This is a genomic window from Halomonas sp., from assembly GCF_014859505.1.
Lineage (GTDB): Bacteria > Pseudomonadota > Gammaproteobacteria > Pseudomonadales > Halomonadaceae > Halomonas.
Map to the genome: position 1 here is coordinate 1 of NZ_JACUUD010000016.1, position 43,417 is coordinate 43,417.

Genomic DNA, 43,417 nt, shown 5'->3' on the forward strand with positions numbered 1-43,417 from the left:
CGGATGCGTACTTTACGGTTTTCCCCGCCACCCCGCAAGACCCTCGTGTAAAAAAAGTTTCAGGATGATGGCAGAAAGACCAATCCGACGTGTCAGCGCCGACCCGAACCATCCACAGCAGCGTGACGACCGGAGGGGCTGTGGATAAACAGCAGGGGCAGGGAAAGCCACCTCCGGGGAGAATCGAGAGAAGCGGAGCAGAGCCTGGAAACGACTGCGCCCGCACTTGGGCGGGCGCAGCGTACACTGGCCAGGGCCAGTCGGATCATGTCCGACTACTTGAGCGTCACCCGGGCATAGCGCTTCTTGCCCGCCTGGATCACATAGCTCTTGCCTGTCGCCAGCATGTGGTCCCGCTCGACCACCTCGCCATCCACCTTGACCCGCCCGTTGCCGAGCATGTCCTTGGCCTGGGCGCTGTTGTTGGCCAGACCCGAGCGGTTGAGCACCGCGGCGATGGGCGCCTGCTCGCTGCCCTCGAAGTCCACCTCCACCTCGGGCAGATCCTCGGGCAGCTCGCCCTCGGCCAGCTGGTTGCCTGCGGAGCGGTGCGCATTTGTCGCCGCCTCTTCGCCGTGATAGCGGCCGATCAGCTCACGCGCCAGGATCATCTTGATGTCGCGTGGGTTGGCACCGGCTTCCACATCGCGCTTGAGCGACTCGATCTCCTCGTTGGACTTCAGGGAGAGCAGCTCGAAGTAGCGCCAGATCAGGCTGTCCGGCATGGAGACCAGCTTGTTGAACATCGCGCCCGGCGCCTCATCCACCCCGACGTAGTTGCCCAGTGACTTGGACATCTTCTGCACCCCGTCCAGCCCTTCCAGCAGCGGCATGGTGATCACCACCTGGGGCGTCATGCCGAAATGCTTCTGCACCTCGCGCCCCATCAGCAGGTTGAACTTCTGGTCGGTGCCGCCCATCTCGATATCGGCCTCCAGCGCCACGGAGTCATAGCCCTGCACCAGCGGGTAGAGGAACTCGTGGATGGAGATCGGCTGACCGGCCCTGTAGCGCTTGTCGAAGTCGTCGCGCTCGAGCATGCGCGCCACGGTGCTCTGGGCCGCCAGCTCGATCATCTTGGCGGCGGTGAGCTCGCCGAACCACTCGGAGTTGAAGCGCACCTCGGTCTTCCCGGGGTCGAGGATCTTGAACACCTGCTCCTTGTAGGTCTCGGCGTTGACGCGCACTTCTTCCTCGGTGAGCGGCTTGCGGGTGACGTTCTTGCCGGTAGGGTCGCCGATACGACCGGTGAAGTCGCCGATCAGGAAGATGATCTGATGCCCGAGATCCTGGAACTGGCGCATCTTGGTCAGCAGCACGCTGTGCCCCAGGTGCAGATCGGGGGCGGTGGGATCGAAGCCCGCCTTGATACGCAACTTGCGGCCGGAGGCCAGCTTCTTGACCAGCTCATCTTCCAGCAGAATTTCCTGGGTGCCTCGCTTCAGCAGCGCCAGCGCGCTCGCCACGTCGCTCATCGTCTCCTACTCCATGTACTCGGTTGCCGTGCCCCGGCAGGGATCATCGAATGGGGCAGGATGGTAGCATGAGTCGGCACCTTGCGGTGACGCCCCACAACCCGAGAGAGTGACATGCCCCTCTTTATAGGCCTGATGTCCGGCACCAGCCTGGACGGCATCGATGCCGCCCTGGTGGAGATCGACGATATGCTGTCTGGCGTCCAGCCCCGCCTGCTGGCCACCCACGCCGAGCCGATGCCTGCTGCACTCCGCGAGCGGCTCTGGGGGCTGTGTCACGCCGAGCGGGCAAGCTTTGCCGATCTGGCGGCGGCCGAGGATGCCTTCTGCCGGCTTCAAGCGAAGGCCGTGGCCGCACTGCTGACAGACAGCGACACGCCTCACGATGTGATCGCGGCACTCGGTAGCCACGGCCAGACCGTCGAACACGCCCCGCTGGGACACGCCGGCGGCCCCGCCTATACCCTGCAGCTCGATAATCCCAGCCTGCTGGCGGAACTCACCGGACTCACCGTGGTGGCCGACTTCCGACGCCGCGACCTGGCCGCCGGCGGCCAGGCAGCCCCCCTCGCGCCGGCCTTCCACGAGGCACTGTTCCGCGCACCCGGCGAGTGGCGCCTGATACTCAACCTGGGAGGGTTCGCCAACCTGACCCTGCTGCCTCCCGCCGAGGATCCCCGGGCCCCGGTAGGCTTCGACTCGGGACCAGCCAATGCCCTGCTGGACGCCTGGCACGCCCGGCATCGTGGCGGCGGCTTCGACATGGATGGCGCCTGGGCGGCCTCGGGGCGGGTCGACGAAGCACTCCTGGCCCGACTGCTGGCAGAGCCCTTCTTTCATCTGCCGCCGCCACGCAGCACCGGACGCGAGCTCTTTCACCTTGGCTGGCTAGAGGCAAAGCTGACGGGAGAGGAGCACCCCGAGGACGTGCAGGCCACCCTGGCGGAGCTGACGGCAGCCAGCGTGGCCCAGGCAGTGACCATGGCGCAGGGGCGACTTGATGCGCCGGCGGCGGCAAGGCTGATCCCCTGTGGCGGCGGCGCCCACAACCGCGATCTGCTGACACGCCTGAGCCGCCATTTGCCCGACTCGGCCATCACCGATAGCGCGGAGTGGGGCTGGCCGGCCGACTGGCTCGAGGCCGGCGCCTTCGCCTGGCTGGCCTGGCGCAGGCTTCAGGGCCTGCCGGGCAACCTGCCCTCGGTGACTGGCGCCGCGGGGCCCCGCGTACTGGGGGGCGTCTACGCCCCCTGATCCACGCGCCGGTAGCGGCCTAGAACTCGTCGTCGCGCTTCAGCGAGAGGTGACTGGCCGCCTCGCGGGCCTGGGTCATCCCTTCGCTGCCGGCATCACCGTACTTGATCATCATGCGCAGATCGTTGGCCGAGTCGGCATGCACCAGCGCCACCTCCTCGGTGATCTTGCCCGCCTTGAAGATATCGTAGAGCGCCTGATCGAAGGTCTGCATGCCCAGATCCCGGGAACGGGCCATGACATTCTTGATCTCGTTGACTTCGCCCTTGCGAACCAGGTCCCCGATCAGCGGCGACTTGAGCATGATCTCGATGGCCGGGCAGCGTCCACCATCCACCGTGGGCAGCAGCTGCTGGGCCACGATGGCACGCAGGTTGAGAGACAAATCTAGCCATACCTGGCCGTGACGTTCCATGGGAAAGAAGTTGATGATGCGATCCAGTGCCTGGTTGGCGTTGTTGGCGTGCAGGGTCGCCAGGCAGAGGTGGCCGGTCTCGGCGAAGGTGAGGGCGTGCTCCATGGTCTCCCGAGTACGGATCTCGCCGATCAGTATGACATCGGGAGCCTGGCGCAGGGTGTTCTTCAGCGCCACCTCGAAGGAGTCGGTGTCGATCCCCACCTCGCGCTGGTTGATGATCGCCTTCTTGTGCGGGTGCACATACTCGATGGGATCCTCGACGCTGATGATATGGCCACCGAGGGTCTCGTTGCGCTGCTGAATCATTGACGCCAGCGTGGTCGACTTGCCGGTACCGGTGCCGCCCACCACGAACACCAGGCCGCGCTTGATATTGGCCAGTTCGCCCAGCACCGGAGGCAGCGACAGCTCCTCCAGATGGGGAATCTCGAAGGCGATACGCCGGATCACCATGGCCTTCTGGTTGCGCTGCTGGAAGGCGCTGACGCGAAAGCGCCCCTTGTCCTTGAGGCTGAGTGCGAAGTTGGCCTCGCGTTCGACCTGGAAGCGCGACATCACCGTCTCCGGAATCGACGCGCTGACCAGCTCGTTGACCTGCTCCACGCTGAGCCCCTGGTCCCCCATGGGGGTCAGCTTGCCGGCCATCTTGAGGGTCGGCGGCGCCCCCACAGAAATCAGCAGATCCGACGCCTCCTTCTGCACCATGATATCCAGCAGCTGGTAGAGCCACTCTTTCGCCGTCATGTCCCTGCTCCTCTTCCCCGTTGTTCCCTGCCGAACGGCCGAATTCCCGCTCAGTTCGCCAGCATGCCCTTGGCCTTCGCCTGCGCCTCATCGCGCGCCACCACGTTGTCCGCCACCAGCTTGGCCAGCGAGGCATCCAGGGTCTGCATGCCCAGATTGCCGCCGGTCTGGATGGCCGAGTAGATCTGCGCGACCTTGTCCTCGCGGATCAGGTTGCGCACCGCCGCGGTGGCGATGAGGATCTCGTGGGCCGCCACTCGGCCGCCCCCCATGCGCTTGAGCAGCGCCTGGGAGACCACCGCCTGGAGCGACTCCGAGAGCATCGAGCGCACCATGGATTTCTCATCCCCGGGGAAGACGTCGATGATCCGGTCGATGGTCTTGGCCGCCGACGTGGTGTGCAGGGTGCCGAACACCAGGTGGCCGGTCTCCGCCGCAGTCAGCGCCAGCCGGATGGTCTCCAGGTCACGCAGCTCGCCGACCAGAATCACGTCCGGGTCCTCGCGAAGGGCGCTGCGCAGCGCCGGTGCGAACCCGTGGGTGTCGCGGTGCACCTCACGCTGGTTGATCAGGCAACGCTTGCTGCGGTGGACGAATTCCACCGGATCCTCGATGGTGAGGATATGCTCGTAGCGGTTGTCGTTGATGAAGTCGATCATCGCCGCAAGCGTAGTGCTCTTGCCAGAACCGGTGGGGCCGGTCACCAGCACCAGGCCGCGGGGCAGCATGGAGAGCTGACGGAAGACGGTGCCGAGGCCGAGGTCCTCCAGGGTCAGCACGTCGGTGGGGATGGTGCGGAACACCGCCCCGGCGCCGCGCGCATGGTTGAAGACGTTGACACGGAATCTCGACACGCCCGGCACTTCGAAGGAGAAGTCGGTTTCGAAGAACTCCTCGTAGTCACGGCGCTGGCGGTCGGCCATGATGTCGTAGATCAGCTTGCGGACCTCGCGGTCCTCCATGGCCGGCACGTTGAGGCGGCGAATGTCGCCATCGACCCGGATCATCGGCGGCAGGCCCGCCGACAGATGCAGGTCGGAGGCCTTCTGTTTTGCCGAGAACGCCAGCAGTTCGGTAATATCCATGCGTTTTCCCTTACTCCCGCAGCCCTGGTGACATCTTGTAATGTTCAGTATGACAGAGCTTGCCACATGACAGCCCCTTCTGCCTCCACCGCCCTCGCCGAATCGCTGGCCACCGTGCGTCGGCGTCTGGCCGACGCCCTGTCCGCCGCCGGCCGGCCGACGACCAGCGCGCGCCTGCTGGCGGTCAGCAAGACCAAGCCGGCGACGCGGGTGCGCGAGGCCTGGCATCTCGGCCAGCGCGAATTCGGCGAGAACTACGTCCAGGAAGCGCTGGCCAAGCAGGCCGAACTGGCCGACCTCGAGGGCGTCGTCTGGCATTTCATCGGTCCGCTGCAGTCCAACAAGACCCGCGAGGTAGCCGAACACTTCGCCTGGGTACACAGCGTAGACCGCGAGAAGATCGCCCGGCGCCTGAACGATCAACGCCCGGAGGGATTGCCGCCCCTCGAGATCTGCCTGCAGGTCAATATCAGTGCGGAGCCCAGCAAGTCCGGAGTGAGCCTCCCCGACCTGCCTGCGCTGGCCGAGGCGGTACTGGCGATGCCGCGGCTTCGCCTGCGCGGACTGATGGCGATCCCGGCCCCGAGCGAGGACATGAACGCCCAGCGCGAGCCCCTTGCCCGGCTGCGCGAGGCCCTGGAGGCACTCCAGCGCCGCTTCCCCGAGGCACCGCTGGACACCCTCTCCATGGGCATGACCCATGATCTCGAGGCCGCGGTGCTGGAGGGTGCCACCCTGGTGAGGGTAGGCACCGCCATCTTCGGGGAGCGTGAAAGCCCCCGCTGAGCACCAACCGATCACCGAAGCCGCCGGATGCCTGCACCGGCCCCACTCGTAGAGCGACACAGGACACACCCCATGGCCACCAGAGTCACCTTCATCGGCGCAGGCAACATGGCCAGCGCCATCATCGGCGGGATGATCGACAGCGGCTTCTCGCCCTCCGCGATCACCGCCACCTCCCCCAGCGATGCCTTCCTCGCACCGGTGCACGAGCGCTACGGCATCCACACCAACACCGACAACGTGGCCGCGGTCGCCCAGGCCGATGTGGTCGTGCTGGCAGTGAAGCCGCAGATCATGAAGGAGGTCTGCGAGGGCCTGGCCGGCGCGGTCCAGCGCCGGCGCCCGCTGATCATCTCGGTGGCCGCCGGCCTCGATGCCGCCACCCTCGAGACCTGGCTGGGCGGCGAGTTGCCGCTCGTGCGCTGCATGCCCAATACCCCGGCCCTGGTCGGCGCCGGGGCCTCCGGCCTCTATGCCAATGCCAGCGTCAGCGACGAGCAGCGCCGGGTCGCCACCGAACTGATGGAGGCCGTGGGCCTGGTAGAGTGGGTCGAGGACGAGGTGCTGCTGGATGCGGTGACCGCCGTCTCGGGCAGCGGCCCGGCCTATTTCTTCCTGATGTTCGAGGCCATGGAGGAGGCCGGCGTCGCGCTGGGCCTGCCCGCCGAGACCGCCCGGCGCCTGGCGATGCAGACCGCCTTCGGCGCCGCCAAGATGGCGATGGCCAGCGACAAGACCCCCGCCGAGCTCAAACGCAACGTGATGTCGCCCGGCGGCACCACCGAACGCGCCGTCGAGCATCTCGAGGCCGCCGAGCTGCGCCGCATTCTCGCCGAGGCCATGGACGCCTGCGCCGCCCGCGCTCGGGAGATGGCCACAGAGCTCGGTGGCCGCTGACTTCAGGCATCGGTTTCAAGGGGCCGCCGGATGGCGGCCAACCCACGACATGGAGGAACCCTCATGGGAAATGCCGGCCTGCTGCTGGTCAACACCCTGGTCAACCTGTACATCTTCCTGCTGATGTTGCGCTTCCTGCTGCAGGCGTCCCAGGCCGACTACTACAATCCCATCAGCCAGACGGTGGTCAAGATCACCCAGCCGGCGGTGCGCCCCTTCCAGGGCTTCCTGGGCCCGGTAATGGGGCGCTTCGACATGGCCACCCTGGCGGCCGGCTTCGTGATCAAGGCGGTCAGCATCGTCATCATCCTGCAGGTGGCAGGCTTCGGCATGGCGCCGGTCGCCAGCGTGGCCATCGGTGCCGTGGCGGCGCTGGCCAATGCCATCCTCAAGATCTACTTCTTCGCGCTGATCGCGATGATCATCCTCAGCTGGGTGGCCCCCAACGCCAGCCACCCCGGAGCGCTGCTGGTGATGCAGCTGGTGGAGCCGATCATGGCGCCCCTGCGCAAGGTCATCCCGCCCCTGGGCATGATCGACCTCTCGCCCATCGTGGCATTCATCGCCATCAGCCTGATCGATGGTATCGTGGTGGGCTCGCTGACCCGCGCCGCCGGCGTGGCCGGCGCCCTGGTCGGGCTTTGAGCCCCCACTCGCCGCCCACCGCAACGACTGGACACGGAACGACTGATGCCCGAGCTCCCTGTTGACTCGGTCGGCCTGGTGACGCCCCAGACGGCGCACTTCGACGACCCCCTGGCCCTGGCCTGCGGCAGGACGCTGCCGGCCTACGACCTCGTCTACGAGACCTATGGCACCCTCAACGCCGAGCGCTCCAATGCGGTGCTGATCTGCCACGCGCTGTCCGGCCACCACCACGCCGCCGGCTATCATCGCGCCGACGAGCGCAAGCCAGGCTGGTGGGACGCCCATATCGGTCCCGGCAAGGCCATCGACACCGAGCGCTTCTTCGTGGTCTCGCTCAACAATCTCGGCGGCTGCCACGGCAGCACCGGGCCCAACTGCGAGAACCCGGAGACCGGCCGCCTGTGGGGGCCGGAGTTTCCAATGGTGACCGTGGGCGACTGGGTGAACAGCCAGGTCCGACTGGCCGACCGGCTGGGCATTGAACGCTTCGCCGCGGTGATCGGCGGCAGCCTGGGCGGCATGCAGGCGCTGCAGTGGGCCCTGGCCTACCCGGAGCGGGTCGCCAGCGCCGCGGTGATCGCCGCCACCCCCAAGCTCTCGGCCCAGAACATCGCCTTCAACGAGGTCGCTCGCCAGGCGATCCGCTCGGACCCCGACTTCCACGACGGCTGGTACACCGAGCACGACACCGTGCCGCGGCGCGGCCTCAAGCTGGCGCGCATGGTGGGACACATCACCTACCTCTCCGAGGATGCCATGGGCCACAGGTTCGGCCGCGACCTGCGCACCGACGACCTCAACTTCGGCTTCGACGTGGAGTTCCAGGTGGAGTCCTACCTGCGCTATCAGGGCGACACCTTCTCCACCTCCTTCGATGCCAATACCTACCTGCTGATGACCAAGGCACTGGACTACTTCGACCCGGCCGCGGCCCATGAGGGCGATCTCGCTCGCGCCCTGGCCTCGGCCACCTGCCCCTTCCTGGTGGTCAGCTTCACCACCGACTGGCGCTTCCCGCCCTCGCGCTCCCGGGAGCTGGTCAACGCCCTGGTGCACGCCGGCAAGCCGGTCAGCTATGCCAACATCGACTCGACCCACGGCCACGACGCCTTCCTGATGCCGGAGCCCCGCTATCAGGCGGTGTTCGCCGCCTTCATGGACCGCGTGGCCGGCGACCTCGGGCTGGAGACGCGCGCATGATGAATCGCCCCGACTTCAAGCTGATCCACGACTGGATCCCCGAGGGCGCCCATATCCTCGACCTGGCCTGCGGCGATGGCAGCCTGCTGGCGGCCCTGGCCCGCGACAAGCACGTCACCGGCTACGGCCTGGAGATCGACCCCGACGGCATCACCGCCTGCATCGCCCGGGGCGTCAACGTCATCGAGCAGAACCTCGACGAGGGGCTTTCCAACTTCGACGACGACGCCTGCGATCTGGTGATCATGACCCAGGCCCTGCAGGCCCTGCGCCGCCCCGACCTGATGCTCGACGAGATGCTGCGAGTGGCCAGCGAAGCGATCATCACCTTTCCCAACTTCGCCTACTGGCGCCACCGGGTGCATCTGGGGATCCGCGGCTACATGCCGGTCTCCAAGTCGCTGCCCCATGCCTGGTACGACACCCCCAACATTCACCTGTCGACCTTCAATGACTTTGAACAATTGTGCCGGGACAAGGGTCTGATCATCGTCGACCGGGCGGTGGGCATCGGTGACCACGAGGGCCACTGGACCTCGCGGCTTTGGCCCAACCTGTTCGGCGAGATCGCGATCTTCCGGGTCGCCCGCGGCTGACCCGGTCACGACGCAACAGCGTCGATCACCAACAGGGTAGACAAGAGGGGTGACGATGAAACCTGGCATCCTGGCCTTCCTGGCGGCAGTCACCCTGGCCCTGCTGGTCGGCCCTGCCGCCGCCCAGCAGTACGAGCAGGTCGGCAACTACCAGATCCACTACAGTGCAGTGAACACCAGCTTCCTGCCCGAGGCGGTGGCCCGCGAACACGGCATCCAGCGCAGCACCACGATGGCGCTGCTCAACGTCAGCGTGCTCGAGGAGCGCGAGGACGGCACCACCCGTGCCCTGCCCACCACCGTGAACGGCACGGTCGGGGGGCTCGGCAGTGGTGACACGCGCACGCCGCTGAGTTTCCGCACCCTGCGCAGCGGCGACGTCCCCTCGCAGGTTGCGGTGTTCCGCATCCACGACGACGAGGCGATGCGCTTCGATCTGGAGGTCCTTCACGACCGTAACGCCGAGCCGGCCAGGGTCAGCTTCATCCAGCGCTTCTACATCGACCGCTGAGCCCCCGGCGCTGCCCGCCAAGGCGCAATCCGTCACGGCCCGAGGCGGCGCTCCAGGTCCACGGGCAGCGCCCGCCCCAGGCGGATCGCGACTGGCACACCGCCGCGACGCTCCACCTCGCAGCGGTGTGCCATCACCTCCACGCCACGCACCGCCGCCGCCCGCAGGGTCGCCGCATAGGTCGAGTCCAGATGGGCCGCGGGCGCCACGTCATCGATGCCCTCGTGGGCCACGCAGAACAGCAGCACCGCGCGCTCGCCCCGCTCGGCCAGCGCCGCCAGCACCTCCAGATGCCGGCGGCCCCGCTCGCTCACCGCGTCGGGGAAGTAGCCGTGGCCGTCACCCTCCTTCAGGGTGACCTGCTTGACCTCCACGAAGGCCGTACCGCGCTCGGGGTCATCCAGGCGGAAGTCGAGACGTGAGGCCTTCTCCTTGCCGATCACCACCTTCGCCTCTCGCCTCAGCTCGGCATAGCCGGCGAGGCCGGGCACCCACCCCTCTCGCAGCGCCTCCTCGACGACGCGATTGGCCCGCCCGGTATGCACCGAGGCGGTGGCCAGGCGGCCGTCGGGCTGGGGCAAGTCGATCAGCTCCCAGGTCCAGGCCAGCTTGCGCGCCGGGTTGACGCTGGGTGCGAGCCACACCCGGCAGCCCGGCAGGTTCACCGCCCGCATGGAGCCGGTATTGGGACAGTGGGCGACCACCTCGCGGCCATCGTCGAGGCATACGTCGGCGAGGAAGCGCTTGTAGCGCCGCAGCAGCGTGCCCGGCACCAGGCCGGGGTAATCCATGCCCACTCCCTACCGGCGCGCCAGGAAGCGCTCGAGACGGCTCACCGCCTCCTCCAGCCGCTCGACCCCGGTGGTGAAGGCGATGCGCACATGGCGCTCACCGCCCACCAGGGCGAAGTCGATGCCCGGTGTGATCGCCACGGCCTCCTCCTCCAGCAGGCGCCGGCAGAAGGCCTCGCTGTCATCGCTGTAGCGAGAGATATCGAGCCACAGGTAGAAGGCGCCCTGGGGCGGCAGCGAGGGCGCAAGCCCCAAGGGAGCCAGGGCCGCCAGCAGGGCGTCCCGACGGCGCGCCAGCTCACTGCGCCGGGCCTCGAGGATCTCCCGGCACTCGGGGGTGAAGGCGGCCAGGGCCGCATGCTGGGCCGGGGTGGAGGCGGCCAGAAAGACGTTCTGGGCAAGGCGAGTCAGCGGCTCCACCGCTGCCTCCGGCGCCAGCAGCCAGCCCAGGCGCCAGCCGGTCATGCCGAAGTACTTGGAGAAGCTGTTGACCACGAAGGCATCCGGGGTGATCGAGGCCACCGAGAGCGGCTCGAGATCGTAGCAGAGCCCCTGGTAGATCTCGTCCACCAGCAGGTGGCCGCCCCTCGCCGCCACGCTCCCCGCGACCGTCGCGAGCCGGGCACGATCGAGCATATGGCCGGTGGGGTTCGAGGGGGTGGCAAGCATCGCCAGCCGGGTGGTGTCACGCCAGTGGGCCTCGACCAGCCCGGCGTCCAGCTGCCAGCCGCTCGCCGGCCCCACTGGCACGGCATCCACCTCGGCGCCGGCCAGGGCCATGAAGTGGCGGTTGCAGGGGTAGTTGGGATCGGCCATCAGCACCCGGTCGCCGGGGCCGGCGAGCAGCTGGCTGGCCAGCAGCAGCGCCCCGGAGGCGCCGGGGGTCACCAGGATGCGTCGGGGATCGACCTCGGCGCCGAAATGCTCGGCATAGTGGCCGGCGATCGCCTCGCGCAGCGCGGGAAGTCCCGCCGCCGGCGAGTAGCGGGTATGGCCCCTGGCCAGGGCCGCCTGGCCGGCGGCCACCACCAGCGCAGGGGTCGGAAAGTCGGGCTCGCCCACCTCCAGGTGGATGACGTCGTGGCCGGCCGCCTCGCGGGCCTGGGCGGTTTCCAGCAGGCTCATCACCCGGAAGGGGGCGACCCGGTCGATGCGCGGACTCCACGCCATGGCAAGGCTCCTGTGAACGAGAATGTGTGCACCCGGGAGCCAGGCCCCCTTGGCGCGGTCAAAGGTTCATGATACCGAGAGCCCATAGTGTAACGACTTTGGTGGCAGGGCCGTAGCCGGCGGGGCAGACGAGGTTGCAAACCCCCGGTTTTTCCGATAAACAAGCATCCCTTTGGCGTGAGATACCTTGCTAGGTGCGGGTATTGATCAGCAGTCACTCAAGTAACGAGGCAGTCCCATGCCAGTAGCCGACAAGAAAGTGGAAGCGCCCAAGAAATTCACCCCCTACGAGCCGGCGGCGGGTGAAGAGTACATGAACGAGAAGCAGCTGGAGCACTTCCGCCAGATCCTGCTGGGCTGGAAGCAAGAGCTCATGGAAGAAGTGGATCGCACCGTGCGTCATCTGCAGGAAGAGGCGAACAACTACGCCGACCCGGCCGACCGCGCCACCCAGGAGGAGGGCTTCAGCCTGGAGCTGCGCACCCGGGATCGCGAGCGCAAGCTGCTCAAGAAGATCAACGAGACCCTCGACAAGATCGACGAAGATGACTACGGCTTCTGCGAGGCCTGCGGCGTCGAGATCGGCATCCGCCGCCTCGAGGCGCGCCCCACGGCCACCCTGTGCGTCGACTGCAAGACGCTGGCCGAGCTCAAGGAAAAGCAGCTGGGCGGCTGATCCAGGCATGCCGATGGCCTGCATGAACCCTCGCAACGGGCACCCCTGGGTGCCCGTTCGCGCGTCTGATGGCGGGAGCCGCCCATGAGCCACTACCGCGGCCGCTTCGCCCCGACCCCCTCGGGCCCGCTGCACTTCGGCTCCCTGGTGGCCGCCCTGGCCAGCTTCCTGGATGCCCGCCGCGCCGGCGGCGAGTGGCGGCTGCGCATCGAGGACATCGACCCGCCGCGCTGCCCACCCGGTGCCGCCGACGAGATCCAGCGCCAGCTCACGGCCTTCGGCCTGCACTGGGACGGCCCGGTGCTCTGGCAGCACGATCGCGATGACGCCTATCAGGCGGCTCTCGACCGCCTGGTCACCCTCGGCCTGGCCTACCCCTGCAGCTGCTCGCGCAAGCAGTGGCGCGAGCATGCAGTCTACCCCGGCTGGTGCCGGGACGGGGTCCGCGAGCCCGGCAAGCCGGTAGCCTGGCGGCTGCGCAGCGACCTGGGCCTGCGTCCGGTGGTCTGGCAGGACCGGCTGTTCGGCCAGCAGCGCTTCGATCCGGCCGACCTCGGCGATGTGGTGCTCAAGCGCAAGGATGGCCTCTGGGCCTACCAGCTCGCCGTGGTGGTGGACGACGCCCAGCAGGGGATCAGCGACGTGGTACGCGGCTTCGACCTGCTCGACAACACCCCTTGGCAGCGCCAGCTGCAGCACGCCCTGGGCCTCCCCGAGCCGCGCTATCTGCACCTGCCGCTGATCATCGGCGAGGGGGGCCAGAAGCTCTCCAAGCAGAACCTGGCCCCGGCCCTGCCCACCGACGACCCCGCCGTGCGCCCGCTGCTGCACGCCGCCCTGGCGGCCCTGGACCAGGCGCCGCCCAACGGTCTTGTCGGGGCACCAGTGGCCGAGCAGCTCGCCTGGGGGATCGCCCACTGGGAGGTCACCCGTATCCGCCCCGAACCGCACCGCACGCCCGAAGACGATGCGTTTGGGGCCGACTGAGAGGCTGTCATGTACGTCTATCGCATCCTGCTGTTCCTGGTGCTCGGCGGCTACCTGCTCTCGCCGCTGATGATGAGCGGCTGGGCCAGCCCGGGCGTGGCCTGGTACCGCCCCTTCGTCATCTGGGGCGTGCTGATCGCCCTGACCCTGTGGCTGGAACAGAAAAGGAAGCTCGATGAACGCTAGCCTGGCCGGGATGTTCGCCCTGGGCACGGGCTTTCTGCTGGTGCTCTTCCTCTGTGCGCTGGCGGTGGAGCGCGGGGTGATCGGCACGCGCATCACCCGCCACCCGGTGGTCTATACCCTGGCACTGGGGGTCTATGCCAGCGCCTGGGCGATCTACGGTAGCCTGGAGCTCGCCTCCACCTCCGGCTACGGTTATCTGGCCTACTACCTTGGCGTGGCAGGGGCCTTTCTGCTCGCCCCGGTGCTGCTGGTCCCGATCCAGCGCATGACCCGCACCTACCAGCTCGCCTCCCTTTCCGACCTGTTCGCCTTCCGCTTTCGTTCGCGCTGGGTGGGCACCCTGATCACCCTGATCAGCCTGCTGGCGGTGCTGCCGCTGCTGGCCCTGCAGGTGCAGACCATGGGCGATGCCATCTTCCTGATGACCGGCGCCGCCTCGCCATCGCTGCTGGCCCTGGCCTTCTGCGCCATGATCGCCCTCTTCGCCATGCTGTTCGGGACGCGCCAGGGGCGCGTGGATGGCCACCACGACAGCCTGCTGGCGGTGATCGCCCTCTCTTCCCTGGTCAAGCTGGTCGCCATGCTGGGCCTCGGCGCCTTCGCGCTGTTCGTGGTCTTCGACGGTCCCGCCGACCTCCAGGCCTGGCTCGACGGTCCCGGCCAGGCCTTCCAGGCCGACGTGGTACAGCCAGACCCCGCCCACTGGCGCACCCTGCTGCTGCTGTTCTTCGCCGCGGCCCTGCTGATGCCGCACATCTTCCATATCACCTTCACCGAGACCCACTCCCGCTACACCCTGCTGCAGGCCAGCTGGGCGCTGCCGCTGTTCCTGCTGCTGATGGCCCTCCCGGTGCCGCTGATCCTGTGGGCGGGCCAGCGCCTCGGCGCAGGCGACGTGCTGCCCTCCGCCTACCTGGCCTTTGGGCTGTCGGAGTCGCTGTGGATGCAGTCACTGGCCTTCATCGCCGGGCTCGCCGCCACCAGCGCCACCATGGTACTGATCGCTCTGGCGCTGTCGGGCATGATCCTCAACCACGTGCTGCTGGTGGCCCACCCCCCCGAGGCCCAGCAGGACCTCTACCGCTGGCTGCTGTGGCTGCGCCGCGCCCTGGTAGGCGCCGTGGTGCTGGGCGGCTGGCTCTTCTATCGCATCGTCGGCGTCAATCACGACCTCACCACCCTGGCGCTGGCCGCCTTCGTCGGCATGGCCCAGTGCCTGCCGGGGCTGCTGGCCCTGCTCTACTGGCCCGGCGCCAACCGCAAGGGAATGATCGCGGGCCTGGTGGTCGGCCTGCTGGTGTGGCTGCTCGGCCTGTGGGGGCCGCTGCTCACCGGACTGCCCCCGCTGGTGGTGATCCCTCCCGGGCTCGAGGCCGTGGCCGGCGAGCCGGAATGGTACGTGATCACCCTGGTCTCCCTGGCCGGCAACGCTCTGGTCTTCATCGTCGTCTCACTGGCCACGCGCACCTCCGAAGGGGAGCGGGCCGCCGCCGAGGCCTGCTCGGTGGATGCGGTGATTCGCCCCAAGCGCCTGCCGCTGGAGGCCGCCAACGGTGAGGAGTTCAAGATCCACCTGGCCCGCGCCCTGGGCGACGAGGCGGCGCAGCGCGAGGTGGGGCGGGCCCTGAACGATCTTGGCATTGGCCCCCTCGACGGGCGACCCTACGCCCTGCGCCGGCTGCGTGACCGGCTGCAAGCCAACCTCTCCGGCCTGATGGGCCCCTCGGTGGCCCAGGACATCGTCGACCGCTACCTGCCCTACCGCGAGGGCAGCGCCGGTGCCACCGAGGACATCCACTACGTGGAGAGCCGCCTGGAGGCCTACCGCTCTCGGCTGACCGGCCTGGCCAGGGAGCTCGACGGCCTGCGCCGCTACCACCGCCGCACCCTGACCCGCTTGCCGGTGGGCCTGTGCGCCTTCGGTGATGACGGTGAGCTGCTGATGTGGAACGACGCCCTGGCCGCCCTCAGCGGCATCGAAGGCGCCAGCGTGATCGGCGCCCGCCGCGACAGCCTGCCGGCCCCCTGGGGCGAACTCCTCGGCCGCATCCTGGCCGAGTCGCATAGCCACCTCTACAAGCAGCCGGTCACCCTGGAAGGCGGAGTCCGCTATCTGAGCCTGCACAAGGCCGAACTCACCGGCGACGACAGCGAACCCGGAGGCATGGTGATCCTGGTGGAGGACCACAGCGAGATGAAGTGGCTGGAGGACGAGCTGGTCCACGCCGCACGCCTGGCCTCTATCGGCCAGCTGGCCGCCGGGGTCGCCCACGAGATCGGCAACCCCATCACCGGGATCTCGTCGCTCGCCCAGAACCTGCGCTACGACACGGAAGACCCCGAGATCCTCGAGACCGCCGGACAGATCCAGCAGCTCACCGATCGGGTCTCGCGGATCGTCTCATCACTGGTGGGGTTTGCCCACGGCGGGCGCCACCTGGGCGGGCAGGCGTTTGCCCCGGTCTCCCTGGCCGAGATCACCGACGAGGCTATCCACTTGATCCATCTCGCCCGCTCGGGCGACGATGTCGTCTTCGAGAACCGCTGCCCCGCCGCGCCCCGCGTCCAGGGCGATGCCCAGCGGCTGCTGCAGGTGATGGTCAACCTGCTCGGCAACGCCCGCGACGCCAGCGATCCCGGCAACCGCGTCGTCATCGAGGCGAGCGCCGAGGCCGCCGGGCTGCGGGTCGCCGTCACCGACGAGGGCCACGGCATCGACGAAAGGGTGCGCGACCACCTCTTCGAGCCCTTCACCACCACCAAGCCCCCCGGCCAGGGCACCGGGCTAGGCCTGCCGCTGGTCTACAGCATCGTCGCCGAGCACCACGGCCAGATCGATATCGAATCGCCGCCGCCGGGTCGCGAGCGCGGCACCCGCATCAGCCTCTGGCTGCCGCTGAACCCACAAGAGGGCGAGACACCGCGATGAGCCGGATCCTGATCGTAGAAGACGAAGCCATCATCCGCAGTGCCCTGCGCCGCCTGCTCGAGCGCCACGACTACCGGGTCGAGGAGGCCGGCTCGGTGGACGAGGCCACGGCCCTGGACCCGCAGCGCTTCGACCTGGTGATCAGCGACCTGCGCCTGCCCGGCGAGCCCGGCACCGAGCTGATCAGCCGCGCCGCGCCGGTGCCGGTGCTGATCATGACCAGCTACGCCAGCATGCGCTCGGCGGTGGAGGCCCTCAAGCAGGGCGCCGTGGACTACGTCGCCAAGCCCTTCGACCACGACGAACTGCTGGAGACCGTGGCTCGGGTGCTGCACCTGCAGGCCTCGCGGCGCGCCGAGCCGCCAGACATCACCGAGCCCGGCGGCCAGGCCCAGCCGATGATCGGCAACTGCCCGGCCATGCAACTGGTCTACTCTCGCATCCGAAAGACCGCGCCGGCCGACGTCACCGTGCTGATCCAGGGCGAGTCGGGCACCGGTAAGGAGCTGGTCGCCCGCGCCCTGCACCAGCAGAGTAAGCGCGCCCGGGCCGCGCTGATCAGCGTCAACTGCGCGGCGATTCCCGAGACGCTGATCGAGTCGGAGCTGTTCGGCCACGAGAAGGGCGCCTTCACCGGCGCCAGTGCTGCGCGCACCGGCCTGGTGGAGGCCGCCGACGGCGGCACTCTGTTCCTCGACGAGATCGGCGAGCTGCCGCTGGACGCCCAGGCCCGGCTGCTGCGGGTGCTGCAGGAGGGCGAGATCCGCAAGATCGGCTCGGTGGAGACCCGCCACGTGGACGTGCGCCTGATCGCCGCCACCCACCGCGATCTGCGCGCCCTGTCGAAGACCGGTGAGTTTCGCCTCGACCTCTACTATCGCCTCAACGTCATGCAGATCGACCTCCCCCCGTTGCGCGACCGCGAGGAGGACGTGCTGCTGATCGCCGATATCCTGCTGGAGAAGGCATGCAAGCGCCACGACCGCGAGGGACTGCGACTCTCCCGCGCCGCCCGTCGCGAGATCCACGACTACCCCTGGCCCGGTAACGTTCGCGAGCTGGAAAACGCCCTCGAGCGCGGAGTGATCCTCGCCGAGAGCCACCTGATTCATCCGGATGACCTGGGGCTCTCGCCGCCCAGCAGCACGTCCCCCTCCCCACGCAAGCCCCCCACCGAGCCCGAGCCCGCCAAGGCCGACGCCGGTGAGGTCAGCGGCGAGGACGACCTCTCGCTCGAGGACTACTTCCAGCACTTCGTGCTCGAGCACCAGGACCAGATGAGCGAGACCGAACTGGCCCAGAAGCTCGGCATCAGTCGCAAGTCGCTGTGGGAACGACGTCAGCGCCTCGGCATCCCCCGCAAGAAGAGCCCACGACGCAAGAATGAGTGAGCGGCTGACGTCCATGTGGCCCTCATGCCCATGCGACCATCGTCCATGAGACTAACGCGCCAGCACCCGCGGCCACCGCCGCGAGTGCTGTCGTGTGGGGCCAGGCTTCCCAACCTGCCCCATTTGTTACCGTCCCACACAGCACGTGCCCCACGCTGGGGCCACAGGGGTAACACTCCGCCACCCGCGGCGCTGCTCCCCGAAAGAAATCGTGCGCAACCTATTGAAAGTAAAAAAATAATAAATCACTGGCACGTAGGCTGCTATATACCCAGGTAAGAAAAACAAGTTCCGGTGTCACCGACTGCCCCAACAACAACAACGCGGCAGACCAGAGTGACAGGCCCCACCCCAACAACAAGCACTGCGGGCCAGAGCCATACAGGCGCGATTAGCCAACAAGAACAACAGACAACGTGCTCGGCCCCTCGCCTGCCAACAACAAAAAGCTCAGCGAGGAACCGGAGACTCAGGACCCGACGCATCAGCACGGCTCACAACAAGAACAATCGCCGTCGAAGGTGCACCCCCGGCAACAACACCAACAAGCCGGGGGGAGGCAGACCCACTGCCGTCGTGGTTGGATTATTGTTTTGAATACGAGGCGGTCACCACCAGGAGCGCCAACAAGGACAACAACACAGCTAGCCTGTTCTTCTCCTTAGTGACTGCGGTGCGTATTCAAGGCGATGTGCCATCACGAAGAAGAACCAGCAGCATGGACGCTGCAGAATGCTTTAGGGGGAGGCCTTCCGGCCTCCCCCTTTTACTGTGGGTCTCGCATGAGACTCGCCGCCGCCATGCTATGCAAGGTCCCGGGGGTCGGATACACTCATACTTTTTAGTCCTCTTTTTCCGCACCGCGAGTCGATATCGCCGCATGTTCAAAGGATTTACCCGCTTCCTGCAGAGTCCAGGCGAACGCCTGAAGTCCTTCTTCGGACCCGACAGTGCCGCCGCCGGCCCGCTGGAGCCGCGGATCATTCCCCGCCAGGAACACCCGGTGTCGCGCCAGCACTTCAGCGATGCCGCCCTCAAGGTGCTATATCGGCTACACAATGCCGGCTACCAGGCCTACCTGGTGGGTGGCTGCATCCGTGACTCCCTGCTCGGGCGCATGCCCAAGGACTTCGACGTGGCCACCGACGCCACGCCGGAAGAGGTCAAGACGCTGTTTCGCAACTCGCGGATCATCGGCCGGCGCTTTCGCATCGTGCACGTTCGCTTCGGGCGCGAGGTGATCGAGGTCACCACCTTCCGCGGCAAGCCCGGCGACGATCATGGCGATCATATCGCCCAGCAGTCCGACGAGGGACTGCTGCTGCGCGACAACGTGTGGGGCAACATCCAGGAAGACGCCATACGCCGCGATTTCACCATCAATGCCCTCTACTACAGCATCGCCGATTTCTCGATCCACGACTTCGCCAACGGCGTGCGTGACATCGAGGCGCGCACCCTGCGCCTGATCGGCGACCCCGCGACCCGCTACCGCGAGGATCCGGTGCGAATGCTGAGGGCGGTGCGCTTCGCCGGCAAGCTCGACTTCCACCTGGACCCCGCCAGCGAGGCCCCGATCCGCGAACTGGCCCCGCTGCTGCTGCAGATCCCCCCGGCACGCCTGTTCGACGAGATCCTCAAGCTGTTCATGGGTGGGCACGGCGTGGAGACCTTCCGCCTGCTGCGCCACTACGGGCTGTTCGAGATGCTCTTCCCGGAAGCCGCGGAGGCCATGGACGAACTGCCCTGGGCCGAGCCCCTGGTGGAGGCGGCACTGGCCAGCACCGACCGGCGCATCGCCGAGGAGCGCCCGGTCACCCCGGCCTTCCTGTTTGCCGCCCTGCTCTGGGGCCCCGTGCAGCGGCACCAGGCCGCTCACGAGCGCGACGGCATGCCGCCGATCCCGGCCCTGCAGGCGGCCTCCCAGCAGGTGGTCTCCCGACAGCTGCAGCATATCTCGATCCCCAAGCGCTTCAGCCTGCCGATGCGTGACATCTGGGACCTGCAGCAGCGTCTACCGATGCGTCGCGGCCGCCGCGTCTTCCAGACCCGCGAGCATCCCCGCTTCCGAGCCGCCTACGACCTGCTGCTACTGCGGGAGGCCGCCGGCGAGCTCGAGCCGGGGCTCGGCGATTGGTGGACGGCCTTCCAGAACGCCGACGAGCATGAGCAACGCCGCCTGCTGGACAAGGTCGGCGCCAACCCCGCCGGCAGCGGCGCACCGCGCAAACGGCGTCCCCGGCGTCGCAAGCCGCGTAACACTAATGGCGGCGATAACGGCAACGCATGAACTCGCATTGCGCCTGGATCGGCCTGGGCAGCAACCTGGACGATCCGCGCCGGCACGTCGAGCTGGCCCTCGAGGAGCTCGACCGCCTGCCCCTCACACGCCGTCTGGGCGCCTCACACTGCTATGTCAGCCGGCCGCACGGCCCCCGGGATCAGCCCGACTTCATCAACGCCGTGGCGCTGCTGCAGACCCGCCTATCGCCGCTGGCGCTCCTCGACCAGCTGCAGGCCCTGGAACAGCGCCACCGTCGGGTGCGTGCCCGCCGCTGGGGGCCCCGCACCCTGGACCTGGATCTGCTACTGTTCGATGACAGCGTGATGTCCCTGCCACGTCTGAGCGTGCCACATCCCGAACTGACGCATCGCGCCTTCGTGGTGATGCCGCTACTGGAGCTGGCCCCGGCGCTTTCGCTGCCGGACGGCAGCCGCCTGGCGGAGCTGGCCCAGACCCTGGAGACCGACGGCCTGGCAGCGCTGTTACCGACGATCTGATTCCAGCGGGAAGTGTTACCTATCGACACGCCCAGGCGATTCAGGTAACAATCACGGGTTTGTTGCCGCAAAGTTACCGGCGGGTCAGGCAGTCATGATGCGCCTCCCCTGCTGCCACAACGATGAGAGCACGCCATGAAAACCGTCACCCTGAGCACGCTGCAGGCCTTCAAGCGCGCCGGTGAGTCCTTCAGCTGCCTGACCGCCTACGATGCCTCCTTCGCACGGGCCGCCAGCGACGCCGGCATCGAGGTACTGCTGGTCGGCGACTCCCTAGGCATGGTCCTGCAGGGCCACGCCAGCACCCTGCCGGTGACCCTCGAGGAGATCTGCTATCACACCCGCTGCGCGGCCCGCGGCAAGGGAGCGAGCCTCTTGATGGTCGACCTGCCCTTCATGGGCAACGCCAGCACCGAGCGCCTGCTGGAGAACGCCGGCGAGCTGATGCGCGCCGGCGCCGAGCTGGTCAAGGTGGAGGGCGAGGCGTGGATGGCCGAGGGCATACGCGAGCTGACTCGCCGCGGCGTGCCGGTGTGCGCCCACCTAGGCCTCACCCCGCAGACGGTCTACCAACTGGGCGGCTACAAGGTGCAGGGCCGCGAGGCCGAGCGCGCCACCCAGATCCTCGAGGATGCCCGTACCCTGGTTGCGGCCGGCGCCTCGGTCATCCTGCTGGAGTGCGTGCCGGCCAGCCTTGGACGAGCCGTCACCGAGGCGCTGGACGTGCCGGTGATCGGCATCGGCGCCGGTCCCGACACCGACGGTCAGATCCTGGTGATGCACGATGTGCTGAACGTTACCGCCGGCCGCAAGCCACGCTTCGTCAAGAACTTCATGGCCGATGCCGACGACATCCAGGGCGCCTTCCGGCGCTACCACGAGGACGTCAAGGCACGGCGCTTCCCCGCCGAGGAACACTGCTTCTAGCCCTGGAGCCTGTCATGCGTACCCTCAGAGAGACCCTCGCCCTGCGCGAGGCGCTGGCGGACGTTCGTCGTCGCGGCGAGCGCATCGCCCTGGTCCCCACCATGGGCAACCTGCACGACGGTCACCTGGCGCTGGTCGCCGCGGCCCGCGAGCGCGCCGAGGTGGTGATCGCCACCATCTTCGTCAACCCCATGCAGTTCGGGGCAGGCGAGGACATGGATGCCTACCCGCGCACACTCGAGGAGGATCAGACCGGGCTCGAGGCGGCCGGTTGCGACCTGCTGTTCGCTCCCGAGACCGCCACCGTCTATCCGCGCGGGCTCGAGGCCCAGACCCGCATCGTGGTGCCCGACGTCACCGAGGGGCTGTGTGGCGCCTCACGACCCGGCCACTTCGATGGCGTCTCCACCGTCGTCGGCATGCTCTTCAACCTGGTACAGCCCGACATCGCCTGCTTCGGCGAGAAGGACTACCAGCAGCTGGCGGTGATCCGCCGCATGGTGGCCGACCTGCACTTCCCCATCGAGGTCGTCGGCGTGCCCATCGTGCGCGCCGAGGACGGCCTCGCGCTCTCCTCACGCAACGGCTACCTGAGTGCCGAACAGCGCTCGGCGGCGCCACGGCTCTATCAGACCCTGTGCGAACTGCGCCAGGGCCTGGAGGCCGGCGAGGCGACCGGGCCGACCCTCGCCAGCGGATACGCCCGCCTGCAGGAGGCCGGCTTCGCACCGGACTACCTGGAGCTGCGCGCGGCCGACCTGGGCCCCGTCACGCCGACGACCCGCGAGGCCGTGCTGCTGGCCGCCGCCCGCCTGGGCTCGACCCGACTGATCGACAACCTGACCCTGACCCTGCCGCGCTGACGCGCCGCCCATCCGCTTCCGGAGGATCACGCTTCCATGTTCACCATCATGCTCAAGGCCAAGCTGCACATGGCCCGCGTCACCCATGCCGTGCTCAACTACGAGGGCTCCTGCGCCATCGACGGCGAACTGCTCGACATGTCCGGCATTCGCGAGAATGAGCAGGTCCAGATCTACAACGTCGAGAATGGCCAGCGCTTCACCACCTACGCCATCCGCGCCGAGGAGGGCTCCAGGGTGATCTCCGTCAACGGCGCCGCCGCCCACCTGGCCGGCCCCGGCGATCGCGTGATCATCTGCAGCTACGCCCACTACAGCGACGCCGAGCTGGAGAACCACCAGCCGGCGCTGGTCTACCTCCAGGAAGGCAACGCGATCAGCCACACCAGCCACGCGATTCCCGTGCAGATGGCCTGACGTTTGCCGCGGCACCCCCGACGGGGTGCCGCCAACACCCAGCGAGTCCGGTCATGCGGCCATGGAAGCATTGCCGCCACGCACAAGCGTCCCCTATGCTGAGACCCTCGGTCGTGTCCGGCTGCCGCGACAAGGCCGCAAACTCGTCATCCCATTCAGGAGAACACTCCCATGCAAGAAGTGGTGATCGTTGCCGCACGCCGCACCGCCGTCGGCTCCTTTGGCGGCTCCCTGGCCGGCATCCCCGCCAGCGACCTCGGCGCCCTGGTGATCAAGGACCTGCTTGCCACCACCGGTGTCTCCGGTGACCAGGTCGACGAGGTGCTGCTGGGCCAGGTACTGACCGCCGGCGTGGGCCAGAACCCCGCCCGCCAGGCCGCCATCAAGGCCGGCCTGCCCGATACTGTCCCCGCCATGACCATCAACAAGGTGTGCGGCTCCGGCCTCAAGGCCCTTCACCTGGCCACCCAGGCGATCCGCTGCGGCGACGCCGAGCTGATCATCGCCGGCGGTCAGGAGAACATGTCCGCCTCGCCCCACGTGCTTCCCAACTCCCGTAACGGCCAGCGCATGGGCGACTGGAAGGCCGTGGATACCATGGTTCATGACGGCCTGTGGGACGCCTTCAACAACTACCACATGGGCATCACCGCCGAGAACGTCGCCGAGAAGTACGCCATCACTCGCGAAGAGATGGACGAGTTTGCCGCCGCCTCCCAGCAGAAGGCTGCCACTGCCATCCGCGACGGCAAGTTCAAGGGCCAGATCGTTCCCGTGGAGATTCCCCAGCGCAAGGGCGACCCGGTGGTCTTCGACACCGACGAGAACCCCCGCGAGGTGAGCGCCGACAAGCTCGCCGGCATGCGCCCCGCCTTCAAGAAGGACGGCACCGTCACCGCAGGCAACGCCTCCTCCCTGAACGACGGCGCCGCCGCGGTGATGCTCTGCTCCGCCGAGAAGGCCAAGGCCCTGGGCCTTACGCCCCTGGCGCGCATTGCCGCCTACAGCAACGCCGGCGTCGACCCGGCGATCATGGGCATCGGCCCGGCCCCGGCCACCCGCCTCTGCCTGGAGAAGGCCGGCTGGAGCCTGGATGACCTCGATCTGGTCGAGGCCAACGAGGCCTTCGCCGCCCAGGCCCTCTCCGTCAACAAGGAGCTCGGCTGGGACGTGAGCAAGGTCAACGTCAACGGCGGCGCCATCGCGCTGGGCCACCCCATCGGCGCCTCCGGCTGCCGCATCCTGGTGACCCTGCTGCACGAGATGATCGCCCGCGACGCCAAGAAGGGCCTCGCGACGCTGTGCATCGGCGGTGGCCAGGGCGTGGCTCTCGCCATCGAGAGATAACGGCTGGAAGCACTTCAGTAGAGCCCGACAAGAAACCGCCCCCGCAGCCGAGCTGCGGGGGCGGTTTTTTCTTGCGCCTACTTCCTGGGCACTCGGCGCTTACAGCTCGGGTTCGGCGACCTGCTCGGCCTCGAACGCCGCCTTCTCTTCGGGGGTGATCTCCTTGATGGTGAGCTTCACCCGGTTGCGGTTGTCGATGTCGAGGACCTTGACCACCACCTCGTCACCCTCGTTGAGGAAATCTCGCACGTCGTTGACCCGCTCCGGCACGATCTGGGAGATGTGCACAAGCCCGTCGGTGCCCGGCATGATGTTGACGAAGGCGCCGAAGTCGGCAATGCGGGCCACCTTGCCCAGATAGAGCTTGCCGATCTCCGCCTCGGCAGTGATCGCAAGCACGGTGTCGATCGCCCGCTTGGCCGCCGCCTTGTCCTCGGCGTAGATGCGCACGGTGCCGTCGTCGTCCAGGTCGATGGAGGCGCCGGTATCCTCGCAGATCTTGCGGATGGTGGCGCCGCCCTTGCCGATGACGTCGCGGATCTTGTCCGGGGCGATCTTGATGGTCGCCATGGAGGGGGCGTTGTCGGAGACCTCGGTACGGCTCTGGCCGATCACCTCATTCATCTGCGCGAGAATGCCGAGGCGAGCCTCCAGGGCCTGCTGCAGCGCCTGCTCCATGATCTCCTCGTTGATGCCCTCGATCTTGATGTCCATCTGCAGGGCGGTGACGCCCTCAGAGGAACCGGCCACCTTGAAGTCCATGTCGCCGAGGTGATCCTCGTCACCCAGGATATCGGTCAGCACGGCGAAGCCGTCGTCATCCTTGACCAGGCCCATGGCGATGCCGGCCACCGGCGCTTTCATCGGCACGCCGGCATCCATCAGCGCCAGCGACGTGCCGCACACCGAGGCCATGGAGCTGGAGCCGTTTGACTCGGTGATCTCGGAGACCACGCGGATGGTGTAGGGAAACTCCGCCTCGTCGGGCAGCATGGCCTGCACGCCCCGACGCGCCAGGCGGCCGTGGCCGATCTCGCGACGCTTGGGACCGCCCATGAAGCCGGCCTCGCCCACGCAGTAGGGGGGGAAGTTGTAGTGCAGCAGGAAGCGGTCCTTGCGCTCGCCCTCCAGCGACTCGATCAGCTGGGAGTCACGCAGGGTGCCCAGGGTGGCGACCACGATGGCCTGGGTCTCGCCGCGGGTGAAGATGGCCGAGCCGTGGGTCTTGGGCAGGCTGCCCACCTCGATGGCCAGCGGGCGCACGGTCTTCAGGTCGCGACCGTCGATGCGCGGTTCGCCCTTGACCACGCGATGGCGCACCACGCGCTTCTCGAGGGCGGCGAAGGCCCCCTTCACCTCATCGATGCCGAACTTGCCTGCCTCTTCACCGGACAGCTGCTCCACGGCCTCGGCCTTGAGGGCGGAGAGCGCATCCTGACGGACCATCTTGTCGGTGATGCGATAGGCCTCGCCCACCCTGGTCTCGAAAGCGCTGGCCACGGCGGCCTTGAGCTCGGTGTTCTCGGCGGCCGGCTGCCAGTCCCACTTCGGCTTGCCGGCCTCGGCGACCAGCTCGTTGATGGCCTTGATGGCAACCTGCATCTCCATGTGGCCATAGAGCACGGCACCGAGCATCTCGTCCTCGAGCAGTTCCTTGGCCTCGGACTCCACCATCAGCACCGCCTTCTCGGTGCCGGCCACCACCATGTCCAATTCGGATTTCGCCAGCTCCTCGACGGTGGGGTTGAGGAAGTAGCCATTCTCCTCGTCGAAGCCGACGCGGGCCGCTGCGATCGGACCCTTGAACGGCACGCCGGAAATGGCCAGAGCCGCGGAGGTGCCCAGCAGCGCCGCGATATCCGGATCATGATTGCGGTCGGTGGAGAGCACCGTGCAGACGACCTGCACCTCGTTCATGAAGCCCTTGGGGAAGAGTGGGCGGATCGGGCGGTCGATCAGCCGCGAGGTGAGGGTCTCCTTCTCGGTGGGACGCCCCTCGCGCTTGAAGAAGCCGCCGGGAATCTTGCCGACCGCGTAGGTCTTCTCCTGGTAGAACACCCCCAGCGGGAAGAAGGGCTGAGCAGGATTGGCCTCTTTCTTGGCCACCACGGTGCACAGCACCACGGTGTCGTCCATGGTGACCATCACGGCACCGGTGGCCTGGCGGGCGATGCGCCCGGTTTCCAGGGTGACGGTGCTGCGACCGTACTGAAATGTCTTCTTGACCGGATTCACGGCGACTTCCTTCAACGTTACTTTTCTGTGTTTGGTTCGTTTCGACTCGGCGACCATTTTAGGGGTTGACGCGCCCCGCGGCCACCGGATGGCGACATTTCCGCCCATATACGCAAAACGGGTAGCCCCTGAAGGGGCTACCCGTTTTGAAAAAGCTTAAGAAAAGAGGATTTCGTTAACGAAATACCCTTTTCTTAGCGACGCAGGCCCAGACGCTGGATCAGTGCCTGATAGCGTTCGAAATCCTTGCGCTTCAGGTAGTCCAGCAGCTTGCGGCGCTGGTTGACCATGCGGATCAGGCCACGACGGGAGTGGTGATCCTGCTTGTTGGTCTTGAAGTGGTCCTGCAGGCCATCGATATTGGCGCTGAGCAGGGCAACCTGCACTTCGGGGGAACCGGTATCGTTGTCGCCACGACCGAATTCGTTGACGATTGTGGCCTTCTGTTCGGCGGTGAGTGCCATCTGTCTCTCCAGTAAGCAATATGCCTGAATGATGTGTGTGTGAGACCACGCATATTTGCAGTCTCGGGCGTTTCTCCCTCAATCGGCTGCGGTGCTTAGCAGCCGTTTCGGTGCCACCTCCTGTGGCGCCGTAACCGCGCCGAGGCCCAGGAAGGCCCCATCGCAGTAGAGTCTTGCCGTCTCGCCGGTACCGATGCCCGAGGCATCGACCCGAGCCGCCTGACCCAGGATCAGGCGAGCGGCCGCCGAGGCGTCAAGCTCGAGCCTCGGCAGGTGAGCGACCAGCACGTCGACGGGCAGTAGCGTCGCCTCCCGGGCGGCCTGGTCGGGCAGCGCCTCCAGGGCCTCGAGGGTCAGCATGCCCTCCGCGGTGAAGGGGCCTGTCGCCAGGCGACGCAGCGCGCTGATATGCGCACCGGTGCCCAGGGCCAGGCCGATATCCTCGGCCAGGGTGCGCACATAGGTGCCCTTGCTGACCTTCACTTCCAGTTCGAAGGCCGTGCCCTCGAAGGCAAGAAGCCGGGCATCATACACCGTCACGCGGCGTGCTGCACGCTCGACCGACTTGCCTTCACGGGCCAGCTCATAGAGCTTGCGCCCCTGATGCTTGAGCGCCGAGTACATCGGCGGCACCTGCTCGATCTCGCCGCGGAAGCGCTCCAGCGCCCCCTCGACATCGGCCGCGGTCAGCCTTGGCACCTCGCGCCGCTCGACTACCTCGCCCTCGGCATCACCGGTGTCGGTCACTGCCCCCAGTTCGACCCGGGTACGGTAGACCTTGTCGGCGGCCAGCAGGTGAGCGGAGAACTTGGTCGCCTCACCGAAGCAGGCCGGCAGCAGCCCGGTGGCCATGGGATCCAGGGTGCCGGTATGACCGGCCTTCTGGGCCTGGAACAGCCGCCGAGCACGCTGCAGGGCGTGATTGCTGGACACGCCCTTGGGCTTGTCCAGCAGCAGGACCCCGTTGACCGGCAGACCGCGACGCCGACGCGCCATCAGTCGCGCCCGCTGTTGCCGGGCTCGTCGTTGCCAGCCTGTTCACCATCCTGCTCGGCGCGCTCGTCAGCGTTCGCATCGCCGCTCTCGTCGCCTTGCCGGGAGAGGTCGCTGGCGACCGCCTCCTGGATCAACGAGGAGAGCCGTTGGCCCCGCACCACGCTCTCGTCGTAGTGGAAGCGCAGCTCCGGCACGTGGCGCAGCTTGATGCGCTTGGCGACCTGGCCGCGCAGAAAACCGGCGGCCTGCTTGAGAACCTTGAGGTTCTCCTTGATCCGCTCCGGGGTGTCCTCGCCCAGCAGGGTCACGTGGACATCGGCATAGCCGAGGTCACGGCTGACCTCGACGCCACTGACTGTCACCATGCCCAGCCGCGGGTCCTTGACCTCGCGCTGGATGAGGACCGCCAGCTCCTTCTGGAGCTGGTCGGCCACCCGGTCGGTTCGCTTGAACTCGCGCATGAACGACTCCTGGAGCCCTTAGAGGGTACGCTCGACCTTGATCTGGTCGAAGACCTCGATCTTGTCGCCGACCTGGACATCGTTGTAGTTCTTCACGCCGATGCCACACTCCATGCCGTTGCGCACTTCCTGGACATCGTCCTTGAAGCGGCGCAGCGACTCGAGTTCACCCTCGTAGATCACCACGTTGTCGCGCAGCACGCGGATCTTCTTGTTGCGGTGAACGGTACCCTCGACCACCATGCAGCCGGCCACGGCGCCGATCTTCGGTGCACGGAAGACGTCGCGGACCTCGGCCACGCCGACGATCTCTTCCTTCCACTCCGGCGCCAGCATGCCGGTCATCGCCTGCTTGACCTCGTCGATCAGCTGGTAGATGACGCTGTAGTAGCGCAGATCCAGACCTTCACGCTCGATGATCTCGCGGGCGGCCGCGTCGGCACGCACGTTGAAGCCCATCACGATGGCCTCGGAGGCCAGCGCCAGGTTGGCATCGGTGCCGGTGATGCCGCCCACCCCGGAGGAGACCACGGCCACCTGCACTTCGTCGGTGGAGAGCTCTTCCAGTGCTCCCTTGATCGCTTCCAGCGAGCCCTGGACGTCGGCCTTGAGCACGACGTTGACCTTGGCCACCTCGTCCTGGCCCATCTGGCTGAACATGTTCTCCAGCTTCGCCTTCTGCTGGCGCGCCAGACGCACCTCGCGGTACTTGCCCTGGCGGAAGTTGGCGACCTCACGGGCCTTCTTCTCGTCGGCCACGACCATGAAATCGTCACCGGCGTCCGGGGTGCCATCGAGGCCCTGGATCTCCACCGGCATGGCCGGACCGACATGGTCGACCTGCTGGCCCAGCTCGTTGGTCAGGGCGCGCACGCGGCCGTAGTGCAGGCCGGCGAGCACGATGTCACCCTTCTTCAGGGTGCCATTCTGGACCAGCACGGTAGCCACCGGGCCACGGCCCTTGTCCAGGCGGGACTCGATCACCACACCCTTGCCGGGCGCCTCGGGCACGGCCTTGAGCTCGAGTACCTCGGAGACCAGCTGGATGGCCTCGAGCAGGTCCTCGATGCCTTCGCCGGTATGCGCGGAGACATGCACGAACTGGGTGTCGCCGCCCCACGCTTCGGAGATCACCCCGTGCTGGGAGAGCTCGTTCTTGATCCGGTCCAGATCGATGCCCTGCTTGTCGATCTTGTTGATCGCCACCACCATGGGCACCTCAGCAGCTCGGGAGTGCTCGATCGCCTCGATGGTCTGGGGCATCACGCCATCGTCGGCGGCCACCACCAGGATGACCACGTCGGTGGCCTTGGCACCGCGAGCACGCATGGCGGTGAACGCCGCGTGTCCCGGAGTATCCAGGAAGGTCACGCCGCCGTGCTCGTCCTCGACGTGGTAGGCGCCGATGTGCTGGGTGATGCCGCCGGCCTCACCGGTGGCGACCTTGGCCTTGCGGATGTAGTCGAGCAGCGAGGTCTTGCCGTGGTCGACGTGCCCCATGACGGTGACCACCGGTGAGCGGGTGACCTCCTCGCCCTCGTAGGAGATGCCTTCGAGCATTGCGGTCTCGAGGGCGTCGTCCTTGATCAACTTGGCCTTGTGACCCATCTCCTCGACCACGATGGCCGCGGTATCCTGATCGATGGTCTGGTTGATGGTCACCGCCGCGCCCATGTTGAACATGGCCTTGATGACCTCGTTCGCCTTGATCGACATCTTGTCGGCCAGGTCGGCGACGCTGATGGACTCGGGGATCGAGACCTCGCGGACGATCGGCTGGGTCGGCTTCTTGAAGCCATGCTTGCCGCCGCCCGGGGAGCCGCCGCGACGGCCGCCGCGACGCTCGGCGCGCTTGGCCTTCTTGGCACCGCCACGACGACGCTCATCGCGATCGTCATCGTCACGCTCATGCCGCCCCTTCTTGGCGGCGGTCTTCTTGGGCGGTGCGGTGCGACGGTCGGAGCGACCCTCCTTGGGCGGCGCGGGCGGCTCGTCACCGGCCGGCTGCTCCACCAGTTCCGGCACCGGAATCTGCGGTTGGGCAACGGCCTTCTCGGCTTCGAGCTTCGCCGCCGCCTCGCGGGCGGACTCCTCGGCGGCGTTAGCCTTGGCCAACTCGGCGTCGCGGGCGTCCTGCTCGGCCTGGGCCTGCTGGGAGTCGGCCATGTCACCGACCAGCTGGCGCGGCCCGGCATCTTCCACCGGCTCCGGCGCCACATCGTCCTCGGCACGCTTGACGTAGGTGCGCTTCTTGCGCACCTGCACCTCGATGGTCTTGCCCCGCTCCCCGGTATTGATGCGGCTACGCGTCTTGCGCGTCAGGGTGATGCGGTTCTTCGGCGCCGCCGCGCTGGTGCCCCCACCATGACTCTTGGTGAGGTAATCCAGCAGCTGGCGCTTGTCCTCCTCGGACACCGCATCGCCCTCGGCCTTCTGGCCGAGACCCGCTTCTTTCATCTGTTCCAGCAGACGGGGCACGTCGCGCCCCACCTTCGCTGCAAAATCCTTAACGGTCATCTCTGACATTACGACCCTCCTGAGCCCGTGACCCCAATTCTTCGCTTCGAATACTGTCGCCCGGCCAGTCGGTGCCGGGCCTGGCGGCTATTGCGCCATTCACCTTCGAGCTACTCGTTTTCAAACCAGGGCGCACGGGCGGTCATGATCAGTGCCGCGGCGCGCTCCTCGTCCATCCCCTCGATGTCCAGCAGGTCATCGACGGACTGCTCGGCAAGATCCTCCATGGTGACGATTTCCCGGCTGGCCAGGATGAAGGCCAGGTGGCGCTCCATGCCGTCCATCTCCAGCAGGTCGTCGGCCGGCTGGGCGCCATCCAGCTCCTCCTCGGAGGCGATGGCCAGGTTGAGCAGCTCATCCTTGGCGCGGGCGCGCAGCTCCTCGATGGTCTCCTCGTCGAATTCCTCGATCTCGAGCATCTCCTCCACCGGTACGTAGGCGATTTCCTCGAGAGAGGTGAAGCCCTCCTCCACCAGCAGACGCGCGACATCGTCGTCGATATCCAGGTGCTGGATGAAATGCTCGACCAGGCTGTCGATCTCCTGGTCGCGCTTGGCCTCGGCATCGGCCTCGGTCATGACGTTGATACGCCAGCCGGTGAGCTCGGAGGCCAGGCGCACATTCTGGCCGCTGCGGCCGATGGCCTGGGCCAGGTTATCCTCGGCGACCGCCACATCCATGGCGTGTGCGTCCTCGTCGACGAGGATGGAGGCGACATCCGCCGGCGCCATGGCGTTGATCACCAGCTGGGCGGGGTTGTCATCCCACAGCACGATATCCACGCGCTCGTTCTGCAGCTCCGAGGAGACCGCCTGGACACGCGAACCGCGCATGCCCACGCAAGCGCCTACCGGATCGATGCGCCGGTCATTGGTCTTGACGGCGATCTTGGCCCGGGAGCCGGGATCCCGGGCGGCGCCCTTGATCTCGATGAGCTGCTCGGCGATCTCCGGCACCTCGATGCTGAACAGTTCGATGATCAGCTCCGGGCAGGTGCGCGAGAGGATCAGTTGCGCCCCCCGCGCCTCGGGATCCACCTTGACCAGCAGGGCGCGGACTCGCTCGTTCATGCGATAGCGCTCGCCGGGGACCATCTCGCCGCGGGGCAGAAACGCCTCGGCGTTCTCGCCCAGGTCGATGATCAGGCCGTCGCGGGTGGTCTTCTTGACGATGCCCGAGACCAGCTCGCCTTCGCGATCGGCGTAGAGACGCACCACCTCGGCCCGCTCGGCCTCGCGCACCTTCTGCACGATCACCTGCTTGGCGGTCTGAGCGGCGATCCGGCCGAAGTCGGCGTTCTCGATCTTCTCCTCGACCACATCACCCAGTTTCAGGGGCGGGTCGCGACGCTCGGCGAAGGTGAGCTTGATCTCGTGGTCGGGGCCGTCGAAGTCGTCGTCCTCCACCACCGTCCAGCGGCGGAAGGTCTCGTAATCTCCGGTGCGGCGATCGATGTGCACCCGCACGCTGGCTTCCTCGTCCTCGAACCGCTTGCGGGACGCGCTGGCCAGGGCCGCCTCGACGGCCTCGAAGATCACCTCGCGGGGAACTCCCTTTTCGTTGGAGATCGTTTCAACGACCGCCAGAATCTCTTTGCTCATGCCATTGCCTCGCCAGAAAACCTGTCCTCGAGCCTCATGCTCATCCAGCCGTGCCGACCGCTGGCCTGGTCATCAACCTTGATCATGAAACTTGACCATCAAACCTCGTCGTCGAACCGCGGCACCACCTGTGCCTGGTCGATGCTTTCGATCGGAAAGCAGTACTCCTCACCCTCGACCTGCAGCAGCACCTCATCACCCTCGACACCCGCCAGCAGGCCCTGGAACTTGCGCCGCCCCTCGAAGGGCACCCGCAGCTTCAGCGCCACATCGTGGCCACGATAGCGGGTGAACTGATCGAGGGTGTAGAGCGGACGATCCATCCCCGGGGAGGAGACCTCGAGGCGATACTCGCCGCGGATCGGATCCTCGACATCGAATATGGCACTCACCTGGCGACTGATGTCGGCGCAGTCGTCGACGCTGACGCCATTCTCGTGATCGATGTAGATCACCAGGCGGGAGTGCTTGCCGTGGGAGAGAAAGTCGATGCCCCACAGTTCGAAGCCCATGGCGGTGACCACGGGTTCGATCATTGCGTGCAGTGCAGCATCCTTGATTGCCACGAAAATATCGCTCCTACAGCCGTTGCATCAGGCACCTGGCCGGGAGTCATCAGGAAAGTCAGGTGGCTGATTGGCGTTACCCGGAACAGCGGCGGGCGCTTGACGCCCAGCATGCTGCTAACAAAAAGCCCCTTCACAGGAAGGGGCTTTCACATGAAACCTTTAGACCACTCCGGCAATCGAACCGCCCCTTCTCTTCGAACCCTAGCGCAACCGCTGAAAGTCGAAAGGCGCCTGACCGGAAGATGGTAGCGGGGACCGGATTTGAACCGATGACCTTCGGGTTATGAGCCCGACGAGCTACCAGACTGCTCCACCCCGCATCAATCTAGGTCGGTAATCCTACACATCGCCAGGACATTCGTCAAGGGATATCACCGTCATGCCAATCCTGCTGTCTGAAGGACCGCTCATGCCCCAGGGGGCGCTGCGGTGAATCAGATGGTGCCGAAGGCGGGACTTGAACCCGCACGGCCATAAGGCCACTACCCCCTCAAGATAGCGTGTCTACCAATTCCACCACTTCGGCATCAGGGGAGGCTGGAAACTGCAAAGCGACCTAGTCGTCGCTTCCCTCCAGCACTGGCGCTGCATTATCCATACCCTGGGCACTGTCGTCAAGGGTTGGAACGCTGCGCTGCTGCTCGATCAGCCGCGAGTCGGGAATGCCGGCCTCGGGCGCCTGGCGGGCCTGGGAGGCATACCAGGCCAGGGTCAGGGAGGTGGCGAAGAAGACGGCGGCCAGGAAGGCCGTGAACTTCGCCAGGAAGCCGCCGCTGCCGCGAGAACCGAACACGGTCTGGGAGGCACCGCCACCGAAGGCGGCGCCGGCTTCGGCGCCCTTGCCCTGTTGCAGCAGGACAAGGACGACCAGGGCGATGGCGATCGCCACGTGGATCATGAGAATGGCAACTTGCATGGAATCAACCTGCTGACTGACAGATGGCTAGGAAATCGTCGACCTTGAGCGAGGCACCGCCCACCAGGCCGCCGTCGATATCGGGTTGGGCGAGCAGCTCGGCGGCGTTGCCGGCGTTCATGCTCCCCCCGTAGAGCAGTCGCAGCCCTTCGGCCAGCTCCCGGTTGTAGCTGGCCTGGTAGTCGCGAATTCCGGCCATGACCTCCTGGGCCTGCTCCGGCGTGGCGGTCCGGCCAGTACCGATGGCCCACACCGGCTCATAGGCGATGACCATGCGCGAGCGCTGTTCGGGCTCCAGGCGAGACATGGCGAAGCCCACCTGGCGCAACACCACCTCCATGGTACGGCCGGCGTCGCGCTCCTCGAGGGTCTCGCCCACGCAGAGCACCGGCGTCAGGCCAACGCCGAGCGCGGCCAGCAGGCGATCGAAGACCTGCTGATCGCCCTCGCGATAGAGCTGGCGGCGCTCCGAATGCCCCACCAGGGCATAGCGTACGCCGAACTCGCACAGCATGTTGCCGCTCACCTCGCCGGTATGGGCCCCGGAATGCAGCGGGTTGAGCGACTGGGCGCCAATCCGCAGCGGAGTATCGGCGAAGGCACGCTGCGCCGCATCCAGGTAGGGAAACGGAGGAAAGATCACGACCTCGACTCCCTGCGGCAGCTCGGCCTCGGCAAAGGCACGACCGAAGGCCTCGACCAGATCGGCCGAGCCATTCATCTTCCAGTTGCCGGCAAGCAGCGGGGTACGCATCGACTGTCCTCTTTCAAGGTGGTGCGAAATGGTATAGGAGCAGCCCTGTCAAGACAACCGGCCCCGCTCAGGGCTCAGTCCAGCAGCGCCTCGACCTCGGCGGCGATGCGGCGCGCCAGGCCGTCCACATCCAGATGGGGGCGACCCTCGACCATCACCCGGATCAGCGGCTCGGTGCCGGAGGGGCGCAGCAGCACGCGGCCCTCGTCGCCCAGCTCTGCCTCCACCTCGGCCACCGCCGCCTGAAGTTCCGGCCGCTCCATGAGCGTCGCGGCCCGGCTGCCCGGGGTGAGGCGGACATTGACCAGCGCCTGGGGGGCCTTTTCCAGACCGTCCAGCAGGCGCTGAAGCGGCTTGCCCTCACGCACCATGATCGCCAGCACCTGCAGCGCCGAGACGATGCCGTCGCCGGTGGTCTGGACATGACCACAGAGGATGTGTCCCGAGGACTCGCCGCCCAGCTGCCAGCCCTTGCTGGCCAGGCGCTCCATCACGTAGCGATCTCCCACCCTGGCACGCTCGAAGGGTACGCCCATCTCCTCGAAGGCCGCGGCCAGGCCGAAGTTGGACATCAGGGTGCCGACCACGCCGCCGCCCAGGTCTCCGCGGGCGTGGCGGTCGCGGGCGATCAGGTAGAGGATATCATCGCCGTCGATCTCGCGGCCGTCGGCATCCACCAGCAGCACCCGGTCGCCGTCGCCGTCGAAGGCCACGCCGAGGTCGGCGCCCTGCTGGATCACCGCGGCGCGCAGCGCGGCCGGATGGGTGGAACCGACATCCTTGTTGATGTTGAGACCGTCCGGGCTCGCCCCGATCAGGCTCACCTCGGCGCCCAGCTCGCGGAACACGTTGGGTGCGATGTGGTAGGTCGCGCCATGGGCACAGTCCAGCACCACCTTCAGGCCCGTGAGGCTGATCCGGTCAGGCACCGTGGACTTGCAGAACTCGATGTAGCGGCCCGCAGCGTCATCGATCCGTGCCACCTTGCCCAGCCTGTCTGCCGCCACCGTGGTCAGCGGCTCCTCGAGCATCGCCTCGATCTCCTGCTCGAGGTCATCGTCCAGCTTGACCCCGGCGGTGGAGAAGAACTTGATGCCGTTGTCGGCAAAGGGGTTGTGGGACGCCGAGATGACGATCCCGGCATCGGCGCGGAAGGTGCGGGTCAGGTAGGCGATGCCCGGGGTCGGCATGGGGCCCAGCAGGGCCACGTCCACACCGGCGGCGGAGAGGCCCGCCTCCAGGGCCGACTCGAACATGTAACCGGAAATCCGGGTGTCCTTGCCGATCAGCACCAGGTGGCGACGGGTGCCGTTGCGTGCGGCCAGCACGCGACCGGTGGCCCAGCCCAGCTTGAGCATGAAATCGGCCGTGATGGGGGGCTCGCCGACGGTACCGCGGATTCCGTCGGTGCCAAAATAGCGTCTTGTCATCAGCATCCTTCCTTGAGTACGGCCCATGTCATGTTCACCGCATCCACGCTGGGGGCCACATCGTGGACGCGCAGGATGCGGGCGCCACGCTCCACCGCCAGGGCCGTCAGCGCCAGCCCGCCGGGCAGGCGCTCCTCCACCGGCCGCTCCAGCACCTTGCCGATCATGCTCTTGCGCGACATGCCCACCAGCAGCGGCAGCTCGAGTGTCGCCAGTCGCTCCAGGCGATTGAGCAGGCGCAGGTTGTGTTCCACGGTCTTGCCGAAGCCGAAGCCGGGATCCACCAGCAGGCGCTCGCGGCGCAGGCCGCCGGCCTCGCAGGCGGCGACCCGCTCGGCGAGGTAGTCGGCAACCGCCTCCTCGATGGGCACATCATAGCGGGGCGCCTGCTGCATGTCGCGGGGCTCCCCCTGGCGGTGCATCAGGCACACCGGCAGGCCGGTGCCGATGGCCGCGGCCAGCGCCCCCTCGCGCTCCAGGGAGCGCACGTCGTTGATCATGCCGGCACCCAGGGCCGCGCACTCGCGCATCACCTCGGGGCAGCTGGTGTCCACCGAGACCAGGGCGTCCAGCTCGCGCACCAGCGCCTCCACCACCGGCGCCACCCGGTCGAGCTCCTGCTGGGGCGATACCGCATCGGCCCCCGGCCGGGTCGATTCGCCACCCACGTCGATGATCGCCGCCCCCTCGGCCAGCATGTGCTCGGCGTGGCGCAGGGCATCCTCCAGGGCCACATGGCGGCCGCCGTCGGAGAAGGAGTCGGGGGTGACGTTGAGGATCCCCATCACCCGGGGGAAGGAGAGGTCGAGCCGATGGCGGCCGCAGATCATGGAGGCAGGGATCGAGTTCATCATCTATCGGAGCCTGGGGAGGGTGGGCGAGACGGGGATTGACGGGGCTTGTTTTGACGGGCCTTACAATGCGCAGGCGCCCCGAAAGGGGCGCCTGGCAGTGATTGACGAGCGGGGTCAGGAGCCGGCCGGACCGCCCAGCGGGTCCGAGGGACGACGGCGGGGCTCGTCGTCGTCCTCCTCGCCACCGTCCACCTCGTCCGGCGCCTCCGGCGTCGCCTCGGCCTCAGGCCCCTCGGTCACCGGGGCACCGGGACCGGAGGAGTCACCGTCCTCCCAGTCCTTGGGCGGACGAGGCTCGCGGCCCTCCATGATGTCCTTGAGCTGGTCGGCATCGATGGTCTCGTACTTCATCAACGCCTCGGCCATGGCGTCGAGCTTGTCGCGGTTCTCCGCGAGGATCTGGCGCGCCTGCTCGTAGCAGTCGTCGATGACCTTGCGCACCTCCTTGTCGAGCTTGGAGATGGTCTCGCCGGACTTCATCTTGCCGCCGCCCTGGCCAGGACCGCCGAGAAACTGGTGGGACTCGTCCTCGTCGTACATGATCGGGCCCATCTCCTCGGAGAGGCCCCACTTGGCGACCATGCTGTGGGCCAGCTCGGTGGCGCGCTTGATGTCGTTGGAGGCCCCCGTGGTCACCCCGTTGGGGCCCAGGGTCATCTCCTCGGCGATGCGGCCGCCGAACAGGGAACAGATCTGGCTGATGATCTGCTGACGCGACAGGCTATAGCGATCCTGCTCGGGCAGGAACATGGTCACGCCCAGGGCGCGGCCACGCGGGATGATGGTCACCTTGTAGACCGGGTCATGCTCCGGCACCACCAGGCCGATGATGGCGTGGCCCGACTCGTGGTAGGCGGTGTTGAGTTTCTCCTTCTCGGTCATGACCATGGAGCGACGCTCGGCGCCCATCATGATCTTGTCCTTGGCCAGCTCCAGTTCCTCCATGCCCACCAGGCGCTTGTTGCGCCGCGCGGCGAACAGAGCGCCCTCGTTGACCAGGTTGGCCAGGTCGGCGCCGGAGAAGCCCGGAGTACCGCGAGCGATCAGCGACGGTTTCACGTCATCGGCCAGCGGCACCTTGCGCAGGTGCACATTGAGAATGTGCTCACGGCCGCGGATATCGGGCAGCGGCACCACCACCTGGCGGTCGAAGCGGCCCGGGCGCATCAGCGCCGGGTCCAGCACGTCGGGGCGGTTGGTGGCGGCGATGACGATGATGCCCTCATTGGCCTCGAAGCCGTCCATCTCCACCAGCAGCTGGTTGAGGGTCTGCTCGCGCTCGTCGTTGCCGCCGCCCATGCCGACCCCGCGGGAGCGGCCCACGGCGTCGATCTCGTCGATGAAGATGATGCAGGGGGCCTGTTTCTTGGCCTGCTCGAACATGTCGCGTACGCGGGACGCACCCACGCCGACGAACATCTCGACGAAGTCGGAGCCGGAAATCGAGAAGAACGGCACCTTGGCCTCGCCGGCGATGGACTTGGCGAGCAGCGTCTTGCCGGTACCCGGCGGGCCCACCATCAGCACGCCGCGGGGAATGGTACCGCCGAGGCGCTGGAACTTGGTGGGGTCACGCAGGAAGTCGACCAGTTCCTCGACCTCCTCCTTGGCCTCGTCGCAGCCGGCCACGTCGGCGAAGGTGGTCTTGATCTGGTCCTGGGAGAGCAGCTTGGCCTTGGACTTGCCGAAGCTCATGGGCCCGCCCTTGCCGCCGCCACCGCCCTGCATCTGACGCATGAAGAACATGAAGATCGCCAGGATCAGCAGGATCGGGAAGCTGGCGATCAACAGTCGGGTCCAGATGCTCTGCTGCTCTGGCTCCTTGCCCACCACGGTGACATTATTGGTGAGCAGGTCGTCGATCAGCTTGGGATCCTCCGCCGCAGGGCGGATGGTCTGGAACGAGGTGCCGTCGGTACGCTCACCGCTTATCCGGTAGCCATCGATGGTCACGCTGCGCACCTGCTGGTTCTGCACCTGCTGGACGAACTGGGAGTAGTTCATCGACTGAGGTGAGCTGTCGACGCTGAAGTTGTTGAACACCGTCAGCAGCACCGCCGCGATGACCAACCACAGAATCAAGTTTTTCGCCATATCGTTCAAGGGACTACCCTCAATATCAGAAATCTGTCGGCCACATATGCGCCTGGCACATTGGACACTACATGAGCAGGCCGCGTTCGGCCACCGCCGGCGCCTCGGCGCGGGCGATCCACCTCAGGCTCCACTTTGACACAGTTACATCCCCCTGTCCGGCAATCGCCCCGGTAGGCCAGGCCTATCGGGCCACCCGGACAGGATCAGCCGCGGAAGCCCTGGGCCAGCAGGTAGACCTCGCGGGAGCGCGTCCGGGAGGCGCCCGGCTTGCGGGTCACCACCCGGGCAAAGCGCTCGCGCAGGCACTTCAGGTATTCGTCGAAGCCCTCGCCCTGGAACACCTTGGCCAGGAAGCTGCCGCCGGGTCGCAAGGTCTGACCCGCCAGATCCAGCGCCAGTTCCACCAGGTACATCGCCTGGGGCTGATCGATGGCGGCCATGCCACTCATGTTGGGCGCCATGTCAGACATCACCAGGTCCACCGGGCGATCGCCCAGAGTAGCGAGGATCGCCGCGAGGACCGCCTCCTCGGTGAAGTCCCCCTGAAGGAAGTCGACGCCGGCCAGGGCATCCATCTCGAGGATGTCGGAGGCGATCACCACCCCCTCGACGCCCACCTTCTCGGCGGCTACCTGACTCCAGCCCCCGGGGGCGGCGCCCAGATCGATCACCGTCATGCCCGCCTTGAAGAGCCGGTCCTTGTCGTCCAGTTCCAGCAGCTTGTAGCTGGCCCGGGAGCGGTAGCCGTCCTGCCAGGCGCGCTGCACGTATTGATCGTCGAAGTGCTCCTTCAGCCAGCCCTTGCTGGTCTTGCTGGCAGAGCCCTTGTTCGCGGCGCTCTTGCTGACCGGCGCCTTGCCGGAAGCGGGGGATGTTGTGCGGGAACGAGCCACGGCATCACCAGAAGGTGGAGGGTAATGGAGAGGCGCTGGTGCGACATGCGGGAGGCGTCAGGCACAGCGGCATGGGTCGGACGCCCCTTCGAAACAGGGCCAGGCCGGGCGTTGCGCCAGGTGACATTTCGCCTGGGCCATTTTCGGCATGGCAATTTACGCGTACCATGACCGGCTGCGCGCAACCAAGAAGATGCAAGATACCATGAGCTTGTCACAGGCACAAAAGAAGGCATTTCGCAGCATCGGCCACCATCTGAACCCGGTGGTGACGGTCTCCGAGAACGGCATCTCCGAGGGGGTGCTGGGAGAGCTCGAGCGGGCACTGTCCGATCATGAGCTGATCAAGGTGAAGCTGGCCCTGCCGGAGCGGGACGACCGCGCCGCCATGCTGCAGGAGCTGGTCGCCACCAGCGGTGCCGAGCTGGTGCAGACCATCGGCAAGATGGCCCTGCTCTATCGCAGGAACCCCCGGGTCGACCCGAAGCTCTCCAATGTCCAGCGCTTCGAGGGGCATCACGGCCGGCACTGACGTGGAGCGGGATCGAGGATGCAAAAGGCCCGCGGCAGTGCCGCGGGCCTTTTGCATGGTTCGTCTGCCGGGTTTGGCGCTTACAGGTGCTCGACGCCGCCGATCTCGTACTCGACGTTGCCGCCTGGCGTCTTGACCACCACCACATCGCCCTCCTCCTTGCCGATCAGGGCGCGAGCGATGGGCGAGGTGACCGAGATCAGCCCCTGCTTGATGTCGGCCTCGTCCTCGCCGACGATGCGATAGCGCACCTGCTCGTCGGTATCGAGGTTGATCAGCTCGACGGTGACGCCGAAGATCACCTTGCCGGTCTGGGGCAGCTTGGTGACGTCGATCACCTGGGCGTTCCCGAGCTTGCCCTCGATCTCCTGGATGCGCCCCTCGATGAAGCCCTGTTGCTCGCGGGCCGCATGGTACTCGGCGTTCTCCTTGAGATCGCCGTGCTCGCGGGCCTCGGCGATGGCAGCGATGACCCTGGGGCGCGCCTCACCCTTGAGCTGCTCGAGCTCCTTGCGAAGGCGTGCCTCACCGGCAACGGTCATTGGGACCTTGTTCATTGTGCAGCTCCTGCATGCAAATCCTGAAGCCGCCTCACCGTGATCGCGTTGCCATACTCAAGTGCCATGCAAACGGCACTGGCCCCCGCCAGCGTCGTGGCGTAGGGGACCTTGCGGGCAAGCGCGGTGCGACGGATCACCGAGGAGTCCTGGATCGCCTGGCGACCCTCGGTGGTATTGACGATATAGGCGATGTCGTCGTTCTTGAGCAGATCGACGATATGCGGACGACCTTCGAAGACCTTGTTCACGACCTCGACGTCGATACCGGCAGCCTCGACGGCGGCGGCGGTACCGCGGGTCGCGCACAGAGTGAAGCCCAATGTTACCAGAGAACGCGCCACCTCGATAACACCCGCCTTGTCGGGCTCACGCACCGAAAGGAACGCCTTGCGGTCGCCATCGACGGGCGGAATCGCCTCGCCGGCGCCCAGCTGAGCCTTGTAGAAGGCCTCGGCGAAGGTGTCACCGCTGCCCATCACCTCGCCGGTGGACTTCATCTCCGGCGACAGGATCGGGTCGACGCCCGGGAACTTGTTGAACGGGAAGACCGCCTCCTTGACGCTGAAGAAGTGCGGCACGATCTCGCGGGTAAAGCCCTGCTCCTCGAGGCTGGTGCCGGCCATGCAGCGCGCGGCGATCTGGGCCAATGAGGTGCCGATGCACTTGGAGACGAAGGGCACGGTACGCGAGGCACGCGGGTTGACCTCGATGATATAGATCTCGCCGTCCTGCCAGGCCAATTGCACGTTCATCAGGCCCTTGACGCCCAGCTCCACGGCCATCTGCCGGACCTGGTCGCGCATCTCGTCCTGCACCTCGGCGGGCAGCGAGTAGGGCGGCAGCGAGCAGGCGGAGTCGCCGGAGTGCACGCCGGCCTGCTCGATATGCTGCATGATGCCGCCGATCACCACCTGCTGGCCGTCGCTGACCGCATCGATGTCGATCTCGATGGCGGCGTTGAGGAAGTGGTCGAGCAGCACCGGCGAGTCGTTGGAGACCTTGACCGCGTGGGTCATGTAGTTCTCCAGCTCCGAGGCGTCGTAGACGATCTCCATGGCGCGGCCGCCCAGCACGTAGCTCGGGCGCACCACCAGCGGGTAGCCGATGGCCTCGGCCTTGGCGAAGGCCTCCTCGAAGCTGCGCGCGGTGGCGTTGGGCGGCTGCTTGAGGCCCAGCTTGTCGATCATCTGCTGGAAGCGCTCGCGGTCCTCGGCGCGGTCGATGGCGTCCGGGGTGGTGCCGATGATCGGCACGCCGGCGGCCTCCAGCTCGCGGGCCAGCTTCAGCGGGGTCTGGCCGCCGAACTGCACGATCACGCCGACCGGCTTCTCCTTCTCGGCGATCTCCAGCACGTCCTCCAGGGTCACCGGCTCGAAGTAGAGGCGATCACTGGTGTCGTAGTCGGTGGAGACGGTTTCCGGGTTGCAGTTGACCATGATGGTCTCGTAGCCGTCGTCATGCATGGCGAAGGCGGCGTGGACGCAGCAGTAGTCGAACTCGATGCCCTGGCCGATGCGGTTGGGGCCACCGCCCAGCACCATGATCTTCTGGCGGTCGGAGACCTCCGCCTCGCACTCCTCCTCGTAGGTGGAGTACATGTAGGCGGTGTCCGTGGCGAACTCGGCGGCACAGGTATCGACGCGCTTGTAGACCGGGCGGATGCCGGCCTGCTGGCGGGTCTTGCGGAATTCCTTCTCGGAGACGCCCAGCAGGCTGGCGAGGCGAGCATCACTGAAGCCCTTGCGCTTGAGCCGGAACAGCTCGCGGTGATCGAGTTCGGAAAGCGAGCGATGCTCCACCGCCTGCTCGGTCTTGACCAGGTCCTCGAGCTGGACCAGGAACCAGCGATCGATCTTCGTCAGCGAGAAGACCTCGTCGACGCTCATCCCGGCACGCATGGCGTCGGCGACGTAGAAGATGCGCTCGGCGCCGGCGGCCTGCAGCTCGCCCTTGATATGTGCCATGGCCTCGGGGGTGAACTCGGCGAAGACGGGGTCGAGCCCGTCGTTGCCGGTCTCCAGACCGCGCAGCGCCTTCTGCAGCGACTCCTGGAAGGTGCGACCGATGGCCATCACTTCGCCCACCGACTTCATCTGGGTGGTCAGGCGGTCGTTGGCCTGGGGGAACTTCTCGAAGGTGAAGCGCGGGATCTTGGTGACCACGTAGTCGATGGCGGGCTCGAACGAGGCCGGGGTGCGACCACCCGTGATGTCGTTCGAAAGCTCGTCCAGGGTGTAGCCCACCGCCAGCTTGGCGGCGATCTTGGCAATCGGGAAGCCGGTGGCCTTGGAGGCCAGTGCAGAGCTGCGCGACACCCGCGGGTTCATCTCGATGACCACCATGCGCCCGGTGTCGGGATCCATGCCGAACTGGACGTTGGAACCGCCGGTCTCGACGCCGATCTCGCGCAGCACCGCCAACGAGGCGTCGCGCATGATCTGGTATTCCTTGTCGGTCAG

Annotated in this window: 39 protein-coding genes and 2 tRNA genes; 19 read left to right on the top strand and 22 right to left on the bottom strand. The window is 66.9% G+C overall.

What is annotated here, in order from left to right; genetic code table 11:
* Positions 1 to 275 precede the first annotated feature (275 nt).
* Positions 276 to 1,475, bottom strand: a complete 1,200-nt coding sequence (gene tyrS, locus IBX53_RS04010) for a tyrosine--tRNA ligase (RefSeq protein WP_290905694.1) — start codon at positions 1,473 to 1,475, stop codon at positions 276 to 278.
* Between the two features lie 114 nt (positions 1,476 to 1,589).
* On the opposite strand from tyrS, the gene IBX53_RS04015 reads away from it, so the two are divergent.
* Positions 1,590 to 2,729 (top strand): anhydro-N-acetylmuramic acid kinase, encoded by a 1,140-nt coding sequence (locus tag IBX53_RS04015; RefSeq protein ID WP_290905696.1) that lies wholly within the window; start codon positions 1,590 to 1,592, stop codon positions 2,727 to 2,729.
* 19 nt (positions 2,730 to 2,748) lie between these two features.
* On the opposite strand, the gene IBX53_RS04020 is transcribed toward IBX53_RS04015, so the two are convergent.
* Positions 2,749 to 3,891: a PilT/PilU family type 4a pilus ATPase gene (locus tag IBX53_RS04020; protein ID WP_290905699.1), complete on the bottom strand. Its 1,143-nt coding sequence runs from the start codon at positions 3,889 to 3,891 to the stop codon at positions 2,749 to 2,751.
* A gap of 50 nt (positions 3,892 to 3,941) precedes the next feature.
* Positions 3,942 to 4,976 carry a type IV pilus twitching motility protein PilT gene (locus tag IBX53_RS04025; RefSeq protein ID WP_290905701.1) on the bottom strand — a complete coding sequence of 345 codons (1,035 nt, stop codon included), beginning with the start codon at positions 4,974 to 4,976 and terminating at the stop codon, positions 3,942 to 3,944.
* A gap of 66 nt (positions 4,977 to 5,042) precedes the next feature.
* Between IBX53_RS04025 and IBX53_RS04030 the strand changes: the two genes are divergently transcribed.
* The 6 genes from IBX53_RS04030 to IBX53_RS04055 all read left to right on the top strand — a co-directional run bounded on the left by IBX53_RS04030 (position 5,043) and on the right by IBX53_RS04055 (position 9,614).
* Entirely contained in the window at positions 5,043 to 5,762 is a 720-nt protein-coding gene (locus IBX53_RS04030; RefSeq protein WP_290905703.1) for a YggS family pyridoxal phosphate-dependent enzyme, read from the top strand.
* Between the two features lie 72 nt (positions 5,763 to 5,834).
* Positions 5,835 to 6,659 carry a pyrroline-5-carboxylate reductase gene (gene proC / locus IBX53_RS04035; RefSeq protein ID WP_290905706.1) on the top strand — a complete coding sequence of 275 codons (825 nt, stop codon included), beginning with the start codon at positions 5,835 to 5,837 and terminating at the stop codon, positions 6,657 to 6,659.
* 63 nt (positions 6,660 to 6,722) lie between these two features.
* Positions 6,723 to 7,304: a YggT family protein gene (locus tag IBX53_RS04040; protein WP_290905709.1), complete on the top strand. Its 582-nt coding sequence runs from the start codon at positions 6,723 to 6,725 to the stop codon at positions 7,302 to 7,304.
* 45 nt (positions 7,305 to 7,349) lie between these two features.
* Positions 7,350 to 8,507 (top strand): homoserine O-acetyltransferase, encoded by a 1,158-nt coding sequence (locus IBX53_RS04045; RefSeq protein ID WP_290905712.1) that lies wholly within the window; start codon positions 7,350 to 7,352, stop codon positions 8,505 to 8,507.
* On the top strand, positions 8,507 to 9,103 hold the full coding sequence (gene metW, locus IBX53_RS04050) for a methionine biosynthesis protein MetW (protein WP_290905797.1): 597 nt from the start codon (positions 8,507 to 8,509) through the stop codon (positions 9,101 to 9,103). The genes IBX53_RS04045 and metW overlap by 1 nt, the downstream gene beginning before the upstream one ends.
* Before the next feature lie 55 nt (positions 9,104 to 9,158).
* Entirely contained in the window at positions 9,159 to 9,614 is a 456-nt protein-coding gene (locus IBX53_RS04055) for a DUF4426 domain-containing protein (RefSeq protein WP_290905715.1), read from the top strand.
* A 32-nt stretch (positions 9,615 to 9,646) separates the two neighbouring features.
* On the opposite strand, the gene sfsA is transcribed toward IBX53_RS04055, so the two are convergent.
* Together sfsA and IBX53_RS04065 are read right to left on the bottom strand one after the other, a co-directional pair.
* Positions 9,647 to 10,405 carry a DNA/RNA nuclease SfsA gene (sfsA, locus tag IBX53_RS04060; protein WP_290905717.1) on the bottom strand — a complete coding sequence of 253 codons (759 nt, stop codon included), beginning with the start codon at positions 10,403 to 10,405 and terminating at the stop codon, positions 9,647 to 9,649.
* Positions 10,406 to 10,414: 9 nt separating this feature from the next.
* Positions 10,415 to 11,575: a pyridoxal phosphate-dependent aminotransferase gene (locus IBX53_RS04065; protein ID WP_290905720.1), complete on the bottom strand. Its 1,161-nt coding sequence runs from the start codon at positions 11,573 to 11,575 to the stop codon at positions 10,415 to 10,417.
* A gap of 238 nt (positions 11,576 to 11,813) precedes the next feature.
* Here IBX53_RS04065 and dksA point away from each other — a divergent pair, with 238 nt between their 5' ends.
* The 11 genes from dksA to IBX53_RS04120 all read left to right on the top strand — a co-directional run bounded on the left by dksA (position 11,814) and on the right by IBX53_RS04120 (position 24,079).
* Positions 11,814 to 12,251: an RNA polymerase-binding protein DksA gene (gene dksA / locus IBX53_RS04070; RefSeq protein ID WP_290905722.1), complete on the top strand. Its 438-nt coding sequence runs from the start codon at positions 11,814 to 11,816 to the stop codon at positions 12,249 to 12,251.
* A gap of 84 nt (positions 12,252 to 12,335) precedes the next feature.
* Entirely contained in the window at positions 12,336 to 13,238 is a 903-nt protein-coding gene (gluQRS, locus tag IBX53_RS04075; RefSeq protein ID WP_290905725.1) for a tRNA glutamyl-Q(34) synthetase GluQRS, read from the top strand.
* Between the two features lie 9 nt (positions 13,239 to 13,247).
* Complete coding sequence (locus IBX53_RS04080; RefSeq protein WP_290783817.1) at positions 13,248 to 13,424, top strand: hypothetical protein; 177 nt, start codon at positions 13,248 to 13,250, stop codon at positions 13,422 to 13,424.
* A complete protein-coding gene (locus tag IBX53_RS04085) occupies positions 13,414 to 16,353 on the top strand; it encodes an ATP-binding protein (protein WP_290905728.1) in 2,940 nt (979 codons plus the stop codon). The genes IBX53_RS04080 and IBX53_RS04085 overlap by 11 nt, the downstream gene beginning before the upstream one ends.
* Positions 16,350 to 17,744 carry a sigma-54 dependent transcriptional regulator gene (locus IBX53_RS04090; RefSeq protein WP_290905730.1) on the top strand — a complete coding sequence of 465 codons (1,395 nt, stop codon included), beginning with the start codon at positions 16,350 to 16,352 and terminating at the stop codon, positions 17,742 to 17,744. Before IBX53_RS04085 ends, IBX53_RS04090 begins: the two co-directional genes overlap by 4 nt.
* 880 nt (positions 17,745 to 18,624) lie before the next feature.
* On the top strand, positions 18,625 to 20,034 hold the full coding sequence (gene pcnB, locus IBX53_RS04095) for a polynucleotide adenylyltransferase PcnB (RefSeq protein WP_290905733.1): 1,410 nt from the start codon (positions 18,625 to 18,627) through the stop codon (positions 20,032 to 20,034).
* Positions 20,031 to 20,525 carry a 2-amino-4-hydroxy-6-hydroxymethyldihydropteridine diphosphokinase gene (folK, locus tag IBX53_RS04100; protein ID WP_290905737.1) on the top strand — a complete coding sequence of 165 codons (495 nt, stop codon included), beginning with the start codon at positions 20,031 to 20,033 and terminating at the stop codon, positions 20,523 to 20,525. The genes pcnB and folK overlap by 4 nt, the downstream gene beginning before the upstream one ends.
* Positions 20,526 to 20,660: 135 nt before the next feature.
* Positions 20,661 to 21,452 (top strand): 3-methyl-2-oxobutanoate hydroxymethyltransferase, encoded by a 792-nt coding sequence (panB, locus tag IBX53_RS04105; RefSeq protein WP_290905740.1) that lies wholly within the window; start codon positions 20,661 to 20,663, stop codon positions 21,450 to 21,452.
* 14 nt (positions 21,453 to 21,466) lie between these two features.
* The gene (gene panC / locus IBX53_RS04110; RefSeq protein WP_290905743.1) at positions 21,467 to 22,315 is read left to right on the top strand and encodes a pantoate--beta-alanine ligase; all 849 of its coding nucleotides are present in this window, start codon (positions 21,467 to 21,469) and stop codon (positions 22,313 to 22,315) included.
* A gap of 36 nt (positions 22,316 to 22,351) precedes the next feature.
* A complete protein-coding gene (gene panD, locus IBX53_RS04115; RefSeq protein WP_290905746.1) occupies positions 22,352 to 22,732 on the top strand; it encodes an aspartate 1-decarboxylase in 381 nt (126 codons plus the stop codon).
* Positions 22,733 to 22,903: 171 nt separating this feature from the next.
* Complete coding sequence (locus IBX53_RS04120) at positions 22,904 to 24,079, top strand: acetyl-CoA C-acetyltransferase (protein WP_290905749.1); 1,176 nt, start codon at positions 22,904 to 22,906, stop codon at positions 24,077 to 24,079.
* Between the two features lie 99 nt (positions 24,080 to 24,178).
* Here the strand turns inward: IBX53_RS04120 and pnp are convergent, their stop codons facing one another.
* The 15 genes from pnp to rlmE all read right to left on the bottom strand — a co-directional run bounded on the left by pnp (position 24,179) and on the right by rlmE (position 39,866).
* Complete coding sequence (pnp, locus tag IBX53_RS04125; RefSeq protein ID WP_290905752.1) at positions 24,179 to 26,314, bottom strand: polyribonucleotide nucleotidyltransferase; 2,136 nt, start codon at positions 26,312 to 26,314, stop codon at positions 24,179 to 24,181.
* A gap of 194 nt (positions 26,315 to 26,508) precedes the next feature.
* On the bottom strand, positions 26,509 to 26,778 hold the full coding sequence (gene rpsO, locus IBX53_RS04130) for a 30S ribosomal protein S15 (protein ID WP_290905755.1): 270 nt from the start codon (positions 26,776 to 26,778) through the stop codon (positions 26,509 to 26,511).
* 78 nt (positions 26,779 to 26,856) lie between these two features.
* Positions 26,857 to 27,774, bottom strand: coding sequence for a tRNA pseudouridine(55) synthase TruB (gene truB / locus IBX53_RS04135; RefSeq protein ID WP_290905758.1), 918 nt, complete (start codon positions 27,772 to 27,774; stop codon positions 26,857 to 26,859).
* Entirely contained in the window at positions 27,774 to 28,235 is a 462-nt protein-coding gene (gene rbfA / locus IBX53_RS04140) for a 30S ribosome-binding factor RbfA (protein ID WP_290905761.1), read from the bottom strand. Before rbfA ends, truB begins: the two co-directional genes overlap by 1 nt.
* 18 nt (positions 28,236 to 28,253) lie before the next feature.
* Positions 28,254 to 30,761, bottom strand: coding sequence for a translation initiation factor IF-2 (gene infB / locus IBX53_RS04145; protein ID WP_290905764.1), 2,508 nt, complete (start codon positions 30,759 to 30,761; stop codon positions 28,254 to 28,256).
* A gap of 101 nt (positions 30,762 to 30,862) precedes the next feature.
* Positions 30,863 to 32,353, bottom strand: coding sequence for a transcription termination factor NusA (nusA, locus tag IBX53_RS04150; RefSeq protein ID WP_290905767.1), 1,491 nt, complete (start codon positions 32,351 to 32,353; stop codon positions 30,863 to 30,865).
* A gap of 98 nt (positions 32,354 to 32,451) precedes the next feature.
* The gene (gene rimP / locus IBX53_RS04155) at positions 32,452 to 32,919 is read right to left on the bottom strand and encodes a ribosome maturation factor RimP (protein WP_290905770.1); all 468 of its coding nucleotides are present in this window, start codon (positions 32,917 to 32,919) and stop codon (positions 32,452 to 32,454) included.
* Between the two features lie 246 nt (positions 32,920 to 33,165).
* Positions 33,166 to 33,242 (bottom strand) — tRNA-Met (locus IBX53_RS04160).
* 119 nt (positions 33,243 to 33,361) lie between these two features.
* Positions 33,362 to 33,448 (bottom strand) — tRNA-Leu (locus IBX53_RS04165).
* Between the two features lie 30 nt (positions 33,449 to 33,478).
* Positions 33,479 to 33,838 carry a preprotein translocase subunit SecG gene (secG, locus tag IBX53_RS04170; RefSeq protein WP_290905773.1) on the bottom strand — a complete coding sequence of 120 codons (360 nt, stop codon included), beginning with the start codon at positions 33,836 to 33,838 and terminating at the stop codon, positions 33,479 to 33,481.
* A 4-nt stretch (positions 33,839 to 33,842) separates the two neighbouring features.
* Positions 33,843 to 34,592: a triose-phosphate isomerase gene (gene tpiA / locus IBX53_RS04175; protein ID WP_290905776.1), complete on the bottom strand. Its 750-nt coding sequence runs from the start codon at positions 34,590 to 34,592 to the stop codon at positions 33,843 to 33,845.
* Positions 34,593 to 34,666: 74 nt separating this feature from the next.
* Positions 34,667 to 36,022, bottom strand: coding sequence for a phosphoglucosamine mutase (glmM, locus tag IBX53_RS04180; protein WP_290905779.1), 1,356 nt, complete (start codon positions 36,020 to 36,022; stop codon positions 34,667 to 34,669).
* Entirely contained in the window at positions 36,022 to 36,807 is a 786-nt protein-coding gene (folP, locus tag IBX53_RS04185) for a dihydropteroate synthase (RefSeq protein ID WP_290905801.1), read from the bottom strand. Before folP ends, glmM begins: the two co-directional genes overlap by 1 nt.
* 183 nt (positions 36,808 to 36,990) lie before the next feature.
* Entirely contained in the window at positions 36,991 to 38,979 is a 1,989-nt protein-coding gene (gene ftsH, locus IBX53_RS04190; RefSeq protein WP_290905782.1) for an ATP-dependent zinc metalloprotease FtsH, read from the bottom strand.
* Positions 38,980 to 39,176: 197 nt separating this feature from the next.
* Complete coding sequence (gene rlmE / locus IBX53_RS04195; RefSeq protein ID WP_290905785.1) at positions 39,177 to 39,866, bottom strand: 23S rRNA (uridine(2552)-2'-O)-methyltransferase RlmE; 690 nt, start codon at positions 39,864 to 39,866, stop codon at positions 39,177 to 39,179.
* Between the two features lie 205 nt (positions 39,867 to 40,071).
* On the opposite strand from rlmE, the gene yhbY reads away from it, so the two are divergent.
* Positions 40,072 to 40,398: a ribosome assembly RNA-binding protein YhbY gene (gene yhbY, locus IBX53_RS04200; protein ID WP_290905789.1), complete on the top strand. Its 327-nt coding sequence runs from the start codon at positions 40,072 to 40,074 to the stop codon at positions 40,396 to 40,398.
* An 80-nt stretch (positions 40,399 to 40,478) separates the two neighbouring features.
* On the opposite strand, the gene greA is transcribed toward yhbY, so the two are convergent.
* Together greA and carB are read right to left on the bottom strand one after the other, a co-directional pair.
* Complete coding sequence (gene greA / locus IBX53_RS04205) at positions 40,479 to 40,955, bottom strand: transcription elongation factor GreA (protein WP_290905791.1); 477 nt, start codon at positions 40,953 to 40,955, stop codon at positions 40,479 to 40,481.
* On the bottom strand, positions 40,952 to 43,417 hold a 2,466-nt coding region (gene carB / locus IBX53_RS04210), incomplete at its 5' end, for a carbamoyl-phosphate synthase large subunit (protein ID WP_290905794.1). The genes greA and carB, both read right to left, overlap by 4 nt.

Bases quoted from the DNA above. Each gene is read 5' to 3' on its own strand.
- tyrS (WP_290905694.1), bottom strand. From the start codon at position 1,475: ATGAGCGACGTGGCGAGCGCGCTGGCGCTGCTGAAGCGAGGCACCCAG.
- IBX53_RS04015 (WP_290905696.1), top strand. From the start codon at position 1,590: ATGCCCCTCTTTATAGGCCTGATGTCCGGCACCAGCCTGGACGGCATC.
- IBX53_RS04020 (WP_290905699.1), bottom strand. From the start codon at position 3,891: ATGACGGCGAAAGAGTGGCTCTACCAGCTGCTGGATATCATGGTGCAG.
- IBX53_RS04025 (WP_290905701.1), bottom strand. From the start codon at position 4,976: ATGGATATTACCGAACTGCTGGCGTTCTCGGCAAAACAGAAGGCCTCC.
- IBX53_RS04030 (WP_290905703.1), top strand. From the start codon at position 5,043: ATGACAGCCCCTTCTGCCTCCACCGCCCTCGCCGAATCGCTGGCCACC.
- proC (WP_290905706.1), top strand. From the start codon at position 5,835: ATGGCCACCAGAGTCACCTTCATCGGCGCAGGCAACATGGCCAGCGCC.
- IBX53_RS04040 (WP_290905709.1), top strand. From the start codon at position 6,723: ATGGGAAATGCCGGCCTGCTGCTGGTCAACACCCTGGTCAACCTGTAC.
- IBX53_RS04045 (WP_290905712.1), top strand. From the start codon at position 7,350: ATGCCCGAGCTCCCTGTTGACTCGGTCGGCCTGGTGACGCCCCAGACG.
- metW (WP_290905797.1), top strand. From the start codon at position 8,507: ATGAATCGCCCCGACTTCAAGCTGATCCACGACTGGATCCCCGAGGGC.
- IBX53_RS04055 (WP_290905715.1), top strand. From the start codon at position 9,159: ATGAAACCTGGCATCCTGGCCTTCCTGGCGGCAGTCACCCTGGCCCTG.
- sfsA (WP_290905717.1), bottom strand. From the start codon at position 10,405: ATGGATTACCCCGGCCTGGTGCCGGGCACGCTGCTGCGGCGCTACAAG.
- IBX53_RS04065 (WP_290905720.1), bottom strand. From the start codon at position 11,575: ATGGCGTGGAGTCCGCGCATCGACCGGGTCGCCCCCTTCCGGGTGATG.
- dksA (WP_290905722.1), top strand. From the start codon at position 11,814: ATGCCAGTAGCCGACAAGAAAGTGGAAGCGCCCAAGAAATTCACCCCC.
- gluQRS (WP_290905725.1), top strand. From the start codon at position 12,336: ATGAGCCACTACCGCGGCCGCTTCGCCCCGACCCCCTCGGGCCCGCTG.
- IBX53_RS04080 (WP_290783817.1), top strand. From the start codon at position 13,248: ATGTACGTCTATCGCATCCTGCTGTTCCTGGTGCTCGGCGGCTACCTG.
- IBX53_RS04085 (WP_290905728.1), top strand. From the start codon at position 13,414: ATGAACGCTAGCCTGGCCGGGATGTTCGCCCTGGGCACGGGCTTTCTG.
- IBX53_RS04090 (WP_290905730.1), top strand. From the start codon at position 16,350: ATGAGCCGGATCCTGATCGTAGAAGACGAAGCCATCATCCGCAGTGCC.
- pcnB (WP_290905733.1), top strand. From the start codon at position 18,625: ATGTTCAAAGGATTTACCCGCTTCCTGCAGAGTCCAGGCGAACGCCTG.
- folK (WP_290905737.1), top strand. From the start codon at position 20,031: ATGAACTCGCATTGCGCCTGGATCGGCCTGGGCAGCAACCTGGACGAT.
- panB (WP_290905740.1), top strand. From the start codon at position 20,661: ATGAAAACCGTCACCCTGAGCACGCTGCAGGCCTTCAAGCGCGCCGGT.
- panC (WP_290905743.1), top strand. From the start codon at position 21,467: ATGCGTACCCTCAGAGAGACCCTCGCCCTGCGCGAGGCGCTGGCGGAC.
- panD (WP_290905746.1), top strand. From the start codon at position 22,352: ATGTTCACCATCATGCTCAAGGCCAAGCTGCACATGGCCCGCGTCACC.
- IBX53_RS04120 (WP_290905749.1), top strand. From the start codon at position 22,904: ATGCAAGAAGTGGTGATCGTTGCCGCACGCCGCACCGCCGTCGGCTCC.
- rpsO (WP_290905755.1), bottom strand. From the start codon at position 26,778: ATGGCACTCACCGCCGAACAGAAGGCCACAATCGTCAACGAATTCGGT.
- truB (WP_290905758.1), bottom strand. From the start codon at position 27,774: ATGGCGCGTCGGCGTCGCGGTCTGCCGGTCAACGGGGTCCTGCTGCTG.
- rbfA (WP_290905761.1), bottom strand. From the start codon at position 28,235: ATGCGCGAGTTCAAGCGAACCGACCGGGTGGCCGACCAGCTCCAGAAG.
- infB (WP_290905764.1), bottom strand. From the start codon at position 30,761: ATGTCAGAGATGACCGTTAAGGATTTTGCAGCGAAGGTGGGGCGCGAC.
- nusA (WP_290905767.1), bottom strand. From the start codon at position 32,353: ATGAGCAAAGAGATTCTGGCGGTCGTTGAAACGATCTCCAACGAAAAG.
- secG (WP_290905773.1), bottom strand. From the start codon at position 33,838: ATGCAAGTTGCCATTCTCATGATCCACGTGGCGATCGCCATCGCCCTG.
- tpiA (WP_290905776.1), bottom strand. From the start codon at position 34,592: ATGCGTACCCCGCTGCTTGCCGGCAACTGGAAGATGAATGGCTCGGCC.
- glmM (WP_290905779.1), bottom strand. From the start codon at position 36,022: ATGACAAGACGCTATTTTGGCACCGACGGAATCCGCGGTACCGTCGGC.
- folP (WP_290905801.1), bottom strand. From the start codon at position 36,807: ATGGGGATCCTCAACGTCACCCCCGACTCCTTCTCCGACGGCGGCCGC.
- yhbY (WP_290905789.1), top strand. From the start codon at position 40,072: ATGAGCTTGTCACAGGCACAAAAGAAGGCATTTCGCAGCATCGGCCAC.
- greA (WP_290905791.1), bottom strand. From the start codon at position 40,955: ATGAACAAGGTCCCAATGACCGTTGCCGGTGAGGCACGCCTTCGCAAG.